The organism is Natrialba sp. INN-245 (genome assembly GCF_009807105.1).
GTDB lineage: Archaea > Halobacteriota > Halobacteria > Halobacteriales > Natrialbaceae > Natrarchaeobius > Natrarchaeobius swarupiae.
This window is the reverse complement of the sequence record NZ_WUBV01000020.1, coordinates 1-55,326: the sequence shown is the minus strand read 5'-3', so window position 1 is coordinate 55,326 and position 55,326 is coordinate 1. Positions and strand designations below refer to the sequence as shown.

Sequence of the window (55,326 nt, the reverse complement as noted above, 5' to 3'; positions counted from 1 at the left end):
AGATCCTCGTCCTCGAGTCGGTCGGATCCGCGGTTCTCGACGCGGCGACCGCAGAGTACGTCTTGGATCGAGCGGACGAGGGGGAAATCGGAACGACGGTTTTATTATAAGTCGGTCGGTACGAGACCAGCAATCGGACGGTACCGATCGCGGCCGATTCCTCGGCCACGACACTGAAATACGGGCTTCGCAAAGTAGTTGCTGGCTGTCCGTCGATGTTCAACACGAAGGCCGCCTCTCCCGGAGGCGACGAGACGTCGAACGCGCCACTGGAGGTGAGCCAGCGACAGTGACGCCTCGATCCGTCCCGATCGTTGACCGGGTCACCGACGCGTTCTTCGCGCTCGATACGGACTTTCGATTCACGTACGTCAACGACCGCGCAGAGACGCTACTCAAACGTTCGCGCGACGACCTCATCGGCCGGGTCATGTGGGACGAGTTCCCCCAGACCGTCGAAACCCAGTTTCCGGACGGTTTTCACCGCGCGATGGACGAACAGGTACCGGTCTCCTTCGAGATCTACCACGCCCAACTCGAGACGTGGTTCGAAGCTCAGGCGTATCCCGGCGAAGACGGTCTCTCGGTGTACATGCGCGACGTCACCGAGCGAAAGCGCCAGGAGACGACGATCGCTCAACACGCGGCCGTCGTCGAGGCGGTCCACGACGGGATCGTCACGCTCGATCGGGATCGCCGGATCGTGACGGTCAACGCCGCCATAGAGGAGTTCCTCGGCGTGGATCGAGACGACCTGGTGGGCGAGCACGTCGAGATCGTTCCCGAACTCGCTTCGATCGCCGACGAGGACGCCATCGAGATCGGCCGTGCGATCACCGACGTCGATATCGGGACCGCAGGTCGCCGCCAGGTCGAGGTCCCGTTTACCGACGCCGACGGAACCGATCGGATGGGTGACTTCCGGTTCGTCCCGATCGAAGACGACACCGCAACCGTCGCGGTCGTCGTCCGAGACGTCACCGACCAGCACGAGTACGAACGCATCGCGGCGTCGCTCCACGAGATCACCCGCTGGCTGCTCGAGTCCGACGACCCCGACGAGATCTGTGCCATCGCCGTCCACGCCGGCAGCGACCTGCTCGATCTCCCGATCAGCGGTGTCTGGCTCCTCGAGCAGGAACACGGCTATCTCGAACCCGTCGCCGGAACCGCGGGCGCTCACGACGAGTTCGGTGGTCTCCCCCGATTTCATCCCAACGAGGGGCTCGTCTGGGAGGTGTTCGAATCCGGCTCAGTCGAGCGATTCGACGACCTCGGAGCCGTCGACGGTCTCTACAATCCGGAGACGCCGATTCGGTCGGAGATCATCGCGCCCATCGGTACACGGGGCGTGATCATGACCGGTTCGCTCAAGGCCGATCAGTTCGACGAAACCGACGTCGAACTGGTGTCGACGCTCGCCGAAAACACGCGTGCGGCGCTCGATCGGGCCGATCGCGAGCAGGTTCTCCGGGAACGGACCGACGAACTCGAGCGACAGACTGAACGTCTCGAGGGCGTCGCGAACGTCCTCTCGAACGACCTGAAGCGCCAGCTTCAGGCCGTCGCCGACGAACTGAAAACGGACTCGAGCAGTGTCGATCGCGGCTCGGAGTCGGACGACGGAGTCGAAGCGAGCAGCGTAGACAGCAACGCCACGGCGACAAACTCGGACGGTGACGGACCCGAGTCGACGGCCGGAGCCAGTGGCGACGTCGAAACGGTGGCCGAGACCACCGACGAATCCGGATCGGGTTCCGACGAGTGGGAGTTCCCGCTCGAGTCGGAGACGGAGGTGGATGAACACGAGGTGTCCGCGAGCGATGGCGACCTGGAGGCGGGGACGGTCTGGGGCTCGGATGAGGACGCGACCGGAGACGTTCCCGAAGCGGAGGCGACCGGCGGTGGAACCGGGACGGACCACGAGGAGTGGGAGTTCCCACTTTCGGACGACTCGGTCGAAGCGACGCTCGACCGTGCAGAGCGGCTCATCGACGACGTCCGGGAGTTCGCTCGCAACGCTTCGTCCGTCCGAACCCGCAGCCGAATCCGACTCGACCGCGTAATCGAGGAGGCCGCGAGTGCATCACGTCTCGAAGCGAGCACAGTGTTCGTCGAGCGAGCGGCGACGCTGAGGGCGGATCCCGACCGTCTCATCTATCTCCTCGAGACGGCGTTCGACGACATCGCTGCCCGGACGGCCGACGATGATCTAACGGTTCGCGTCGGGCTTACCGGAATCGACGACCCCGACGCCCCCCGCGGGTTCTACATCGAAGACGACGCTGCCGATGCGCCGCCGACGGCGACCGATCGACTGCTCGATCCGACGACCGAGTACCAGACGGCGATCGACGGGCTCGGACTGACCCTCGTTCGAGCGATCGCCGAAGCTCACGACTGGCAACTCTCGATCGAGACGGCGGAACGAAACGGAACGCGAATCGTCGTCGACGGCGTGATGACCCTCGAGGCGCGCGCGTAGTCGAGTGCCGTCGCTCGACCACGTCACTCGTCGGCGATCGATTCCCGCGTCAGGTCCCGACACAGCTGTTTGCTGTCGTCGGTTTCGAGGAGGTCCGCGACCGTCTCGTCGAGGTGTACCCGCAACACCGCCAGTCGATCCTCGAGTCGGGCGTACTCCTCGCTGCTCTTTCGTTCCGCCTCCGTCTTCTGTCTATCCAGCAAGACTTTCTTCGACGCGAGCGCGAAAAACTCCTGGAGCTGTTCGTCGTACGTCGATCGAAGCAACAGTTGATCGATTACCTCGATCAGCTCCGGCTTCGAGACCGGCTTGACGAGGTAGTCGTCGAACCCCATCTCGACGATGTCGAAGCCGGGTTCGATCGCCGTCACCATCGCGACCCGACAGTCGAGGTTCCGCTCTCGGATCGTCTCGAGGACTAGATCGCCCGAGAGGCCGGGCATCCGCCGATCGAGGAGCACGACGTCGATCTCCCCGTCGATGGCCTCGAGCGCTTCGGTTCCGTCGTAGGCCGTCCTGACGTCGTATCGCTCCTCGAGCCGAGAAGTGTAGAGATTCGCGAGATCCGGCTCGTCTTCGGCGATCAGTACGGACGGTCGGTCGGTTGCCATCGAACGATCCCCCTCCACCCTTTCGGTTCCGCTTGCGTACCGTACACACATCAAGATACCGGACCGTCGTCAGTTGGTTCCAACCGAACGAAAGGATAACTCCGTCGAAACCGACGGCGGGAGGAGCTCATACGGGAAAGCGAACGCGTCGTCGACGATCGGCGGGACGGTTCGAGGTTACTCGAGTTCGGCCTCGAGCGTGTCCCGAAGCGAGCGAATCGCGCCGGCCGATCGTTCGAGCGTTCGATCGCCGACAGATAGCTCGAGCGTTCCGCGGTCGGTCGCCTCGCCGAGGGCGACGACCGGTGCGACGCCGTCGAACGCCTCACGGACGGCTGCTGGGGAGTCGGTCTGGACCAGCGCGCGACCCGGCTGTTCGTGGAAGAGGGCGGCCGCGGGCTCGCTATCGGCTGGGATCGACACCTCGAGCCCGGCGTCCTCGCTTACCATCTCGGCCAGCGAGACGGCGAGCCCGCCGTGGCTGACGTCGTGGACCGCGAGCGTCGCCTCGTCGTTTGCGACCGCCGCGAGCGTCTCGACGACCGCCGAGGGGTTCTCGGGGAGCGCCGGGAACCCGTCGCTCCCGCCGAACTGCGCGAGGTACTCCGAGCCGCCGAGTCTCGTCCCGTCGGCCTCGAGGCCGCGGTCGCCGACCAGCAACAGTTCGCCGTCTGATTCGACAGAGAGCGGCGGCGCGTCGTAGCCGTCTTTCGTTCCCACGAGCGCGAGCGTTGGCGTCGGCGGGATCGGACCCGTCGCGGAGTCGTTGTACAGCGAGACGTTCCCGCCGACGACCGGTGTCGACAGCGTCTCGCACATGTCAGCAAGCCCATCGACGATCCCCCGGAACCCGCCGTAGACGTCGGGATTTTCGGGATTACCGCCGTTGAGACAGTCGACCGCGGCGAGCGGGGTCGCACCCTTGGCCGCCACGTTCGTCGCGTTCTCGAGGGCGATCGCTCGCGCGCCCTCGTACGGCGCCGCGTCGGTCCAGTTCGGTGCAGCGCCCGCCGAGAACGCCAGGCCGGTTTCGGCTTCCCGGATCGCGACGATGGCCGCGTCGTCGCCGGGACCGACGCTCGTCCGAACGCCGACCTCGTGATCGTACTGGCGGTAGACCCAGCGCTTCGAGGCCGTGTTCGGACTCGAGACGACGGCGTCGAACGCCGCCTCGAGATCGACCTCGGGGAGATCGGTTTCGGGCTCCGACGGCTCCTCGTGTGCCAAGTCGTTCATCGGTGCGCCCTCGCCGAGGAAGTGCGCGTCGACGTCGACGACGGTCTCGCGCTCGCCGTCCGAGTCATCTGAGGCGCTTTGGGCTTCGCTCCCGTCGAAGGTGCAGACGTAGTTGCCGTCCGTGACCTCGCCGATCACCGAACATCCCAGATCGAAACGCTCTGCGATCTCCTCGACGCGGTCGACGTGTTCGGGTTCGACCTCGTAGCACATCCGCTCCTGGGACTCCGCGAGCAGGATCTCGAGTGCCGACATGTTGGGTTCGCGCTGGTGGACCCGCTCGAGTTCGACGTGTGCGCCGAGGCCGCCTTTCGCGACCAGTTCGCTCGAGGCCCCGCCGAGGCCGGCCGCGCCGAGGTCACGTGCGGACTCGATCAGCCCCTCCTCGATCAACACCTCGTTGGCCTCGATCAACAGCTTCTCCGCGTAGGGATCTCCGACCTGGACCGCGGGTCGGTCCTCCGTTTCGGCGTCTTCCGCTAAGTCCTCGCTGGCGAAGCTCGCACCGCCCAGCCCGTCGCGGCCGGTGGCGTTCCCGACGAGGACGAGTTTGTTGCCGGGCTCCTGGGCTTCGGCCGTGACGAGGCGTTCCTCGTCGGTGAGTCCGATGCAGGCGACGTTCACCAGCGGATTGCCCTCGTAGTCGGGGTGGAAGTCGACGCTCCCCGCAACCGTCGGCACGCCGATACAGTTGCCGTAGTGGCTGATCCCCTCGACGACGCCATCGAGGAGGTACTGCGAGTGCTCACGATCGAACGCGCCGAAGTAAAGCGAGTCGGCGAGCGCGATCGGGTACGCGCCCATCGAGAGCGTGTCGCGGACGATCCCCCCGACACCCGTCGCCGCTCCGTCGAACGGATCGACGTACGAGGGGTGGTTGTGGCTCTCGATCCCCATCGTGATGTAGGTCTCTCCGTCGTCGTCTCCCGGCAGCGCGACGACCGCCGCGTCGTCGCCCGGCCCGACGACGACCTGCTCGCCCTCACTCTCGAACGCCGACAGCAACGGTCTCGAGGAGCGGTACGCGCAGTGTTCGCTCCAGAGGTTCTCGAACAGCGCCGCCTCGGCCGGGGTGGGCTCGCGCCCGAGTTCCTCGACGACGAGTTCGCGGTCCGAATCGGCTAAACTCATTCACGTCAATGGTGGTCCGTGGCCGGTAAAGGGGTTTCTATGTGCACGTTCGTGTATCTTCTCGCGCGACCTCTGCACCCGAACGTCGACGCTCACGAGATGACACCGGACTCGAGAATTGTCGGCACTCGAGTGCACTCTCTCCCCGTTTCGAAGACTGCAAACACGGGTCGTCAGGAACGCAAAGCGTGTCGAGTGTTTCGAGTCGTTTTTGATCAAGCCACACGAAGGTAAGCGCGTGCTGTCGATCGAACTCCACGTCCACTCGGAACTCTCCTACGACGGTCGTGATCCGGTCGATCTCATCTTAGAGCAGGCAAAGGGAGTCGGGCTCGACGCGATCGCGATTACCGACCACGACGAGATCGAAGCCAGCCTCGAGGCCGCCGAGCGCGCCCCGGAGTACGGGCTCGTCGGTATTCCGGGGATGGAGATCTCGAGCAAAGCTGGCCACGTGCTGGGTCTCGGTCTCGAGGAGGAGGTGCCGCCGGGGCTGTCCTTCGAGTCGACGCTTGCGGCGATTCACGCCCAGGACGGGCTGGCGGTGATTCCCCACCCGTTCCAGGAGTCACGCCACGGCGTGATCGCCCGAATTTCCCGTGACGAACTCGCGGAGGGTGACGCCATCGAGGTGTACAACTCCCGGCTTCTGACAGGGCGGGCGAACCGTCAGGCCGAGCGCTTCGCTCGCTCGCGCGGTCTACCGATGACCGCCGGAAGCGACGCTCACATCAGCGAGATGGTCGGCCAGGCAGTGACCAGAGTCGACGCGGACGAGCGATCGGTCGACGCGATCCTCGCGGCGGTCCGTGACGGGCGAACCTCCGTCGAGGGTAAGCGGACGCCGTGGCACATCAGCGTCCGCCAGGCCGCAGGCGGTGCGAAACGCCGGTTCAGAAACGGCATCGTGGGGTTGTTCCGATGAGACTGTGCGGCGCGGATCCGGAAACGGTCCGACGGGCGTTGGAGACGGGCGATCCGTTCCCAGGAACCCGTGGATTCGCGGGCGAGATCGACGGAACGTTCGTCAGGGACGTACTCGGCCGAGTTCCGCTGTTCGTCGACGCCGCCGGGGTCGAGGGCGGATCGTCGTGCGACTCGATAGCTGCCTGGGCGTTCGAACCGATGCGACTCGAGGTACCTGTCCCAGTGCCAGCGGGGACGGTCGTCGACGCGGACGAACTCGACCGACTCGTCGCGGGCGGAACCGATCTCGAGACCGACGACTTCCCCAAGCCGCGGTGGACGGTGCCGGATCCGAAGCCGGAGTCGGATCGGGACGTCGCTCTCGAGGAACTCGAAACTGCGATTCGTTCGGCTACGGACGACGTTCGATCGGCCGACCTCGACGTCGCGGTCGCGTTCTCCGGCGGCGTCGACTCGGCGCTGGTCGCCGAGTTGCTCGACGCGCCGCTGTACGTCGTCGGCTTTCCGGACAGCCACGACGTTGAGGCGGCACGGACGGCCGCCGACGCCATGGGTCGGGAACTGACCGTCGTCGAACTCGAGCCGGCCGACCTTGAGCGTGCGGTTCCCGAAATCGTCCGCGCGACGGGGCGGACGAACGCGATGGACGTCCAGATCGCGCTCCCGCTCTATTTCGTCGGCGAGTGTGTCGCCGCCGACGGGTTCGACGCGCTTGCGGTCGGCCAGGGCGCGGACGAACTGTTCGGCGGCTACGAGAAGGTGGTTCGCCTCGACCACCGCGTCGACGCGGAGACGACACGCGGCGCGGTTCGCGAGCAGATTCGCAGCCTCCCCGATCAGCTTCCGCGGGACGTGCTCACGATCGAGGCGACCGGCCTCGAGCCGGTCGCACCACTCCTTCACGACGACGTAGTCGAGGCCGCGCTTCGGTTACCCGACACCCTGCTGGCCGACGAGAAGACGCGAAAACGGGGCTTCCGTCGGGTCGCGTCGCAGTACCTGCCCGAGGAAGTCGCGACCCGGGACAAGAAGGCCGTCCAGTACGGCAGCCTCGTCGCTCGCGAACTCGACCGCCTCGCCAGACAGGCGGGCTACAAGCGGCGTATGGACGACCATGTCTCGAAGTACATTGCGTCGCTGCTCGAGGATCGAGACGAACGAGACGAATAATCTCAGTTGCCTACCGGATACGGTCTCGTCCGTACTTCTTCGTACCCGACTGTCTCTTCCCGTTTCCTCTCGAGCTTCACGGACGGCAGCGTCCGCGTAGGACTCGCTGAACTCGATCGACCCGCCCGGATCGGTCCACCCGTCGCGCCCGCGTCGCCCACGAGAAGTACGCGACCTGCGTCGTCGGTCACTCAGACGCCTGCGCCGCCGAGGACCGTGTCTTCGTATCGCGCGACGAACTTCTGACAGGTCGTCGATGAGTGGGTCCACGTTTTCTCGACGACTTCGAACTCGCCGTACTCGGCGTCGAAATCGCTGATCAGGGAGTCGACGACGCGGTTGCTTCGTTCACAACGTGACGACATCGGATTCGTAATCCTCGAGTTACGTACTGCTGTCGTACGCCTCACGGAAGTCCCATTCGCGGCGAAGAAGTTCCTCGACACCGTGTTCGAGGATGGCCTCACCGAGAACCGTCGCGCTGTAGTACGCGTAGAGACCATCGCTGTCGCGTTCCGTTTGAACGCGTTTCTCGACGAGGCCGACATCTCGGAGTTTGTTGAGGTGGTAATGGAGCGTGCTGTCGTCGATCTCTATTACCTCGTTTAACTCGGTGGGTGTCATATCGCCGGCGTGTGCGAGTCGATAGACGATTTCGAATCGGGTTCGATCACCGACTGCAGCCTGCATCTCGAGATAGTCGTCCAGAGAGAGGACACTCTCCTCGGGGAGGAGATCGTCCGGGTCGTCCGGATCGTCGGTGATTCCCGTGTGTTTCGTCCCCATCGTATCCGATACTACTCGGTTCCTCTTTTTAGTCTTTCTCAAGCCAAGATTTCTCGAAAACACCGTTTTTTATATACCACTGGTATCTCGTTGTGGTCATGACGCAGGAAATTACGCGCGACCATATCGCCGGCCGACTCGGCGACGTGGCGTACGATCGGTTTCTGCTCTATTTGATGGGACCGTACAAATCGTTCAACCTGAATTACGTGCTCAACGACGACGAACTGAACGACGTAGAAATCGACGCGCTCCCGGGTCCGTTCAGGAAATTGTTCCAGAACAAGGACGAAATCGACGAAGCGAAAGCCCTGCTTCGGCGAGTACAGGGTCACCTTCGAACAGATCCGGGAGTTAACGCGTTTCTTGCAGTCGACGTGGATATCGACACAGACGAGGTAGATGCAGTAACGCAGAGTATCGAATACAGTCGCTGTGCAAATGCGACCGTATTCATCGTTCCGTTTTTGGGCCACAACTTTGGCGTCGGCGAAGAAGCGGGAAGCGTCCTCGAGAACGTCGCGGAGACCCACGGCGACAGGATCGTATTCGTCCACGAATCGGAGGTGACTAGTGAAATGATCCGGTCAGCACGAACGCGGTGGGACCTTCGTATCGAAATGTACGGAACGGAAGCCGAACTGGTCGAGACGGTGAAACGGTTCGTCGTGACGACGATGAACCGCGAACGGTTCGGTGATCTCGAATACTTTGGCTAACCCCTCTTCGATATGCCGATGATCTCGGGGGAAGGAGTATTCCTTCTGCCGATCGATCAGGATGGCAACGGACAGAGACTCGCCGTGAAGACTACCGTCTCGTCGGTGTCGTTTCTCGCGCCGTGCTCGAGGCCGCGCTCGTGGAGCACGACGCCGGGCGCCTCGATGGCCTCGTTCTCCCCGTCCTGGAGCACCGTCACCGTCCCCTCGAGAACGTGGAAGACGTTCGTGCTGTCACCGTGCTCGTGGGGCTCGAGTTGCGCGTCCGGCCCGAGGGCGAACGCCTTCACGAGGACGTCCTCTTCGACGACCAGTTCGGTGGTTTCGATCTCGCCGTCTGCCGGTTCGAGTTCGTCGATCGCGTCGGTGTATCTGTCGAGGCTCATGCACGAGATGTTCGACGACGGACCGTATAAAATACACCGCAGGCGGACGGTTTCGGGACTCCGTTCGGTTCGAGCGTCGGCTGATGGGGGTGAAACCCGTCGGCTGCTGCCAGCACCCGAAAAACGAGAGGGAACGAATACACCGGGGAGAGACGACGAAACGAACTCCTGGCGAACGGAAACGAAAGCCCGTCATACGGTTTACTGTAAGTCATTTCCGGTGCAACCGCCGCACGGGTCGCGGTTGCACCGGTACATCGTTACAGCAATCCGTATCAGTCCTCGAGTTCGGTCGGGAGCGCGTCGTCGGGCGTATCGGAGGTGTTCTCGTCGACGGTTCGGCGGTTGATCTCGCCGATGCGGTTGGAGATTTCGGCGACGAGGTCTTCGACGGGCTCCTGAGCCGCGCTCTCGTCGTTCTTGACGATCGCGCCCTCGCTACCATCGGCGCCGAAGTCCGGGTGGATCGGAATCTGGCCGAGAAGCGGCACGTCGTACTTGTCGACGATCTGCTGGGCGCCGTCGGTGCCGAACAGGCTGTACTCCTTGCCGGTGTCCGGCGCGATGAACGTGCTCATGTTCTCGACGATTCCCAGCACCGGCGTGTTGTGTTTGTTGAACATCTGGATGCCCTTGCGGGTGTCGTCGAGGGCCATCTCCTGTGGCGTCGTAACGACGACCGATCCGGTGACGGGCATCGACTGCAGGAGGTTCAACGTCGCGTCGCCGGTCCCTGGCGGGAGGTCGACGATGAGGTAGTCGAGCCGACCCCACTCGACGCCCTCCAAGAACTTCATCATGAACTTGTTGACCATCGGCCCACGGAGGATCGCGGGATCGTCTTCCTCTTCCATCATGATCCCCATGCTGATGACGCGGACGCCGTCGGATCGCGGCGGAACGATGTCTTCGTTAGGGGTGACGCCGGGATCGCTCTCGACCGGCAGGATTCGGGGAATGTTCGGCCCGTGAATGTCGGCATCGAGGATACCGACCATCGCGCCGCGTTTCTCGAGTCCCGCGGCGAGATTAGCTGCGACCGTCGTCTTGCCGACGCCCCCCTTCCCGGAGGCGACCGCGATCACGTTGCGTACCCGCGGGAGCACCTCGTCGTCGAACCCGTGTTCGGCCCCGACGTGTGCTCGTAGGTCCGCCTCGAGGCCGGCGTCGTCGACGACCTCCCGGATCCGGTTGCCGATCTCCATCTCGGAGGGCGCGTACGGAGCGTTGAACGCGAGCGAGATCCGTGCGGTCTCGTCGTCGATGGTGACGTCGTTGACGAGTCCGAGCGAGACGATATCCTCGCCGATGTCCGGATCTTCGATCCCCTCGAGTTCGATCTTGAGTTCGTGTTCTGTAATACTCATAGTGCGTCGGTAATCCTATCGGAACGAACGGTGTCGAGCGGGATACGTGTGATGGTTCAGGCCCCTAGCCCGTTCCGTCTGGCGGTTTCGTCGCGTTCGAGAGCGGACGATCTGGATGACTCGAGGACGAACTGCGTTCGCTCGCGGCTACAGTCCGGGCGAACCGATGGGTTCGGGCAGTCGGCCGAAGAATACCAAGCCGATAACGAGGGTCATGACCAGCATGGAAACCCACATCGTCGTCGTCAGTCCGACGAGATACGTGACCCCGAGGAGCCCGGTTTTCGTATCGCGAGGCGTTCCGACGAACCACGCGATGACCATGACGTAGATGGGGACGAGAACGACCCCGAAGATGAGCCAGGAGCCGGTGTTGGGGAAGCCGGTGACCCCTTCGGTGGCCTCGTAGCCGTGATACAGGACGGTCGCGAGCGCGGACGACGAAGACATGCGTCTACGGCTAGTGCCACCACCGAACACGGTCGTGGTACTGCCTGCACTCGCATGGTCGAGTTGGGATGCCAGGGGACCACCGCATCAGCGTCGATGTCGACCGATCGGTGTGCCTCGAGAGACGGCAGCGTGACTGGAGACGAGGACGAGACGAGCCTCGTGACTCGAGACGGATCGGGACGAAAAAACGAGAACGCGGTCGGTCGGGTTACGGTCCGGTGGAACCGATCGGTTCGGGAAGTCCGCCGTAGAAGACGACGGCGATGATCATCGTCAGGATGAACATCCCGATCCACATCTGGGCCGTAATTCCGACCAGGTAGCCGACGCCCATCAGGCCAGTCTTGGAGTTACGCGGCTCGCCGACGAACCACGCGATGATCATGACGTAGACCGGAACCAGGATGACGCCGAAGATGAGGTAGGTTCCGATGTTCGGGAAGCCGGTGAGTCCTTCAGTTCCCCCTTCTCCGTGATAGAGGGCCCACGAGAGCGCGCTCATGAGCGTCGCCGGGGCGATCATGCTTCCACCTCCGGTTCACCCGCGTGCTCATCCGATGGCTCGTGCTCGCCGTGGCCGTGATCACCACGGAGATGTTCGACTGCGTGGAGTTCGACGACCGGAACCAGCTTCGAGATGACCAGGAAGAACAGCGTGACCATCCCGATCGTGCCGGCCAGCGAGAGGAGTTCGATCGCACTCGGGAAGTAGTCACCCGGCGTCGCCTCGTAGATGCTAAACGTCGGATACCAGAATCCGGAGAGGACGAAGTACGTCTTCTCGACGAGCGTCGCGATCAGCACGAGCACGCCCGCCACGATCGCTCGCCCTTTGCTAAACAGCGATGGGCGAAGGACCGTCGCGAAGATGAACGCGAGAACGCTGACGACCATCAGCATCGGGACGACGTACATCGGGTGCGAGAACTTCGAGCTAGTTGCGGTCGCGTGGTCGACCGTGGGCGCGAAGCTGCCTGCGGTGAGCTGCTGGAGCTGGAGCCAGAGGAACAGCAGACAGAAGAAGCCGAGCCACAGCAAGAGCCCACGGAAGATGTCGTCGGTGATGATGTGATCCCAGCCGTACGCGCGACGGAAGGCGTACGAGACCAGGATCACGCCGCTGATCGCCGACGTCAGCGCGATCGTCAGGAACTGTGGCCCCTGGATTGCCCCGAACCAGCCCGGGTAGTTCGGCAGGACGGCGAACAGCCACGGAATCACACCGCCGTGGAGCAACAGCGGCGCCATGATGATGATCGCCAGCGCGACCCACCAGACCATCCGCTCGATGACCTCGTCTTCTTTCTCGGTGTAACCGAGGGTCAACATATCGTAGACTTTCCCGTAAAGGTCGGGAAACTGGACGCCACCGACCTGTGGCGCAAACGACGGGAGCTGACCACGAAGTCGAGAGATATCGTATCGGAGCGTCAGCCCGAGGTAGGTCGCCGTCAGCACGAAGTAGGCCGTAATGACCGTCACGTCCCACACCAGCGGCGAGTTGTTCACCGTGATGTGGTAGTGACCGAGGACGCTCGTGACCATCCGGTCGGGTCGACCCATGTGGACGAGAATGTAGAAGCCGGCCGCCGAGAGGCCAGCCAGCGTCAACATCTCCGCGAGACGAGCGACCGGCATGTACCGATCCATGCCGAGCAGTCGAACGGCCGCCGAGAGGATGATCCCGCCGTGGGCGATCCCGACCCACCAGATGAACGCGCCGATGTACAGCCCCCAGGTGACGCCGCCACCGCTGCCCCAGTCGGAGAGGCCGGTGACGACCATCCCGTCTCTGAGCTGAATCATCCATCCGACCAGGAACGCTCCGAGAGCGAGCGCACAGACGCCAAAGAGGACGAAGTACTTCTTGCTGAATCCCTCGGTCGGTCGGAGGATGTCTTCTTCGGTGGGTGTCTTCGTGCTCATAGCGACACCCCGGCGTCACCGACGGTCCCCTCGTCGAGGACTTCTTTGCGGTCGTCGGTCTGACCGATGTCGTCGTAGGCGACCGGACCGTCGACCTGTTCGGCGTTCGGTCCGGGGTTCTGTCCGATATACGTGACGTTCGGATTCGTACCGATATCCTCGAGCAGCTTGAACGACGACCCGGCGACCCCAGCGTACTGACGGAGTCGAAGGTTGGCGTCGTCTTCGCTCCCGTCACCGAGTTGTAACTCGGCCAGTACGTCCTCGCTCTCGAGATCGACGTACTCTTCGAGCGCGTCGACGGATTCGAGGACCGTCTGTTCTTGCTCGAGGATGGTGTCGTTCGTCTCCTCGGGCGGCTCTTCTCTGTCGCTGACGATCTCGATCGCCTTCATGATGCTGACGAGTTCTCGATCGAGGTCGTCGTCTTCGTCATCCTCGAACGCCTCGATCGCCGACTCGAGATCGTCGTCTTCGCTGAGAATGCCGTCGATCGCCTCCGGCGACGGGACGTTGCGGACGATGTCGATAATTGCTCGGCTTTTGCTCGGATACTCGCCGTGCTGGTGCGCGTCGCTGCGTTCGTCGTTGACGTCGCCGAACTGGATCGCGTCCGGTGGACAGGCTTCCTCACAGGCCGTCGTTCCGATGCGGTCGTCGCCCATCATGCCGTCCTGTCGGGTCGGACACATCGTACACTTGCTCATGACGCCACGGGGTGCGCGACTGTCGACCCATCGACCGCGCTCGTCGGTCATGTGGTCGCCTTCCTCGCCGGGTTCGACGCCCATCTGGTCGGCGATTTCTTCTTCGGTGGCTTCCTGGGGTTCGTCCCACTGGAAGTAGTTGACGCCGTACGGACAGGCGACCTGGCAGTACCGACAGCCGATACAGACGTCGTAATCCGTCAGAACGAGACCGTCTTTGTCGCGGGTGTGACGGGCCGTCGTCGGGCAGACCTTCTCACACGGTGCGTCAGTACAGTGTTGACACGGTCGGACGAGCATATTGTAGTCGTCCACTCCGCCCCGAACGTCGGGTGACGGCGAGCCGCCAGCGGTGGTGTCATCCTCGAACGCGAGGACGTACATCCAGTTGACACCCTGGTCGGTCTGGTTTTCTTGCTGACAGGCAGCAACACAGGAGAGACAGCCGTCACACCGCTCGAGGTCGATCGTCATCCCCCACTGGGTGCCGTCTTGTTCTTCGACCTGCTGTTGGGTATCCGCGACTGCCGTCTCGGGTTCGCCGTCGTCGACGGTGCCCCACGCACCGAGTCCAACGGCCGCCGCGCCGGCCCCCATCTTCTTCATCGCGTCGCGGCGACTGTCTTCGCCGTCACCCTCGAACTTCGAGAGCATCCGGGAAACCGTCCCTTCCTCCGCAGCCTGCATTTCCTCGTAGGCTTCCTCCGTCGGGCGGTTGTCCTCGCCGAACTCCTCCATCACGTCGTCGTGATACATCTCGTGGAACTCGGCTTCGGACAGCTCGCCTTTGGTGACGCGCATCGCGTCTTTGGCCATCTCCATACCGAGGTCGCTGTCGTACTCGGTATCGTCGAGCATCGTCTCGAGCTCTCCCTCCCACTCCTCGCCGAGTGGGTGGAACGATTCGTCGTCCGCACTCATCTACGTAGCACACCTCCTGGCATCGGTCTCTCTCACGGAGTGGATACTCAGCGACAGATACTTGAATACGTTCATTTGGGATCCACTACCCCGAACTCACGACTAGATGTGGTTGAAGTATGGACTCGATTTCCACGCCGTGAGAACTAGACCGAACAAATTCGTGTATATAAATACCAACGCCCAGGGACGGCCTCAGTTCGTCGGCAACTGTTCGTCGAGCGGTTCGTCGTCCTCGAGGCCCGGAAGATCCTCGACGAACCGTTTGACGATCGACTCCTCCGCCCGGTGAAGCGTCTCGCTACAGGTCGATTTGGCGATCCCGAGATGCTCTGCGAGTTCGGTCAGCGAACACCGGCGTGGCGTATCGTAGTAGCCTTGTTCGACGGCCGCGACGACGACTTCGAGCTGGCGCTCAGAGAGGACCTGACTCTCGTGTAACCGGTCGCTGACGTTCTCGATTCGATACTGGAGACCGAACCGCTCGAGTTGCTCGGCGAGTTCCGCCAGGCGTTCTCGAGAGCCGGTGACGTCGATCGTCGCCTCGCCGTCCTGGATCTCGACGGGGAGTTCGATCGGCATTCCCGATTCTCGCGAGGAGAACAACAGAAGCGGTGCCGTCGTCTCGAAGTGGATCGTCGCCTCGTTGTCGCTCCACTCGACGAGCGTCAACTCCGTGATCTGGGGATGGTCGGTGATGTCGTCGACGATATCAGTGACGTTCCGTCCGGTAATCCGAACCAGTGCGAAGCCGGATTCGGAGCCGGGAACCGCGGCCAGCACGCGAAACGTGGCGTCCGGATACGCCACGGACACCTGCTGGATCCAGACCTGTTCGGGCATCGTCACCGTGAGTGTCGCCTGGGCCATTGGAGGTGAACACCTACTGTCTAAGGCTGAGAACCCACAGTTACGAATATATTCGCCGTCATTCCTACCGACTGGGAACCCGTCACGAACCGATTCGGCCGAAGATCCAACTGGCGACGGAACCGTTCGCTCGCTCATGACGTCTCCAGCCGCCGACCGAACGCTCGACGTCAGAGAGATCGATGGCCCACCGTTCGACGACATCGTCGCCGCGCTCGACGACCTTGCGGACGACGAACGGCTCGAGTTGATCGCCCGGTTCGAGCCGGCTCCGCTCTACGGCGACCTCGACGGCCGGAGATTCGACCACGACAGCGAGAAACGAGACGACGGGACGTGGCACGTCCTCCTCGAACACGCTTAGATCGCGCCGTCGTTGATACCGAATGCTGCGTCGTTGGTGCCGAACACTGTACTGGCGTCTCACGCCTGCACTGCTGGGCGAACGCATGCGGTGGACGTCGCTCGTCAGTCGACGACTGGGATGGCTGTGAACACGTTGTTGAGTCGATCAGTTCAGTCCGGAGGGATACTCACCGGTCTTCCGGTAGTGAGAGACAACCGTGGCGAACGCGGCGAGCTGGAGCGCGACGACGAGAACGATCGTGACCAGGTACAGCCAGTGCAGCGGGTCGTCGGACGGGAACCCGGGTCGGAGATAGGCCCTGTCGTAGATGTGGACGGTGACGAGCCAGAAGATCGTGTACGCTCCGACGGTCTGATGCCACTTCCACGCCTTTCCGCCCATGTAATCGTAGGCGCTGTTGTTCGAGGTAGCCGCGAGCCCAACCGCGATGATCACGGCCACGAGCGAACCGAACGCCCAGGGACTCATGTCGGCCAGGTAGCCGACGACGTCCCAGTCTCTCGCCTGGAACACGAAGAGCAGGTGAACGACACTCCAGATAGCGAACCAGATCCCTAACTCTGCCCGCCAGTTGACGGGGAAATTCCCCGAGAACCGGCGTCTGATAGCGGGCCAGAGCCGTACGGTTGGCCCGACGATCATCACCAAGCCGAGGAGAAACCACGGAACTGCACCCACGACCCGCTGCTCGTGATATCCAGCCACCCACAGTAACACGGCGAAGACGACACTTCCGGCACCCACAACCAGATGGTGGGTGAGTTCGTTGTTCGTATCTACCGACATATCTTTCTCAACGACGGTATTCGGTGCTCTCCATTAAAATTCTACTTGTGCCCCGACCAATAGAACGAGCGTTTCCGTACAGATACTGTCTGATGAGCTTGTGAATTTGGGGACATGTTTGTACTAGAAGTGTTGAGATATTCGATTCGGGCGCCATCGAATCGTTCTCGGACCGGGATGCCACTACCAGAGTCGTACCCGAATTCGGGTCCTGTCCCGACGGTGTATCGTTCCTTTCGAACGGGATCGGACGTCGTCGAGAAGTATCGTAACAACTGAATCGGTGTACACACCGATCACCGATCCGTCGGGCGATCGGGTATGCATTGACTTTCATACGGTCTGCCGTGCCGATGTACCAGTGCAACCGCACGCAGTCCTGCAGTTTCACCGTCGACGACTGATAACAGCCAGTATCTGTGGCTACTATCGCCTACCCCGCCAATTCTGACGAATCCGACGAGTAGAGGCACTCACTCGAGTGGAAGAACGGACGGGTTTGATAAGGTTTGGAAGATGTTGTTCGGTGTATGTACAACGAGATACTCGTCCCGACGGATGGGAGCGACGTAGCCGAGCGAGCCGGAACCGTCGCCGTTCAAATGGCCGAACTCTTCGGCGCGGATCTGACCGTCGTCTCCGTTCGAGAGCCGGGCACCGAAGAGCAAGCAGAACGCGCCGTGGGAGATATCGAGGAGGCCGCGATCGAAGCCGGACTCTCCCCTCAAACCGAGATTATCGACGACGAGAAATCGGCGATCCACCAGGCGATCATCGACTACGCCGAGGACCACGGCGTCGACGTCGTCGTGATGGGGACCCACGGCCGGACGGGCATCAGTCGATTCCTGCTCGGGAGCGTAGCCGAACAGTTCCTTCAGGAGTCGCCGGTTCCAGTCGTGACCATTCACGAGGATACCGTCATCGACTTCGAGATAGACAACGTCCTCGTTCCGACCGACGGGAGTGAGGGGAGCGAGGCCGCTACGGAGCACGCGATCGATCTCGTGACCGAAACCGGTGGGACGATCCACGCGCTCTACGTCACCTCCGGACCCGAAGCGGAATCGTCGCCGACCGACGACGTACGTGATCGGGGCGAAGCCGCCGGTGTGGAGGTCGTTTCGGCTACACGAAGCGGTCGACCACACGAGGCGATCGCCGGGTACACGGCAGAGGCTGAGATCGACGTGGTCGTGATGGGGACCCACGGCCGCACCGGTCTCAGACGATACCTGCTCGGGAGCGTCACAGAACGCACAGTTCGGTTCTCACCAGTCCCAGTCGTCTCCGTGAAACCGGAGTCGGCCGGCGCCACCGTCGAGTTCCTCGACTACGAAGTCATAGCGGACAACGACTGGTCGCTGGAGGACGACGACCTCTTCGAGAAGGCGGCCGAGGCCGACCTGACGGCGGAGACCCACGGGACGATGACTGTCGAAAAAGGGGAGTACATCCTCGAGGCGGCCGAGGCCGAAGGCTACGACTGGCCGTTCTTCTGTCGAGGTGGTGGCTGTATCAACTGTGCAGCGACACTGGTTGATGGTGAGGTCGAGATGGAGGTTAACCGTAGCCTCTCCGACGAGGAGGTAGACGAGATGAACCTGCGGTTGACCTGCGTCGCCACGCCGACGACTGACGAAGTAAAGCTGGTCTACAACGCCAAACAGCTCGACCAGCTCCGGGACCGAATTCTCTAGTACCGTTCCAAACGTCGACTGCCGGGTCGAACCGACCCGACGCCACCGAGTTCGACCCTGCAGTGCAGGCTTGCCAAAGCACTATAGTAACAACTGAAACGATTTACACACTGATCGCACAGCTGTCGTGCGATCAGGTGTGCATTGACGGTCAGTGGCTACTATAGGTAACCGACTCGGTGTACCGGCGAACCGACGGACGGATCGCACGGATTTCGCCGATCGTTCTCACCCGTCGATCCGTTCACGTATCAGCGCCGTCGTTCGGTCGGGTTCCTCGTGGGGAACCCAGTGGCTCGTGTCGGGCAGAAACTCGAGGCGGGCGTCCGTACAGCAGTCGTAGCTGTCGATCGCCAGTTCGGAGACCAGTGCGGCGTCGTCCCGTCCCCAGGCCACGAGGGTCGGCGTATCCACACCAGTCCGCGGAAGCATCGAGGGGTACCGAGCGCTCGCCCGGTACCACGCGAGCATTCCGGAGAGTGCACCCTCGCGTCGCCACGCCTGCCGGTACCGCTCGAGGTCGGCATCGGTGAACGTACCGGGAGCTGTGGGGCCTCGAAGCGCTCGCTCGAGCGGTCGAAAGTCGTCGTACCGGCAGACCCGTTCCGGAAGCCACGGGAGCTGAAAGACCATGGCGTACCAGCTTCGGCGGAGCTGCTCCGGGTTCGACGTCAGCTGTCGTCGAAACGCGACGGGGTGGGGCGCGTTGATCGCGGTGAACGTCTCGACCGCCCGAGGGTGGCGGATCGCGAGATCCCAGCCGACGATTCCGCCCCAGTCGTGACCGACGACGTGGGCGGCATCGCGTCCGTCCGCTCGGATCAGTTCGAGAACGTCTCGAGCGAGTGTTTCTCGCCGGTACTCTCGGATCGACTCCGGCTTCTCACTCCGGTTATAACCGCGTCCGTCGGGAACGAGGACGCGATAGCCGGCCTCGACCAACGGCTCGATCTGTCGGTGCCAGGCGTACCAGAACTCCGGAAAGCCGTGGAGCAACACGACGAGCGGATCGGTATCTTTCCCGGCGGTGACGGCGTGGAGCCGAACCCCGTTCACCCGGTGGTGCGTCGACTCGAGGTCGGCGGGCTGGCTCGCCGCGATAGCGGTGTCGTCCTCTGCCGGAATCGACGTCATTCGTTCGTCGGCGATTCGTCCTGATACCCCATCAAAACTGGGTACCCTCGACGGACGACGTTGCCGATACGGTTCGACGTGGAACCGAGCCGGGTGTGACGTCTCCCGAGCCCGCTCACGTCCAGACGCGAAGACAATCGTTCGAACAGAAGTGGAGGTCGATCGGTTCGTCGGGATTTCCGTCGACGTACGTCCGAAGCGTGTACGCGATCTCCGCGTCGGACTCGCAGTTGTCACACGTCCTGTCGACGCTCGGTTCGTCGCGGTCCGTCGCCACGGTCGTATCGGCGTGCATATCGATCGAAGGCACCGACTACCCCCTTGAGTATGCCCCGCTTAGACCGGTTTCTCCTCGAGAAAGCCCGTACTAACTAGCGTCAACATCGCATTGCGTGGATGATCCGATTCCGGCTGTATTCGAGACGGAGTGAGGGTGTCCTCGTTCGGTCACGCCGGTACGCCGCCTTCGGCCTCGAGCAGTTCGTGATACCGGTTGCGGATCGTCACCTCGGAGATGCTGGCGACCTCGCTGACCTCGTTCTGGGTGACCTTCTCGTTGGTGAGCAACGCGGCGGCGTAGACGGCGGCGGCCGCGAGGCCAACCGGCGACTTGCCGCTGTGAATCCCCGACTCTTTGGCCGTTTTGAGCAACTGACGGGCGCGACGTTCGGTTTCGTCCGAGAGCTCGAGATCGCTCGCAAAGCGCGGGACGTAACTCTCGGGGTCGGCGGGCTGGACCTCTAGCCCGAGTTCCCGGACCACGTACCGGTACGTTCTGGCGATCTCGTCTTTCTCGACGCGGGAAACGGCCGAGATCTCATCGAGGCTGCGTGGGGTGCCCGCCTGGCGGGCAGCGGCGTACAGCGCCGAGGTCGCGACGCCCTCGATCGACCGTCCCGGAAGGAGGTCCTCCTCGAGTGCGCGCCGATAGATGACGCTTGCAGTTTCGCGGACGTTCTCGGGGAGGCCGAGTGCGCTGGCCATGCGATCGATCTCGCCCAGCGCCTGTTTTAAGTTGCGCTCCTTGCTGTCTCGCGTTCGGAAGCGCTCGTTCCAGGTGCGAAGCCGTTGCATCTTCTGTCGCTGGCGACTCGAGAGCGCCTTGCCGTAGGCGTCTTTGTCCTGCCAGCCGATGTTCGTGCTGAGCCCCTGGTCGTGCATCATGTTGGTCGTCGGCGCGCCGACGCGGCTCTTTTCGTCTTTCTCGGCGGCGTCGAACGCACGCCACTCGGGCCCGCGGTCGATTTCGTCTTCCTCGACGACGAGTCCACAGTCCTCACAGACGGTCTCGGCGTGTTCGGCGTCGCTGACCAATCGACCGTCGCACTCCGGACAGGCCTCGAGTTCGTCAGTTCGCTCGGATGATTCTTGTTCTGCTGTGGTTTGGCCCCGCTCGTCACTACGAGTTCGAATGCTGGAGTCGGTCATTGTATTGGAACCGTGAAATATCGATGAAAACGGGTTGCCGTGATAATTTATAACGTTTCTCGAGCACTTAAAACTGTGGCCATACTGAGGAAGATGGCGGTGTATCGCACATTCAGACGGTTTACTGTCGGTTGGTAACCCGTCGCGACAGGAATCCGTATCACACGAGCGTGGCACGCACCGGTATCGAAACTCTTACTCTGCGAAGGCGACTGCTCTCGGGCATGAGTGAGAGCCCGGAGACCGTCGACCCCGAGGAGGTTCGCCACGTGGCGCAACTGGCTCGCGTCGGCCTCGCGGACGACGAGGTCGACCAGTTTACGCGCCAATTCGCGGACATTCTCGAGTATTTCGAGACGCTCGACGAGGTGCCCGAAGTCGACCGTGAAGCCGACCTCGCGAACGTGATGCGGCCCGACGTGGAACGCGACTCCCTCGAGAGCGAGGAGGCGCTTCGGAACGCAGCCGACACCGAAGACGGCTACTTCAAAGGACCGAACGTCTCCTGATCATGACCGAGAACCTATTCATCACCGAGGAGACGATCGAAGGCGACGACGACGGCCCACTCGCCGGCCAAACCGTCGCCGTCAAGGACAACATCTCCACCGAGGGCGTCCGAACGACCTGTGGCTCCGAGATGCTCTCCGAGTACGTGCCGCCGTACGATGCGACGGTCGTCAGCCGGCTGAAGGAGGCCGGTGCGACCATCGTCGGTAAGGCCAACATGGACGAGTTCGGGATGGGAACGACGACGGAGACGTCCGCGTTCGGACCAACGGAGAACCCGGCCGCACCCGGATACGTCCCTGGAGGCTCGTCGGGCGGTTCCGCGGCGGCCGTCGCCGCTGGTGAGGCGGACCTCGCGCTCGGGTCGGACACCGGCGGCTCGATCCGCTGTCCGGCCGCGTTCTGTGGCGTCGTCGGCATCAAACCCACCTACGGGCTGGTCTCGCGATATGGACTCGTCGCCTACGGCAACAGCTTAGAGCAGATCGGCCCGTTCGCCGACAGCGTCGAGGACGCCGCCGCCCTCCTCGACGTCATCGCGGGCGAGGACGAACGGGACGCGACGACGCGAGAACCGCCACACGACTCGGGCGCTCGAGCGGGCGAGCACTCGAGTTACGCCGATGCGGCCACTGGCGACGTCGACGGTCTCTCGATCGGCGTACCGACGGAGCTCCTCGAGGGGGCCGACGAGGGCGTCGTTGAGACGTTCTGGGACACGATCGGCGACCTCGAAGACCGCGGCGCGACGTACCACGAAGTCTCGCTGCCGTCGGTCGAACACGCCGTGGAAGCCTACTACGTGATCGCGATGTCCGAAGCGTCGTCGAATCTCGCGCGATTCGACGGCGTCCGGTACGGCAACTCCGGTGGCTACGACGGTAACTGGAACGAGGCGTTCTCGAAGGCACGCGAGGAGGGGTTCGGCGACGAAGTCAAACGACGAATCCTGCTCGGCACCTATGCGCTCTCTGCCGGCTACCACGACAAGTACTACAAGAAAGCCCAGGACGCTCGCGCGTGGGTCAAACAGGACTTCGACGAGGCGCTCGAGGAGGCCGACGTGCTCGCGTCGCCGACGATGCCCGTTCCGCCGTTCGAACTGGGGGAGGGTCTCGAGGACCCGCTCCAGATGTATCTCGCGGACGCCAACACGGTGCCGGTCAACCTCGCCGATCTGCCCGCAATTTCGGTTCCGGCGGGCGAGACCGACGGCCTCCCCGTCGGTCTCCAACTCGTCGGCCCTGCATTCGGCGAAAAGCAACTGATCGAGGCGGCGAGCGCACTCGCCTAAGTCCGGTCTTCGCGTGAGATCCGAGCCGTCGACGTCGGCCAAAACCGGTCCGGGCGGAGATAGATTTTTGTATTGTTCGATTCATTACCGAAATACTGCGTTCATCCGTACCATGAAAATCGCACGAGACCAGGAAGTCGCGTTCGACGAGTTCTCGAGGGCGTGTGACCTCGCCGAGACGTATTTCGGCCGGACGATCGACGAGGTTGCACTTCACGCGCCAGTCTCGCGACGCCAACTCGTTGCTGTCCTGGCTCGTGCACAGCTCTCCGGACGACAGCTGGCAGTCGACGGTCTGACCGAGGAGGGAAACGTCGTCTACCGGTCCGGCCACGAGACGTTGCTGTGGCTCGATGGCGGATTCTGGACCGATATGCGCGGCCGCCACCACCTGAAACCGGACGAGGGACGAGCCGCTCGTGAGGTCCACAGACGAATTATCGAAGCGATCGACGGCGATGTCGCCTACTACAATCGCGAGCGGGACCCGTTCGTGTTGATCGAACGGTTCGGCCAGTACGAGTGATACGGTTTCCTGTCAGTCGGGACCGCTGAACCCGCAGACGGGTCGCGGGTTCAGCGGTAACACGGTCCAGCAATCCGTACGAGGTCGTCTCCGACCGCGCCGAGAAACCGAGATCTCGACTGGCCTACTCTTCGTAGGCGAGGTTCATGATCCACTGCGAGAACGCGTCGCTGTTCGGATCGACCTCCTCTTCGCCGATAAACGGCGAGAGCATATCGCCGGCCATCAACAGCGTAAACTCGAGGTCTCGAGCGGTCGGTGTAATGTAGTAGGTGTTGTGCCCGGCGTAGACTGTCTCCTCGCGGTCGACGAGTTCCTTCTCGACGAGCGACTCGACGATACGACTTCCCTTTCTCGAGGAGACGTCCAGTTCCTTCCAGAAGTCACTCTGGTGGATACCGCCGGTCTCGCGAACGAGTTCGAGACCGGCCCGCTCGTCTTCGGAGAGTTCGGCTTCGATCGCGGAAACGCTCACGGTGACCACCTCGTCGTGCTCGCCGCTGGCGGGAGTGCGTCCATGCGTCTAGGAGGAACAGGGAGCCGCTTAAATGTGCCCTTCGATATCCGCCATCGGACTCGAGATTTCCTCGTAGGCCGCCCGGCAGGGTGGACCCGGCGCGAACCGGTAGCTCGCTCCCTTGCCGAGTGCGATCAGCGACGACGACCGTGTCCCGAATCCGTCTCCGTGGATGCAGACGCCGTACTCGTGGTCCGAGAGCACGGCGGCCGCGCGCTCGAGCCACTCCGCCGGGGTTTCGGCGGCGGTCGAGTCGGCGTCGACCCGCGACGAGAGCGCCCGTCGGACTCCCTGTGCGTTCTCGGCCTGTGTTCTGGCCGCGTCGGACCGAGTGTCGGGAATCTCGACGTCGTCGTCGACCGCGACGTTGACGACGACGTGGACGCCCGGATCGAACCGCGTCACTGCGAGGCCGCCGTCCCAGCGATAGCACGCCGCGTCGTCAGCGTCGGCGATCACGAGATAGAAGCCGTCGTACTCGTCGGTCGTCGTTGCCACCTCGAGAATCGTTTCCGCCTCTGTCGCCGACTCGGCCTCGAGGACGTCTGCGACGAGCAGACCGCGCGAGCGGTCCCCTGCGAGGGCGACGTCGGTCCACGCGTTCGTGACGCCGGCGAAGACGCCGCACTCGTTGTAGCCGATCCAGGTGCCGCCGGCCTCTCGGTCACGCGGTGCGATCGTCAGCGGCTCCTCGCGGTAGACGCCCGGGGGATCCGAGTCGCGCTCGAGCGATTCGTCCCGGTTCGCGGCGACGACGACCGGCGCGTCCTCGAACACCCGCCAGGCGAGCGTGAGCGTACACACGCCGATACAGAGGGGGGCGATCCCCTTAACTTCGTCCCGCGTCGATCGTTGGCCGAATCGACGGCAGCGGCGCGTATTCGCGGACACAGAAAAGATTAGGCGACGGTGATCGTTACGGTCGCCGCCGCACCGTCCGCGAGCGCTTCGACGAGGCGACGGTCGACCCCCTCGGCGGCGAATTCGGCGTCGGTGAGGATCGTCCGGTCGTCGACGTACTCGCTCGTGCGGCCGACGGCGCTGCGATCGTTCGTGAGTTCGAGGTCCGGGTCGCCACGACCCTCGATCGACTCCCGGTGGCCACCCGCCTCGACCGTGACGGTGATCGTCGCGTCGGCGTCGCGGCAGGCGTCGACGAACGCCGGATCGAAATCCGCGGGTGCGCGATCGGCCTCGATCGCGAGGATGCAATCTCCCGCAGGAGTGAGAAAGTCGTCCGTCGTCACCTCGAACGTGCTCGCGTGCTCGGCGCTGACGTTCTCGTGGCCTCGAGCATGAATGACTTCTTCCATACACGGGGGTATGCTCTCACGCGGATAACGGATACGAATTTGTGGGACGGAAGCGAGTACGAACTCGTGGGCAGGAAAGGGGTTCACTATCGGCGACTCGAGCGCTCCGCAGTCCGTCGTTTCGGCGGGTCCGCAATCGAGCCAGTGATCCCACCGGAACGGATAACAGTCCGTATCAGACAAGACTCGCGCCGTCGAACGCTCCCCGTCGGTACTCGATGTCCATCAAGTCGAGGATCGTTGGCGTGATGTCGAAGAGGTCGGCGTCGTCGATGGTCGCGCCGGGGTGGTCGATGTACAGTGCAGTGTCGTCGAAGCTGTGCATCCCGTTTCGCGGTCCGGTATCGAAGACGTCGGAGTCGGCCTTGAAACCGGATTTGAGGTCGAAGCCGTGGTTGGGAATCGCCACCAGATCCGGCGCGATGTCGTCGTGGTCGCCGCGGAACGCGGCCTCCTTTTCGACGACGCGGTCGACGACCTTCCGGCCGTTCGGCCCCTCGAGGGACTCGAGATCGGATTTGAGTTCGTCGCGGACGGCGTCGTACTCCTCCTGGGGAACGGATCCGCGAGGATCTCGACCCTCGAGGTTGATATAAAAGCGGCCGGGAATAAACGAGTATACCCTCGTCTCGTCGGTGATATCGTCCAGTTCTTCGGGATCGTCGGTTCGAAAGGAGAGCCACCCCTCCTCGCGGAGCCACTCGTTGCAGTGCACTTCGTAGTCGAGGCTGGTAAAGCCGTGATCCGAGGCGACGACAAGCGTGGTGTTTTCCGGCAACGTCTCGCGCAGTCGGCCGACGTAATCGTCGACCGTCCGGTAGAACTCGAGGAACTCCTCGCGGTACTCGCCGTCGCGTTCGTAGTCTTCGAACAGGAAGTGATTGACCCGGTCCGTGGTCATGAAGACGCCGAAAAAGAGGTCCCAGTCGTCCTCCTCGACGTAGTGTTCGAACGCCTCGAAGCGCGCGTCGAGCGTTTCCTGGGCGTCCTCGATGAACTCCGTCTTGTCAGCCTCGTGGCCGAGTTTTGGGTTGACGTCGATTCGGTAGTCGATCGACTCGAGGTAGTCGTGGACATCGTCGGGGTAGGCTGCCTTCTCGAGACCCGAAGAGAGAAAGCCCGAAACCATTCGCTGGACGCTGCGCTGGGGTGGGAAGGTGACAGGAACGTTCATTACGGTCGCCTGTCGGCCGTCCTCTTGGACGTGATCCCAGACACGATCCGCCTGGACGTCGCCGCCCATCGGAACGTAGGTGTCGTAGGTACCGACCTCCCGGTCTTGGAAGCCGTAGACGCCGGTTTCACCCGGGTTCTTTCCGGTCGTCAACGATGGCCAGCAGGCGCTCGATTCCGGCGGAACGATACTCGAGATCTCGCCCGCCGTTCCCTCGTCGGCGATCGCGGCGAAGTTCGGGAACAGTTCCTCGTTCTCCGAGAGCAAACTGTACGGCACACCATCGACTCCGATAAACGCGACCCGCGGGGATTCGTCGCCCCGCAATCGATCGAACAGGCCCATGGCCGGTCGTAGTCCGACCGTATACAAGAAGGTTCGTTTCGAGACACTGTTCTGAGAAGGCGTCGAGATCCGTGGACGAACCGCCAGTAGGGAGGTCTCGTCTGTGGCAGGTGTGGCGGGCGAAGCCGAAACTAACCGGCGTCGAGAATGGTCACTCCGCTCGTCCACCGGGGGCGTCCGGATCGAAGTTCGTCGGGACGACCGTCGGGTGGGCCAGACCGGGACTCGAGTCCGTTCGCTCGCCGATTTCGGCGTCGTTGACGGACGGATCGGTTACTGCCATAACGGACGAACGTACGCCGACCAGCCGGATAAAATTACCCATGCTCATAACGCATGAGTTCTCGACCGTGGATAACTCGAGTGAATCGGTCGAAGTCGATGGGCCGAGTGAGAGTCAGCCGAAGACGAATCGACCGGAGACGTCTCGGCCGGGAGAGAGTCGGTCAGGAGCGGTTGTCCGGCTTCCGACGGCGTTACCCGAACTGTTCCTCGTAGAGGTCCTGGGCGTGTTCGATGGCGTCGTAGGCGGCCTGTTTGTCCTCCCAGCCCAGCGTCTCGACTTCCTTGCCCGCCTCGAGATTCTTGTAGGTCGCGAAGAACTCGTCGATCTCGTCACGCTGTTGCTGTGGAATGTCGTCGAGATCCTCGATGTGGTCGAATCGCGGATCCTCGCTGGGGACGGCGATGACCTTGTCGTCTTGCTCGCCGTCGTCGTCCATCTTCATCAGGGCGACGGGGCGGGCCTCGATGACACAGCCGGGGAACGTCTGGTCTTCGACGAGGACGAGCACGTCGAAGGGGTCCTCGTCGTCGTAGTATGACTGGGGGATAAAGCCGTAGTCGGAGGGGTAGTGGACGTTGCTGTGGAGGACGCGGTCGAGGACGACGCCGGGGACGTCCTTGTCGTACTCGTACTTGTTTCGCTCGCCTTTGAGACACTCGACGACGGCGTAGATCTCTTCTGGCGGGTTCGGTCCAGTCTCGAGGTCTTCCCAGAGATTGACCATGTACGCTGAGAGTCGGCGGTGGATCAAAAAGTACTTTCGTAATCACGTTTGAAGCACAAGTGACGGCTACCAGACAGCCGACAGACGCGACCGGTCGGGAACCGTTCGACCGCTATCTGCGGAAAGACGGCGTCTGGCCGTCCGTAAGACCAAATAGTTGGCAAGTCTTAAATAGTCTGGTGACATTTACAGAAGTATGTCAGAGGCACAATCAATCACCGGCGAACAGAGCATTGCACGGGAACTCACCGCGTTCCAGACCAACATCCTCACCATCCTCGCGAAGGAACCGATGTACGGGCTGGCGATCAAGCGCGAACTCGAAGAGTACTACGGAACCGAAGTGAACCACGGTCGACTCTACCCGAACCTCGACGAACTCGTCGAACTCGGGCTGGTCGAAAAGAGCGAACTCGACAAGCGAACGAACCAGTACTCGCTGACCGATGACGGCTACGACGCCGTCTTGGACGGCGTCCGCTGGACGCTCTCGAAGGTCGTCACGGGCGACGACCGTGCCGACGAGATCCACGAGATCGTCGACGAGAGCTACTGAGCTCCGAACGAGTGGCCTATCGAACCCGGAACTCGGGCACCGGTTCGTCGGCCGTCTCGTACACCAACTCGATCGATTCTTCGACGACCCCACGCTGGGCTGGCGACGGCCACGCGTTACGAACGAAATACTCCGTCCGAAACTCCGAGAGCTCCGGGCCAGTCAGCGACTCGATCCGTTTCGCGTAGTGGTTCCCGACGAAGTCCGCGAGCGCGCTCGCGTTCGCCCCGTGGACATCGCCGTGGCGCTTGGCGACCTGCGCGACGAGTTCGCGGTTGTGTTCGTCGACGGCACTCCAGTCGTCCGGATCGCCCGCCCCCTCGAGTGACACCTCGATCGCTCGTGAGACGTCTTCGATCCGGTCGGTTCTCACGACCTCGCCATCGCGCCACTCCTCGGGATAGAGCACGAGCACCGCATCGCCGTCGTCCTCGCGGACTCTGGCGGTGAATCCGTACGGCTCGAGGAGGGCGTCGCGGCGACGCTCGCGTGCTCGCGTCTCGTTTTCGTCGGGCGTCGAGCGCGCGATGCGGGTGAGCCGTTCGACCTCGTCGACGACGTCCGCGGGGACCTCCTCGTCACCGTCGGCTCCGTCCGTGTCCGTGTCGCCAGCCTCGTGATCGGTCCCACCCTCACGATCGGTGTCGGGCCCGTCTGACCCATCGAAATCGCTCATGGGCGACGGTTCGTCCTCGAGGGCCTTTCCGTGCTCGATTTCGTCGTCGGTCGCTGGCGACCGAATCGCGAGACGAAAGCCGGTGGCGGAGATGGACGTACCGATCGGGTCACTGCTGGTCCATCGCTTCGTTCGCCAGGGCGTCCGCGCGGTCGTTGACCTCGCGTGGGACGTGTTCGAGCGTCCACTCGTCGAACGCCGAGAGCAGTTCGTGGACGGTGACACGCCGCTCGCGAAGCTCCGGGTTGTTGGTGTCGTACTCGCCGTGGACCTGCTTGACGATCAGTTCGGAGTCCCCGCGGACGTGGATCTCGTCGTAGCCGTAGTCGCGGGCGGCCTCGAGGGCGGCGATCAACGCCTCGTACTCGGCCTGGTTGTTCGTCGCGCGTCCGATCGTCTCGCTTCCCTCAGCGACGATCCCCTCGCTCGTGACGATCACCCAGCCGATCCCCGCGGGGCCGGGATTGCCGCGCGCGCCGCCGTCGAAGTAGGCGTGTGCGCGGCCACCCCCCTTCCGGAGGATCGCTTCGAGATCCCGCGGAGCCCCACCCTGGACGACGACTTTGTCGTCGTAGGCGACCGCGGTCGCGTCCCCGCGGCTCGCCCGCCAGCGCTCGTGGTCGGTGTTTCCGGGCTCGACGGTCACACCCGCGTGCTCGAGGCGGTCGCGGGCGGCGTCGACGTCGCATTCGATAACCGGCATTCGTCCCGTCCATCACCGAGTTCCGGATAAAGTCTTTCCGGTTTCAAATCGCAAACTCGACCTGTGAGGCGCTCTATCGCCGATTATTGGCGGATACCCGTCGACAGGTGAAAACGGAGTCCAAGGGTTTATATATTGTGGTGATACTACTATAAAAGTGCGATGACACGGTCCACCCGCCAGCGGGAGCGAACGCGTGAGATGGACGAGACCGAGGATCAAGAAGGGGTACGTGCCTGCCCCGAGTGTGACTCGGAGAATCTCGTTAAGGACTCCGACCGGGGTGAGCTCATCTGTGAAGACTGTGGGCTCGTCGTGGAAGAGGAGAAGATCGACCCCGGCCCTGAGTGGCGGGCGTTCAACCACCAGGAACGACAGGAGAAGTCGCGTGTCGGTGCCCCGACGACACAGACGATGCACGACAAGGGGCTGACGACGACGATCGACTGGAAGGACAAAGACGCCTACGGTCGCTCTATTTCCTCGAAAAAGCGCAGTCAGATGCATCGACTGCGCAAGTGGCAAGAGCGCATTCGAACCAAAGACGCCGGCGAGCGAAACCTGCAGTTCGCGCTCTCCGAGATCGATCGGATGGCCTCGGCACTCGGGGTACCGCGTTCGGTCCGCGAGGTCGCGTCAGTGATCTACCGGCGCGCGCTCAAAGAGGATCTCATCCGCGGGCGCTCCATCGAGGGCGTCGCGACATCCGCTCTTTATGCGGCCTGTCGAAAGGAGGGCATTCCGCGAAGCCTCGAGGAAATCTCGGAAGTCTCACGCGTCGAACGAAAGGAGATCGGTCGAACGTATCGGTACATCTCGCAGGAACTCGGCCTCGAGATGCGACCCGTCGACCCGAAAAAGTACGTCCCGCGCTTCTGTTCTGAACTCGAACTGTCCGAGGAGGTCCAGACCAAGGCCAACGAGATCATCGAGAAGACGGCCGAGGAAGGCCTACTCTCGGGTAAGTCACCGACCGGGTACGCCGCCGCGGCGATCTACGCCGCGTCGCTTCTCTGTAACGAGAAGAAGACCCAGCGTGAGGTCGCTGACGTCGCACAGGTGACGGAAGTGACGATCCGGAACCGGTATCAAGAACAGATCGAAGCGATGGGCATCCACGGCTAGTCGCGTCTTCACACGTTTTTTGAGCGCTCGAGACGAAACTCGGGAGAGATCCGTCTCGCACTCGGTGCAAAAGACGAGTTGGCGGTGGATCGACGCGGCTCACGACGAACGGATCCCGGAAGCGATCTCGGCTTCACGGAGGCTTTCGATGAGCGATCCCGTGCTTGCTATGCCTTCGACCCTACTCTTCGCCCGCGTCGTCACCGTTCTCTTCGTCCATCGCGTCGTCACCGTTCTCTTCGTCTGCGGGATCGTCCTCCGGATCGTCTGCCGGGTCGTCGTTTTCCGGTGGCGTGTCGTCGGCTTCACCGGGACCTTCGTCACCACAGCCTGCAAGTGCGGTCACACCGGCTGCTGCAGTCAACGCGATCGCTCGACGGCGAGTCAGGCGGTCTGTGTACGTCATAGCCATCGAGTTCGACCCGGCGGGAGGACAAGAGAATGTGGGACATACAGCACTCGCTCGAGTTTCAAACGACTGTTACATGCGCACAATTCGCCGCGATAGGAAACGGTTCGTCGGGATCGAAATCGGTGTGTCGAGTGAGAAACACGCTTCGAGAAATCCGTCCGCCACCGACGCTCGTCGGTTCGTCAGCCAACGGTTGCTTACGAGCGCAACAGTGCCAACGCCCGTGGCTCGGACGGGCAACAGACCGTCTCACTCCTCTTTGCCGACGCTGATGACCTGGAGGAGCGAGTAGACGGGAACGCCGTCAACCGCTTCAATCCCCTGTTTGTCAGCTAGTACGACACACGCGAGCGGTTCGCCCCCTTCAGCGCGGATCGCCTCGATCGTCTCGCGCATGGTCGTCCCGCTCGTGATCGTGTCGTCGACGACGTAACACTCGCGGTCGCGAATCGTCGCGAAGTTTCGGGAGAACGTCCCGCCGAGGTCTTCGATGTCGCCTTCCTCCCACTGGTGTTTCGCGGGGGTGTACGTTCCCAGATCCGTCTCGAGTTCGCGTGCGACGAGCGTCGCGATCGGCCCGCCAGCTTTCTCGATACCGATCGTCAGATCCACGTTCTTGCCGTGTTTGGCCAGCAAGTCGGCCATCGCGGCCGCGACGTGGCCCATTCGTCCGCTGTCACGCCCGATCGCCGACCAGTCGACGTGGATGTCCTGTGGACCTCCCGCAGGTCGATCGGTCTGGGTCTGCGATGGCTGATCGGTCGGGGCGGCGTCGCTTCGCTCGACGAGCCAGCTCGCGGTCTCCCGTGACACGTTGAGTTCGTCCGCGATCTCGCCTTTCGATAGTCCTCGCGCTGCAAGCTCCGCTGCACTCTCGATCAGATCGTCGACGTTCTTCATAACGGGAGGGTTCGGACGCCGATTTTATAGGCGTGTCGTCGTTCGCCCCTTACCATCGGAGGGAGTTTCCGGATGCGAACCGACCCGAGACAGACCGAGAGCCAGGCGAAAACCTTCTATCGGTTACGTTCGACGTAGGAGTACGATGGAACGATACGATCTCGTCTACCGTCTCTACGACGAGTACGACACGGAAACGTTGCGGGAGTACCAGGAGTTCGTCGACATCTTTCCGGCTGTCGACTCGCGGGCGGCACTCGAGCACTGGCAGGACGCCACCGAGGAACTCGAGGTACGAAAGGACGAGATTCGATCCGCGTTCGCGACCGGCGAGACGTTCGCGGAGGTCGCCGCGCGGGCGAACCGCGATCAGGCGTTTACCGCACTCGACCTCCAGACGAAGTACGGGCGGGCCGTGAACGTGCTCGTCCTCGACGTCGACGAGACGCTTCGATCCGCCGGCGGGACGGACAACGAGATTCCCCGCGAAACGCTTCACGTCCTGACCGAGTTTCACGATGCCGGCGTTCCGATCGTCATCTGCACCGGCCAGACCTTAGAGAACGTCAAGGGGTTCGCCATCCAGGGGCTGGGAAGCGAGATCGTTCACTCGGGAACCCTCTCGATCGTCTACGAGGCGGGAACCGGGGTCTTTACCCCCGGACACGGTGCCGACACGAAGCAGTTGCTCTACGAGGACCTCGACGCGGAGATCAGGGACGTCTTCGACGACGTTCGGTCGCGTACCCTCCCCGAAGCCCCCGAACGGCTTCGCCGGGGCTGTCACCTCCAGGGCAACGAGTTCAACGTCACGATGAAGCCGAACTACGAGACCGGCTCCGCGAACGCGCGGGAGGTCATCGACGAGGCGCTGGTCTACCTGATCGACCTGCTCGCCGACGCCGTCGGTTCGGTCCGCGAGTCGAGCGCCGACGGAAACGGCGAGGGCGTCGTCGACGGTGAGACGATCGAGGACTGGACGCGAGCGTTCTACGCCGCACAGGACCCCGAGATCAGGGGCGTCCTCGAGGGGGAGAGTGCCTATCCGGATCTCGATCCCGACGCCGTTCCCGACGCACTCGCCGACGTCTTAGAGCGGATCGACGTCGCCTACTACGAAGCCGACGCGGCCGAGATCGGAAGCCTCGAGCTGAACAAGGTGGTCGGCGTCGAGCGCGCACTCGATGTGTTGGGCGTCGACGACCCGTTCGCGCTGGTGATGGGCGACTCGAAGAGCGACCTGCGGGTGATGCGGTGGATCGACGACCGCGACGCCGGCATCGCGGCCGCGCCGGAACACGCCTCCCAGGACACCCTGGAACACGTCCTCGAGACGGACGAACTGGTCTTTGACCAGGGAAAGAGCGTCGACGTCCTGCGGACGGTGTACGCGTTGAACCAACTGGCTCGACTCGAGTGAAGCCGATACTATATTTTCTCCGACCGCTAACGAGTACTTGTGACCGAGTACGACGCCGTCGTCTACGATCTGGACGGGACGATCGTCGACCTGAACGTCGACTGGAACGCCGTCGCGACCGACGTCCTCACGGTGTACGACGCCGCGGACGTCGAGCCGCGGGGGAACGACCTCTGGGAGTTGCTCCTCGGTGCCGACGAGGTCGGCCTCGCGGCGGCGGTCGAATCCGTCATCGCGAGTCACGAACGCGAGGGCGCGCCGACGTCGCCGCGACTCCGCCACGCCGACGAACTGCTCGAGCGGACGGTGCCGGTCGGCGTCTGTTCGTTGAACTGCGAGGAGGCCTGCCGAATCGCCCTCGAAGAACAGGATCTCCACGACGAAGTCGAGACGGTCGTCGGTCGCGACACCGTCGAAACGCAGAAGCCGGAACCCGAGCCACTGCTCGCAGCCGTCGACGACCTCGAGACCTCGCCCGAGCGGGCGCTGTTCGTCGGCGACTCCCCTCGAGACGAACTGACCGCCGAGCGAGCCGGGACGGCGTTCGAGTACGTGTAGTGTCAGCCCAGGTTCGATCCGACGAATCGGAGTCGCGGAGATATAGTAGCCACTGAAACGAATTACATACTGATCGCGGAGCCGCCTTACGATCAGGTGTGCATTGACGTTCAGTGTCTACTATCGTTCGAACCGCTAACCGGTGTCGACCGTACTGCTGTCCCGGTCACTCGCTCGTTCGCTTCGCGTAGGCGAAGACGACGATGGCGGTGAGAAACCAGATGGGCGCGCCGATACGGATGGCGAACTCCGCTCGAGCGCCCCACGTCGGGAGGTCGGCCGTCGTCGAGAGCACGGCGACGATGGGTGCCCCGACGACGATCGTCGCCACGAAGGTGACCTGCATCACCCAGCCGTAATCGACACCGTCGGGGGAGCTGCTTTCGACTGGTTCCGGCACGACTGTCTCTCCAGAGCCGTCCCTATTAAGCGTCGCGGGTCCGCGCTCGTTTCGGCTGCTCAAGCCGACGAGCGCGAGCGGAGAGCGACGACGTTTAACGCTCGCGGTCGAACGTGTGTCTATGACTACCGTTCGGGACGTCAGGAAAAACGATGGAGAGCAGCCGATCACCATGTTGACGGCCTACGACGCGCCGACGGCCGGGATCGTCGACGAGGCAGGCGTCGACGTCGTCCTCGTGGGAGATAGCGTCGGTAACGCGAGTCTCGGCTACGAGACGACACTCCCCGTGACCGTCGACGACCTCGCACGACACGTCGGAGCGGTCTCGCGTGTGACCGAGGAGGCGCTGGTCGTCGCCGACATGCCGTTTCTCTCCTACGGCGTCGACGAAGGAGAGAGCGTCGAGAACGCGGGCCGGATGCTCAAAGAGGAGGGTGCCGAGGCGGTCAAACTCGAGAGCGGACCCCACACCGTCTCGCTCACAGAGACGATGACCCAGCTCGGCATTCCGGTGATGGCCCACCTCGGGCTGACGCCCCAGCACGTCAACCAGTACGGCGGCTACCCGAGACAGGGGACCGACCCGGAGGCGGCCGAGCGTATCCGCGAACTCGCGCTGGCCCACGAGGAGGCCGGCGCGTTCTCGCTCGTCTTAGAACACGTCCCGTCGAACCTCGCGGCGGAGGTGACCGACACCCTCGAGATTCCGACGATCGGCATCGGTGCCGGCCCCGACTGTGACGGGCAGGTGCTCGTCGTCGACGACGCGATCGGATTGAGCGAGTGGTCTCCCTCGTTCGCGAAACGCTTTGGCGACGTCCGCGGGGAGATGGAATCGGCCGTCGAGGAGTACGTCGCAGCGGTCGAATCCGGTGAGTTCCCCGGAGCGGAACACAGCCACGAGGAGGGGGATCTCGAGGACATCTACTGATCGTCCGGCGACCGGACGGGGTACTAGGGGCATAATACAACTACAAGGAAGACCCCGTTGTATACCGAGAGAGTATATATACACCGTCCGCCAAATCCGTTCGTACGTATGTCACGCCCTACCACAGGGACGCTTCCAGTTCCCGTTTCGGTCTCCAACGAGACCGCAATGCTCCGTCACGTGATCGTCGACCGCGAGGGTGAAGATATCGTCGTCTGTACGATGTTTCCACAACGTCTGGAAGACGGGGACGTCGAAACGCAGTGGCTCGGTGCGGAGGGGGAGTCGTTCGTCTCGCTCGAGCGGATGCGCTGATTGATCCGCGGCCACGTCAGTCTTCGAGCGTCCGCAAAAACGTCGTGATGGCTTCGTTGAACGCGTCGGGTCGTTCGAGCATCGAGAGGTGGCCCGCGTCGGAGATCTCGACCGCCTGGGCGTCCGGAATCTCCGTGGCGAGAAACTCGTGGTACCACGGCGGGGTCAACGGGTCGTGTTCGCCGTACACCGCGAGGACGGGCACGTCGATCTCTCCCAGTCTGTCACGAACGTCGAACGCGTGGCAGGTCCGAAAGTCCCGGTAGGTGACCGCCTGCCCGCAGTCGTACATCGTCTCGATCGACCGCTCGCGCAGCGTCGGCTCGGGGTCAGCGAAGAGACGGCCCGGCTGGTGGAGAAACTCGACCGCTCGATCGAAGTCAGTCTCGAGCCACTGCAGCAGGTCGTCCAGGACGCCCATCCGTGCACCCGTCCCGGTCAGGACGACCCCGTCCGGTTCGAACTCTCGCTCGAGGAAGGCGTGAACGACGACGGCTCCACCGAGTGAACTCCCGAGGAGGATGCGGGCATCCGTACGCTCGACGACAGCGAGGAGGTCGTCGACGTAGGCTGAAAGCGTCGGGTATCCAGTCGTTGCGTCGATATCCGTCGAATCGCCGTGCCCGCTGAGATCGAGCGCCACGATCGGGTTCTCCGCACCGAGCTCTCGCTGAAACCGCCAGAGGTCCCGCGAAGAGCCGCTACCGTGGACACAGCAGATCCGTGGCCCGTCCCCGCCCCGGTCGGTACTTTCGTAAGCGGTCCGCCGACCGTGATGTGATACCGTCTCCATAGCGTAGTCGACGAGAGGCGGCCGGATAAATGCTGGTCGCCGAAGCCGGTCCGACTGGGCGACACTCGCGACGACGATTGGCCTGAACTGCTAACATCGATCTTCTTGTCCACACCACTGCTGTCCCCGTATTATTGGGGGGAAGATTTATATATAAGGGGCGCTTACCTGTGGTTAGTTAAATGATGAACCTCGATCGATTCACTCACGAAACGGAACGGCCGGCCCGCCGGTACGAGTACGACGACTCATCGGTCGTGGCGGTCGATTTCGGCCCTGGTACTGACGCGACCGTCGACCTCGTCGACGGAACGGTTATCGTCGTCCTCGAGGACGACCAGTTCGAACTCGAACTCCCCGAGGCGACAGCTGATGCGCACACGTTTATCAGAAACGGCGTGCTCACTGTCGAACTGGAGGCAGACCAATGAAACTCACCGTCAAACCCTTAAAGCAGAAGGACGCGGGTCGCGGACTCGCGGCGATCGATCGCGTCTCGATGCGAGAACTCGACCTCGAGAACGGGGACTACATCGTCATCACGGGCAACGGTGACGAGCAGGCCGTCGCACGTGTCTGGCCGGGCTACCCCGAGGACGAGGGACGAGGAATTGTCCGAATCGACGGACGCCTGCGCCAGGAAGCCGACGTCGGTATCGACGACCGCGTGACGATCGAACGCGCGGACGTCAAACCGGCGACGTCGGTGTCAGTCGCGCTCCCCCAGAACCTCCGTATTCGGGGGGACATCGGCCCGCTGGTGCGGGATAAACTCTCCGGGCAGGCCGTCACGGAGGGCCAGACGGTTCCGTTCTCGCTCTCGTTCGGTCCGATGGCGAGTTCGGGCCAGTCCGTCCCGCTGAAGATCGCGAGTACGTCCCCGAGCGGAACGGTCGTCATCACCGACTCGACGAGCATCGACATCTCGGAGACGCCCGCCGAACAGGTTAGTTCGGCCAGCGGCCCCTCCGCCGAAGGCGTCCCGAACGTCACCTACGAGGATATCGGCGGACTCGACAACGAACTCGATCAGGTTCGTGAGATGATCGAGTTGCCGATGCGCCACCCGGAGCTGTTCCAGCAACTCGGCATCGAGCCCCCGAAAGGCGTCTTACTCCATGGCCCACCGGGTACCGGGAAGACCCTGATGGCGAAGGCGGTCGCAAACGAAATCGACGCCTACTTCGAGACGATCTCCGGGCCGGAGATCATGTCGAAGTACTACGGCGAATCGGAAGAGCAACTCCGTGAGGTGTTCGAGGAGGCAGAAGAGAACGCCCCCGCGATCATCTTCATCGACGAACTCGACTCGATCGCCGCCAAACGCGAAGAGGCCGGCGGCGACGTCGAACGACGGGTCGTCGCCCAGCTGCTCTCGCTGATGGACGGGTTAGAGGAGCGCGGCCGCGTGACGGTCATCGCAGCGACCAACCGCGTCGACGACATCGATCCCGCACTCCGGCGTGGCGGCCGGTTCGACCGCGAGATCGAGATCGGCGTCCCCGACAAGGACGGCCGCAAGGAGATCCTACAGGTCCACACCCGCGGGATGCCACTCACGGAATCGATCGACCTCGATCGCTACGCCGAGAACACCCACGGCTTCGTCGGTGCGGACCTCGAGTCGCTGGCCCGCGAGAGCGCGATGAACGCCCTGCGTCGCATTCGCCCGGAACTCGACCTCGAGTCCGAGGAGATCGACGCCGACGTCCTCGAGTCGCTACAGGTCACCGAATCCGACTTCAAGGAGGCGCTCAAGGGCATCCAGCCCTCCGCGATGCGCGAGGTCTTCGTCGAGGTTCCCGACGTCACCTGGAACGACGTCGGCGGCCTAGGCGACACCAAAGAGCGCCTGCGCGAGACGATCCAGTGGCCACTCGACTACCCCGAGGTGTTCGAGGCGATGGATCTCGAGGCCGCGAAAGGCGTGATGATGTACGGCCCGCCGGGCACCGGGAAGACGCTGCTCGCGAAGGCGGTCGCCAACGAGGCCGAGTCGAACTTCATCTCGATCAAGGGCCCCGAACTGCTGAACAAGTACGTCGGCGAATCCGAGAAGGGCGTCCGCGAGATCTTCGAGAAGGCACGGTCGAACGCACCGACCGTGATCTTCTTCGACGAGATCGACTCCATCGCCGGCGAACGCGGCCAGCGCCAGGGTGACTCCGGCGTCGGCGAACGCGTCGTCTCCCAACTGCTGACCGAACTCGACGGCTTAGAGGAACTCGAGGACGTCGTCGTGATCGCGACGACTAACCGCCCGGACCTGATCGATTCGGCGCTGCTCCGTCCCGGGCGACTGGACCGTCACGTCCACGTGCCGGTGCCGGACGAGGAAGGGCGCAAGAAGATCTTCGAGGTCCACACCCGCGGGAAACCACTGGCCGACGCGGTCGACCTCGAGTGGCTCGCCGCGGAGACGGAGGGCTACGTCGGTGCCGACATCGAGGCGGTCTGTCGCGAGGCCTCGATGGAAGCCAGTCGGGAGTTCATCAACTCCGTCGATCCTGACGAGATGCCCGACACCATCGAGAACGTCCGGATCAGCCGGGAACACTTCGAACACGCACTCGAGGAGGTCAACCCGAGCGTGACCGCCGAGACGCGCGAACGCTACCAGGAGATCGAAGCGGAGTTCAACACGGCCGAACCCGGCGAAAAGGACCAGCTCGGACGAACGTTCCAGTAGCGTCTCCCACACGAGCCGTCGTCACCAGCGCTATCGCGCCCTGTGTTGATTCACTCAGGTGGTCGGCTCGGGCGGACTGGATCGGGTTTCGATATCCGATAGCACCTCCTCGACGTGTTCGTCGGGGTCTACCCCCTCGTAGATGGCTTCGATTTGGCCGTCGGGGCCGATGACGTAGGTGTTACGGAAGACACCGTCGAACGTGTTGCCGAACATCCGCTTTTCGCCGTAAGAGTCGTAGATCGTCGCGACCTCGCCGTCCTCATCAGAGAGGAGATCGAACTTGAGGTCGTACTTCTCGGCAAAAGACGAGAGATCCTCGACGGGGTCGTCGCTGATACCGACCACGGCGGTATCGCGCTGGTCGAAGCGATCCAACGCGTCGTCGAACGCGCGGGCTTCGGTCGTACAGCCGTCGGTGTCAGCACGCGGGTAGAAATAAACCACGAGCCGGTGGTCCGAAAAGTCGGACCGACGGACCAGATCGCCGTGCTGGTTGACCAGTTCAAACTCGGGAGCCGAATCGTCGACGTCGAGCATAGCCGTCCGTTTGCGTCGATAGTTGTATGCGTTGCGGTCTCACTCGAGCGGTTCGGCAGCCTCGCGATCGACCAGTGGCACTGCGTTTTGTTCCGGCAGGGTGACGACATCGTCGCTCGAGAGCGTGTACTCGCGGTCGTCGACACCGAGGATTGACCCGACGTCGCGGGTGATCTTAACGGTCATACGGTCGACGGTAGCGCCGTCGTTCGTCGGGGCACCGCCTCCGGCCTCCGAATCCGCGTAGTCGCCGCCGTTCGCGTCGGGTTTCGTCCGGTTCGATTCGGTTTCGGTCGGCTCCGATCCCGGTTCGATGCCACCTGTCGAATCGGTCGGGGACTCAGTGGGTTCGGTTTCAGCGGCACCACCGGCCCCGCCCATAACGTCCGCGGGGCTGATCGAACTCGAGTCGGTAGCGCCCTCGGAACCCGCGGTGACGGGTTCGGACTCCGTCTGTGAGGCCACCTCCGACTCGCGGTCCATCGGTGGCTCCTCCGGTGGCGGTGCGGGCACCTCGGGTGGGGTCGACGCGGTGTCCATCTCCGTCTCGCCGCCGCCGTCCTCGACACCCTCGAGGACGTCGAGAACGCGCGTCTTGTTCGATTCGATACGATCGACGAGGTCGTCGAAGAGGTCCGCTTCCTCGGCGGTGAGTCCCTCGTCATCCGCGGCCATACCGGCCGCGGCGAGGCTCGCTTGTTTGACGAGTTTCCCCATTCGTCGCTCGTAGATGGCCTCGACGACGTCTTTCGCCGTCTCGATCTCGTCGGTGAGTCGGCCGACTTCGGGCGAGGAGAAGGGATCATCGACCTGCTCGGCAACCCGGTCGCGCTCGTCCTCGAGGTCCGCGATGTACTCGCCGACCTCCTGGTAGAACGACGGACGCAGGTTCTGGAGGCTATCTTTCTGGCGCTCCTTGCTCTGGACCGAGCGTAACTCGTCTAAGTTCATTCTTTCTCCTTTTCAGCCCTGCCGCGTGCCATGAGGAATACGCCGACGTACTCCGGGAGTGACTGATCTCCCTCCGAGACCGTAAAGATATCGCCACCGAGTTCGACCTCGCCGCCGTCGGTGACGTCGACGGCGATCTCCTGTCCCCGGAACGTCTCCGGGACGGCGTCGGAAAGAGGCTCGAAGTCGTCGATCTCGTCTCGGTCGAGCCGGAGTGTCTCGAGACCGCTCCCACCGTGGAGGCTACCGGGCAGTCGGATGAGTCGGTTCGTGTCGGTCGTCACCGGTTCGTCGATCGGCGCGTTGTCCCGTTCGACGGCTCGCGAGGCGAACCGCTCGGCGAGCTGTGCGACCGCCGTGTGGACGGTTACGTTGCCCGCCTCGAGTTCCTCGCGGTTGTTCCGGGCCGCGTTCAGCGTCGCCTCGGCTTTCCCCTCGCCGATGCCGTCGAACGCCTGGAGACGCTCGAGGGCGGCCTCGTCCTCGAGGTCGAGTAACTCGTCGACGAACGCCATGAACTGCTCGTGGATGCGTCTGCCCCAGCCGCCGTCGATCCGAAGGTGTCGCCGCTCGGTCGGCGTCCGACGGCCGAGGCCGGCGACGGTTTCGGTTTCGATCAGCTCGTCGAAGTCGAGGCCGATCCCGCGAACGTAGTCGACGATCTCTCGGCGGTGTTCGCGCTCTAAGTGACGAACGTTCTCGTCGCGGATATGGACGTGATAGCCACGCCCACCCGAGAAGACGACTTCGACGTCCTCGAAGGAGAAATCGTTCTCGAGAAAGTCGAGCAATCGGAAAAGCGCGTCCTTACACGTCGCGAGCATCTCGGCGTAGGTATCCTCGCCGAGTGTTACGCCGGGGAGATGGTCGGCATCTAAGTCGAAGACGAGGTCGGCGGACTGCCAGTCTTTCTCCCCCATCGAACTCGCGCCGGGGTCGCGAAAGCGTCCCGCCGAGAAGTAGACGTGGCGGGGCCGTTTTCGAACCAGAAACTCAGAGAGGTCGCCGAGCTCGAGTAGCGAACGGTGGCGGACCATCGTCGTTCCGGGGCTGTCAGTCCAGGGGATAAAGCCCCACTCCCGTTCGTTGGCCGCAGGCGGCGGCGTGATCTCCGTTCGCCGGTAGTGGTCGCGAAATCGCCCCCGAAGATAGGCCCTCGTTCGCTCCTCCATACGCCTCGGGTAGTCGTGAGTGGGGGAGTATAATCCTGCCGAATGCTCGAGCAGTCGAACCCGGAGTGTCTACTAAATGGCATTTACACGTTCCGTGAGGGCGTTTAGCGGATGCGAAATCGTCTGCCGTGACCTCGTAATGGTGGCCGCCTACTGGGGAGAAGTTGGAAAGAGCGTGGTCGAAGAGGAGGGACATACCTGTTATCGTTGTCGAGCGACTGGATATTCTTATAACTCTTCCTAGGTGTGTCGTTCTGACCCACGATCTAGTATCCCACATCTGACCGAGCGCACATCCTGCAGCCGTCTTTACGTCCGTACTCGTCCTCATCTCGTCGGTCCTCGAGTGGTTCAACAGCTGTCTTCGCACCCACGTCGGTTTGGTACGTCCAAACGGCGATCCGTGAGCGATGGTGAAAACGGCGAAATAAAGCCGCTCTGGCGATCGGACGAAGCAATCGAGTGAAAACATACCACATACGTTTCACATGCGAAGGGTTTTGTACACAGTCACGTAGACCTACATAGCCGTTCGTCACGCTCTCCACGCGGGAGCCCAGCTGGCCGATTATTCCTGAGACATTCCGGCAAATCGGTCCGAATCTGGAGGAACGCCGATCGCCGTGATCGAGCTTGCGGACAGCGATAGCATCTATGAGCGAGGATACGACCAACTCCGAGTTACTCGACCGCGTTCGAACCGAAGTACCGCCCCACCTCGACGTCAGCGAGGTGCAGTACGAGGGACCCGACCTCGTGATCTACACCGAGACGCCCGAACAGTTCGCCGAGAACGGCCAGCTTCTGGGCGACCTGGCACGAGCGCTCCGTAAACGCGTCACGATCCGCCCCGTTGCGGGACAGCAAGCGAGTCCAGCCGAAGCAGAAGGAACGATCCGTACGATCGTCCCCGACGAGGCGAACATCCAGAACCTCGAGTTTCACGCGACAGTCGGCGAGGTCCTCATCGAGGCCGAAAAGCCCGGGCTGGTCATCGGTCAACACGGCAAGACGCTCCGGAAGATTACCCAGGAGGTCGGATGGAATCCGGAGGTCGTCCGCACGCCACCTATGGAGTCCTCGACGGTCGACAACGTCCGGAACTTCCTGACTCAGGAGCGTGGCGAACGCCGGGAGTTCCTCCGTGACGTCGGGGAGAAGATCCACCGGGAGCCCCAGACCGACGTCGACTACGTTCGCGTCACCACACTGGGCTGTTGTCGGGAGGTCGGCCGGGCGAGTTTCGTCCTGCACACGCCGAACACGCGCATCCTCATCGATTGCGGCGACAAACCCGGTGCCGAGGGAGAGGTCCCGTATCTCCACGAGCCGGAAGCCATGCCGCTGACCGACCTCGACGCGGTCGTCCTCACCCACGCCCACCTCGATCACAGCGCGTTGCTCCCGCTGCTGTTCAAATACGGTTACGACGGCCCGATCTACACGACGGAGCCGACGCGTGACCTGATGGGACTGTTGCAACTCGACTACCTGAGCGTCGCCTCGAAAGAAGGGCGGACGCCACCGTACTCGAGCGAGCAGGTCCGCGAAGCGATCAAGCACACGATCCCCGTCTCCTACGGCGATGTCACCGACATCGCGCCGGATATCAAGCTCACGATGCACAACGCGGGCCACATCCTGGGAAGCGCATCGGCACACTTCCACGTCGGCAACGGGTTCTACAACGTCGTCTTCTCCGGCGACGTCCACTACGAACCCACCCGGCTATTCAACGGCGCGGTCAACGACTTCCCGCGAGTCGAGGCGATGGTAATGGAATCGACCTACGGTCGGCGCAACGACTACCAGACGGACACCGAAAAAAGTGAAGCGCGCGTCCGAGAGATCATCAACGAGACGTACGAGCAGGACGGAATCGTCGTCATTCCCGCGTTCGCGGTCGGTCGCTCCCAGGAACTCATGCTCGTCCTGGAGGAGGCGATGCGGGAAGACAAGATTCCGACGATGCCGATCTACCTCGACGGAATGATCCGGGAAGCGACGGCGATCCACACGGCCTACCCGGAGTACCTCCGCGACGGCCTGCGTCGGCGGATCCTCCACGACGACGACAACCCGTTCGTCGCCGAACAGTTCCGGCAGGTCGACGGCGGCCAGGAGATGCGTGAAGATATCGCCAGCGACGACCCCTGTATCATCCTCTCGACCTCGGGGATGGTCACCGGTGGCCCGATCATGTCCTGGCTCGAGTTGCTCGGCCCGAATCCGGAGAACACGCTGTTGTTCGTCGGCTATCAGGCCGAAGGTACGCTCGGTCGGCGGATCCAGAGTGGTCGAACGGAGATCGCACTCGAGGGGCGTGGCAACCGACTCACGCTTGCCTGTCGGATCGAGTCCGTAAGCGGCTTCTCCGGCCACGCCGATCGGGGCGGTCTCGAGCAGTACGTCGAGGAGATGAACCCGAGACCCGAGCAGATTCTGTGCGTCCACGGTGACGAGGACGCGACGGATCAACTCTCGTCAGCGCTCTACCAGCAGTACAACGTTCGGACGTATCAGCCGAAGAATCTCGAGACGTTCCGGTTTCCGTGACATCTCTCCCAGATCTGCGGTCAGTCACTCGGCCTATTTTGCGCTCGGTACTTCGACAAGCGTCGACTGCAGGGCCGACTCGAACCACACCATCGAATTTGACGCTGCAGTGCAGGCGTGCCAAAGCACTCAGTTCTGCAAGTCGGACCGAGATGTGCCGATCCGGGTTCGGCTATTCCGGCCGTAAGGAATAGGTTGCAGGCAGTCCCCACGAAGAGACACGTTCCGTCTGTAGGCGAAGCACCGACGATTGCTATCCTCGAGGTCAGAGTATCGATGAGCGATACCACCGCTCGGAAACTACGCGTCATACGGTTTGCTGTAACGATTTACCGGTGCGACTGCAGGACGGGTCGCGGTCGCACCGGAAATGACGTACAGCAGACCGTATCAGACGGTCTGCTGTACGTCATGGCTGCCACACCCGGGACCCGTTCTCCGGGTGTGTCGGTATACCGTTACAGCAATCCGTGCTAGACGAGCTGGATGATGTTCCCGTTCGTGGTCGTATGCAGGTCACGACCGAGCGTATAGCCCTGGTTCGACGCGAGGTCGACGTAGCCCGAGAACCCCCCGAGATCCTGATGGGCGGGAATAACGTGCTGGGGCTGGAGTGCATCGAGCATTGTGTAGTGGCCTTCCTGGTTCAAGTGCCCGGAAACGTGGATGTCCGAATAGACGCGCGCGCCTTGCATCCCGAGCAGTTTCTCGGCCTGGTAGCGCTGGCCTTCGTTCGTCGGCTCGGGGATCACGCGAGCCGAGAAGACGACCTTATCACCGTCGTTGAGGTCGTACGGCGTCTCGCCACGGGCCATCCGCGTCAGTAACGCTCGCGGCTCACCCTGGTGGCCAGTCACGACGGGCAGAAAGTTCCCCTTCCCGTCGTTCATGATCCGCTCGAGCGTCTGATCGATCGATCGACGATAGCCGACCATCTGCACGTCGGACGGGAAGTCGACGCCCAGTCGTTTCGCAGTCCCCGAGTACGTCTCCATCGAGCGACCGAGGAGGATCGGCTGGCGACCGATCTCTCGAGCGAACTCGATGAGCGACTTCACCCGTGCGATATGGCTCGAGAACGTCGTCGCGACGATCCCGCCGTCGTAGTCCTCCATGCTATAAAGGGTATCCCGAAGGTGTTCACGGGCGACCGACTCGGAAGGGGTTCGCCCCTTCTTGTTCGCGTTCGTACAGTCTTCGATATAACAGAGGACGCCTTCCCGACCGATCTCCCGGAAGCGCTTCATATCGATTGGATCGCCGATAACCGGCGTGTGGTCCATCCGTTTGTCCAGCCCGTAGACGATCGCGCCCTCCGGCGTGTGGAGAACGGGGTTGATCGCCTGGATGATCGAGTGGGTGACGTTGACGAACTCGAGTTCGATCCCGTGATCGCCGATCGTCATCGTCTCGCCGGCGTCCATCTGGATCAGCTCGTTGTCGGAACCGAACTTGTTCTCGTCCTCGAGTTCGCCTTTGACGAGCTCCAGTGTGAACGGCGTCGCGACGATCGGCGCGTCATATCGGTGTGCGAGTTTCGAGATCGCGCCGATATGGTCGAGATGGCCGTGGGTCGGGACGATCGCCCGGACGTCGCCCTCGAGGTCGGACATAACCCGGTCGTCGGGGATCGCGCCCATATCGATCAGGTCCAGACTGTGCATTCCCTCCGTCTGGATATTGTCGTGGATGAGGACCTTCGAGAGGTTCAACCCCATGTCGAAAATCACGATGTCGTTTCCGGCACGAACGGCAGTCATCTGCCGTCCGACCTCTTCGTAGCCGCCGATGGTTGCAATTTCAATGTCCATTAGTGGTGCCGATCATAGCAGTCTGTCCACACAGTGTGACTCAACAGAAATTGGTGAGCCAACGATCGCAGTCGACCGACGATGACCGACTTTCGGCCACGTCATCGACGGCGATTTCCGACCGTGTGAAAGACGGCGCGTCTTTCGGTTAGCTGACTAGATGGCGCTCGAACGTATATACGCCCGGTTTCGTGTCGGGGCATAGTCGATCGGCGGAATGAACGACATTCCACCCCATCACATGTCGTAGGACTACTGTGTATATTCTCCTCGGAGCATTTCCCCGTAACACTGTCGTAAGCAGAGAAGGCAAGGGAACTCGAGTACGTCGGTCGCAGCAATCGAACGGGGAGATACGGTTTGCGATGACTGATTGCCGGCCGATCGCAGATCGGCGAGCGGTCGACTGGTACTGACGCAGCACAGCCCGTATCATACGGATTGCTGTAACTATTTACCGGGGCAACTGCGCCTCGCCTTGCGGTTGCCCCGGTACGGACTTACAGCAGTCAGTATCAGTCCCCCTCGAAGAGCGCTAGGATATCGCCGCGCTCGAACACGTCGTCCTCGTCGCAGACGATCTCGTGGACGGTTCCGGCTGCAGGTGCCGGAACGTCGACGCTAACCTTTTCGATCTGTATCTCACAGAGCGTCTCGCCGTCCTTGACCCGGCTCCCCTCGCGTGCGAACCAGTTCGTGACGATGCCTTCGTCCTCATCTATCTCCTCTGGCCAAACGTCGGCCGTATCGATCTCGAGGTGATCGCTCCCAGACATGGTCAAGAGTGGATTGATCGGATAGCATCTTTAACACCACCAACGTGACGGGTTAGTTCCGACCATCTGCGCCGACACTGGTGAAACATCTCTCGAGGTGCTACGCGAGACTGCTCGCGGCGACGGTCGAACCGTGACCACCGGGTTCCCGATCGATCCGGTGATCGCCGGCGATGCGAAGATTTCCAGGTTCGGTTTCGTCACCGCGCGAACGGCTGGGGCGAGTGTCGACCCAGGAGAGTCTCGAACCCACGAGAGGAGAGCCATCACCGAAGACGTACCGCCGTTCAGTAGGCCATCACTTCCGAGCCGCCGTCGGTGATCTGAAGGTCTCGAGGCGGACGTTGACCACGGCGTCGGCCCCCATCTCTTCGGCGTGGGCCTCCATACGCGAGATCGCCTCGTCGCGGGCTTTCGAGAGGAGGGCCGAGTACGCCTTGAGTTCGCCGCCGAAGATGTTTCGAATCCCCTGTGTGAAGTCCTGACCGGCGTTTTTCGCCTCGACCGTGTTTCCGCGCGCGATTCCGAGTACGTCGACGATTTCGCCGTCCGGAACCGTCTCCGTATTCGTGACATACATGTAACACACGCTACCTGTCCGTTCACTACATGCTTTCTGTGGCGAGACGGTGACTGGTGAATGCGAACTCGCGTTCACGCCGGAACCGATCCCGTCCGTATTTGGCCCGCCCCGGTCAACGTTCGGGCATGCACTTCGACCACGCGGGAATCGCGACGGACGACGCAGAGGCGCTCGCCGAACTGTACGCGGACCTGTTCGGCCTCGAGATCGCCCACGAGGAAGAGTTCGACGGGATGCGCGTCGTCTTCGTCGACTGCGGGAACGGCTACTTCGAACTCCTCGAGCCGAGAGAGGAGGGGACGATTTCGCGGTATCTCGAGGATCAGGGTCCCGGCATTCACCACCTGGCGCTTGCGACGGACGACCTCGGAGCGGCCCTCGAGCGCGCCCGTGAGCACGATGTCGCCCTCGTCGACGAGGAGCCACGAGCGGGTGCGTGGGGCCACACCGTCGCGTTCTTGCACCCTCGCGACACCGGCGGTATCTTGCTCGAGTTCGTCGAACACTGAGACGGATTGTTGTCGCGGTGTACCGGTGATCGCGTCCGATCGATCACTGGTTCCGAACGACGGCGGTCGGTGTGATACGGTCTGCGATGACTGATACTGACGGCTGTAAGTCCGTACCGGGGCAACCGCGCCTCGCCTTGCGGTTGCCCCGGTAAATAGTTACAGCAATCCGTATGATTGCCGGTCGATCGTTCGCCGTTTTTCGATCGGTTGCCAGCCGGGGACTCCGGTGAACGTTAGCGAATTGGAGGGTCAGCTTTGGACGACACTCATCCCGATTGGGTGGCGGGAAAGGCTACCGGAAACCCAATCCGTCTATATCCGTCCGTGGTGAATCCGGGTGATGACCACGGTCGTCGAACTCGAGGTTTCAGCCGATCGTCTCGCATTCGAGCGAACGTTCGAGCGCGTGTCGTCGTTCGAGTTTCGGATCGCCGGACTGATCGGTGGCTCCTCCCCGCTCGTCCGGGCGTCGGGTGCGGGTCGACGAACGTTGAGACGGGCACTCGAGGACGATCCGTCCGTCGACGTGATCGCGAGTTTGACCGTCGAGTCTGACAGAAACTCGATCTCAGTCGCCGACGACCGGGAAGGGAGTCTGTTCCGCCTGGAGTTTCGAGACCGCGTCAAACTGTTTCAGGAGATCGTCACCGACAACGACGGTGCGATCCTGACTGCACGCGGCGGAGACGGTGTCTGGTCGGTGCAACTGCTGTTCCACGATCGGGAAGCGGTGTCTACCACCCACGAACTGTTCGGGCAGTACGAGTTCGACGTGACCGTAACACGCGTCAGCGGCATCGACGACCTCACCCGCGCCCGGACGCCGTTGACGGAAACCCAGTACGAGACGATTCGCGCCGCACACAATTTGGGGTACTTCGCTGTCCCTCGCGAGGTAACTCTCGAGGAACTCGCCGCCGAACTGGACATCTCACATCAGGCGTTGTCCGAACGGCTTCGGCGAAGCCACGAGGCGCTCATCAGCGCAGAGCTTGCAGACGGCATCGCGCGGACGAAAATCGATCCGTGACTGCGATCATCGGACGGAGTGTCGTCGTTCGGTACCGGCGATCGCTGACCCCGCTCGAGCGATCGCCGGAACCACGTGATACCGATTCGTATGCAACAAATTGGGTTCGGCGTCTACAGAGGGACAACGAGAGTGGTTCAGGACTTGTCCCGAGATACGTTACTGTTCACGGCTGAGCGAATTGCAAGGGTGTTCGATTGCCACACATGAAAATCGAGGCTCTTCCCCCAGCAGTATTTCGAACACATTCGTATATGGGCGCTATTTTGGATGATTGCCCACCATATCTCACGGACAGATGGGAATTACCCTAACAAGTAGATTTATTATTAGACAGTACGACAATACGGTCGTCGGTGTTGTAACCGACCTCGTGACGAACTGCCAGACAACTACCCCTGTAAGCGCCGGTGGATCACTCGTGCTCGTACCGACGCTTGCGGCCACTCGTGGCTGTGTGGCCGCTCCTGTGATCCTTTTGTGCCATCTTCAGATCGAGACCCATCGCCGACCTCCCTTCGAGTCGGAGGCGACCCCATCGAGAGAAGTGAGGAACGTGGTGACCGTCAATCGGCGCGGGAACGCGTCGGGAGCGTACCGGTCCCGTCTATCCCCTCATACGGACTGCAATGTATCGGTCCCGGTCGATCGCTCGCCGATCTGTGCTCGGCCGACAATCATACGGTCTGCTGTAAATCGTTACCGGCGAAACCACGAGCCATCTGTGGTTTCACCGGTAAACCGTTACAGCAATCCGTATCAGTCATCGCAAACCGTATCAAGCAGTCGGTGCGCGTAGAAGGCGACGGAGAAATCCTGTGGACTCGGAATCGAACAGCCGAGGATCCCGATCACCATCGCCGTCGCAACCGGCGACTCGAGGGTGACGAGATCGAATCCCACCAGTCCGAAGACGAGAGCCGCAAGCGCAAGCGGTGCAAGCGCCGCGGCGCGAAGGACCCACGGCGACTCCGTACCGGTCGGATACGGTTGGACGAACGCCCAGGGGCAACTCGCCATCATTCCGACGACGCCACCGGCCCGATCAGGTCCGTAGACGACGGTGTACTCGACGCGTGCCAGTCGAAGTACCAGCGCGTGTAATCCCTCGTGTACCACCAGTCCGACGACCACCGCGAGAACGAGACTGGCTCCAGCAACCACCACGTTCGCCTCGAGTATTTCCCACATCCGAATACACACCCGCTCTGTCAGTACACACCTGTTTTGTCGTCGTTCTCGGCTCGTGCGGCCCGTTCGTGCTCAACGTCGGGACGACCGCAACCCATCTACGGTGTCCCGAAGCGACCGGTGGCAGACCGTATCGCTCGACGCAGGTGATCGAACGAACGCGGGACGGAAGTCCTCGCGGCTTCACGCATCGAGACATTAAGTACCTATTACCGAACGACAGCCACGGCAGTTTCCGTCGGTTGCTCCGATCCGCGATAGAAACCTGCTGGGAAAGGTTAAGTTTCGTGCGACGCCAGTACACGCCATGGAATGCAACGAAACGCTCGAGTTCGGTCACGCGGATCGAAAGCGGATCTACGAGTTCGTCGAGCACCGGGGTTCGATCGATCCGGAGAGGGCAAGGGACCGTCTCGAGATCGAACCGAGTGCGTTTCGACACCACGTCGCGGTTCTCAGGCGAGACGGCCGTCTCAGTGAGGATCACGGCACGCTTCGAGTGACGGTCGACGCCGGTGTCGAAGAGGAGTTCATCTCCGAGAATTTCGAATTTTACATTCGTCCGGCAAGACAGGAGGACCTGACGGGAATCGTTGGCGCGATTCGTCAGGTCGTCCAGGAGCGAACCTATATCGAGGCCGAAAGCGTCGCCGACGAAGTCGACCACGACGAAGCCCTCCTTCGGCACAACGAACTCGAGTCGCGGATGTTCTTCGTCGCGACCGTCGACAACGAGGTCGTCGGCTGGGTCCACCTCCACGCGCCCGAAGTCGAGAAATTAAGCCACACCGCCGAACTCACCGTCGGCGTCTTAGAGGAGTATCGCGGTCACGAAATCGGTTCGCAGTTGCTCGCTCGCGGTCTCCAGTGGGCCGGCGCGAACGGTTACGAAAAGGTCTACCAGAGCGTTCCCTCGGTCAACGAGGAGGCGATCGCCTTCCTCGAGGAACACGACTGGACGATCGAGGCGGTCCGCGAGGACCACTACAAGCTCGACGGGCGATACGTCGACGAACTGATGATGGCAGTCGAACTGGACCGATGAGCACGACGACACTGTGGCGTTGACCGGTATTCGACGTCGAGAGCAGGCGGGGACGCTCTCCGCAACGGCGTCGGCGAGTGTCGGCCGCGGGGGTCCGAATCGAAAGACAGTTTGAGCGAAAGGCGTTACGGAACGTCATGCTCTCGATCGCGCTTGCCGGAAAACCGAACGCCGGCAAGTCCACGTTCTACACGGCGGCGACGATGGCCGAGGTGGACGTCGCCAACTACCCCTTTACGACCATCGACGCCAACCGGGGCGTGAGCTACGTCCGAACCGACTGTCCCTGCCTCGAGCGCGACCAGCGGTGTAACGCCGACAACTGCGAGGACGGCAAGCGCTACGTCCCGATCGAACTGTTAGACGTCGCGGGGCTCGTCCCCGGCGCACACGAGGGGAAAGGACTCGGGAATCAGTTTCTCGACGAACTCACGAACGCCGACGTAATTATCAACGTGATCGACGCCTCCGGCGGCACGAACAAAAAGGGCGAACCCGTCGACATCGGCGCACACGACCCGCTTGAGGACATCGACTTCGTCGAGGAGGAGATGGACCTCTGGCTGGCCGGCATCGTCGAACGCAACTGGGAGTCCGTCGAACGCAAGTCCCGCTCGCCCGACTTCGACATCGACGACGCGCTGGCGGACATGCTTTCGGGTTTTGGCGCGTCGCCGAAACAGATCGCGACCGTCCTGCGCGAACTCGAGTACCCAGAGGATCCGATCCAGTGGGAAGACGACCACCGCGAGGAACTCGCACGACTGGTTCGCGAGCGTACGAAACCGATCGTCGTGGCGGCAAACAAGATGGACGTCGCTCCGGAGGAGAACGTCGAGAAGCTCCTCGAACTCGACAAACCCGTGATCCCGACCACCGCGGAGGGCGAACTCGCGCTCCGCCGGGCCGCCGAGGGCGACCTCGTCGACTACGACCCTGGCGACGAGTCGGTCGCGATCGGCGACGGCGTCAACGACGCCCAGCGCGGGGCCCTCGAGGACCTCCAGGAGACGATGGCAGAGTGGGACGGCACGGGCGTCCAGTCGGCGCTCGATTACGCCGTCTACGAGTTACTCGAGCACGTGACGGCTTACCCGGTCGAGGACGCAGCGAAGTGGTCCGACGGCAGCGGGAACGTGTTGCCCGACGCACACCTCCTGCCCGAGGGCTCGACGCCGGTCGATCTCGCCTACGCCGTCCACTCCGACATCGGCGACGGCTACCTCCACGCCGTCGACGCGAAGTCGAATCGCGAGGTGAGCGAGGAGTACGAACTCGAGGAGGGTGACGTGATCAAGATCGTCAGCACTAATTGACGACCAAACGTCATTTTTTCATCGGCTCTTGGAGCGGTCTGAGGCGTACTTCGACTTACTCCAGTGACTGTACGTAGTCGACTTGTTTCGGTTGGAAGTCCGTATTGCGGTAGAAACGGCGTGCACCCTCGTTCTGGCACTCACAAGAGACTTTTTTGGAGGCTTCCACGAGTTCCATATAGGGCCACCCCAACGCTCGTTCTTTAGCGCTCTCCGGCATTCGTGGAGGCCTGTGTGAAATCGGTAGGGCCGAGAAACGATTCGTAGACGGAAATTACTGGCCGGTAGAGCGTTCTTTCTAAATTACTGTCATCTGCTTCAGAGTGACATGGAGCGACGTAAATTCCTCTCCCGCTCAGGAACCGCCATCGGCGGTGGGTTGCTCGGGACGTATGGGTTGACGAGCGAGGCCTCGGCACAAGAGCCGCCGACAGACGGACAGACACAGGCACCGGCACAGTTCCAGCAACTCGAGGGCGAATGGCCGAAGTATCGCTACGACTTACCCAATACGGGTCACGCACCGACCGAAACCGGGCCCGAGCCGCCAGTTTCGGTGCGGTGGATGTTCGAAACCGGTCGGGGTTCCTCGTCGCCGGCAGTGGTCGATGGAACCGTCTACATTGGATCCGTCGATGGAAACGTCTATGCCCTAGATGAGACGGATGGGAGCGAGCAGTGGCGGTTCGGGACTGACGGAAGTGTAAACTCGTCGCCAGCGGTGGCCAACGGGACCGTCTATGTCGGATCCGATGACGGAACCATCTACGCGTTGGACGCGACCAGCGGTTCCGAACAATGGCAGTTCGAGACGGACGGACCGGTACGACCGTCGCCAGCAGTGGCCAACGGGACTGTCTACGTCGGGAGTTACGATACCAACGTGTACGCCCTGGACGCCGGTAACGGCTCCGAACAGTGGATTTTCGAAACAGGGGGTTGGATTACATCTTCACCGGCAGTTGCCGATGGCATCGTCTACGTTGGGAGTCGGGATGACAACGTGTATGCGATAGATACGACCAGCGGAGACGAACAGTGGCGTTTTGAGACGCTGGGAGGGGTCGGCTTTTCGTCTCCTGCAGTGGTCGACGGAACCGTTTACATCGGCGGATGGGATTATATGTACGCGATCGACGCGACGACCGGAGCCGAACAGTGGAGATTCGGAGGAATCTTTTATCATTGGTATACACCGGCAGTGGCAGATGGGACCGTCTACGTCGAAATCCAGTACTTAGAGGCACCGTGGTCAGTGGCTGTCCTACAGGCACTGGACGCCAGCGACGGGACGCCACAGTGGTCCACCTACGTCGAGGACGACTGGATGGAGGCGTATCTATACCCGCCGGTAGTTGTCGACGAAAGCGTCTATGTCGGTGCCAGTGAGTGGAGCGGAGGTGGCCTGTACGCGCTAAACGCGGACGGCGGTGCGCTCCAGTGGAACTTCGACATGGGTTCCTACGTCGGACCACCGGTAGTCGTCGACGCCACCGTTTACGGGGGGAGTGGACGCGGCGCCTACGCGATCGAGTCTGAACCGGCGGAGCCAGCGGCCGCGATCACGTTCTCGGAACAGGAATCTGACGGGAGTGTCGTCGTGGTCGATGAGGTCGAACTCTCCCACGGCGGCTACGTCGAGATTACCGACGCGGACGGTACCGTCCGCGGCCAATCGGCGATCCTCGAGGCCGGAACCCACGAGAACGTCGAGGTCACGCTCTCACCAGTGCTCGAGGAATCCCAGAACCTCACTGCGACAGGTTATCTCCCCTCCGGTGAGCCGTATCTCGAGGACGACGAACCCGTCAGCGATACGGCGCTGATCACCGTCACCGAACCGGTCGAACCGACAGCCTCGATCACGTTCGACGACCAGAAGTCCGACGGCACCAGCGTCACCATCCGCCAGGTCGAGCTGTCAGAGGGTGGCTTCGTCGAGATTACCGACGAGGGTGGTGTCGCCCGTGGCCGAACCGCACCTCTCGACGCCGGGACACACGAGAACCTCGAAGTGATGCTTACTCCGCCGCTTACGGAGCGACGACACCTCACCGCCACCGTCTACCGTGATATCGACGCTCCGTACCTCGACGACGGCCAGCCCGTCAGCGCCACTGCCCTGGTTCTCGTCCACACGGACGAGGAGCCGCGGAAAACGAAGCGGTCGAAGAGAAAACGCACCCTCGAGCGAAAGAAACGCGAGTACGAGAAGGCCAGAAAGAAATACGAGAAGGGACGGCTACGCGAGAACGAACTGAAGAAGAAACGCGGTGCCTACGAGCGAGCCAAGCGCGAGTGTGAGGAGTACAAGAAGCGAGGCGAGTAATCGGCCCGGGGTGATTCGAGTGATCGCCGGGGATACCCGTCCGTCACGTTCACTACCTGGTGTCGGAACGAGCGCCGCGTTTCTTCGGTTTGTCTGGATTCGTTGTACTTCCTACGAGGCCCGCACGGATGTCGAAACGGTCTACAGAGAGACAGCGAGAGTGCCTCGGGGCTTGACCCCGAGGGTGAATCGCGTAAGCTTTACTACTCATCCAACCGTACTGAAGGATACAGT

General features: G+C 62.4%; 58 protein-coding genes and 2 pseudogenes (1 of these 60 only partly in view). 25 read left to right on the top strand and 35 right to left on the bottom strand.

What is annotated here, in order from left to right:
* Both GRS80_RS07860 and GRS80_RS20660 read left to right on the top strand, forming a co-directional pair.
* Nucleotides 1–110, top strand: the final stretch of a protein-coding gene (locus tag GRS80_RS07860) for an ornithine cyclodeaminase family protein (RefSeq protein ID WP_160047067.1). Its footprint begins 877 nt before the window's first position; the window shows 110 of its 987 coding nt (coding positions 878–987); the start codon falls outside the window, past its left edge; the stop codon is at nt 108–110.
* A 179-nt stretch (nt 111–289) separates the two neighbouring features.
* Entirely contained in the window at nt 290–2,485 is a 2,196-nt protein-coding gene (locus GRS80_RS20660) for a PAS domain-containing protein (RefSeq protein WP_343161494.1), read from the top strand.
* A 23-nt stretch (nt 2,486–2,508) separates the two neighbouring features.
* Here the strand turns inward: GRS80_RS20660 and GRS80_RS07850 are convergent, their stop codons facing one another.
* Both GRS80_RS07850 and purL read right to left on the bottom strand, forming a co-directional pair.
* Complete coding sequence (locus tag GRS80_RS07850) at nt 2,509–3,096, bottom strand: HalX domain-containing protein (protein WP_160047066.1); 588 nt, start codon at nt 3,094–3,096, stop codon at nt 2,509–2,511.
* 177 nt (nt 3,097–3,273) lie between these two features.
* Complete coding sequence (gene purL, locus GRS80_RS07845) at nt 3,274–5,463, bottom strand: phosphoribosylformylglycinamidine synthase subunit PurL (RefSeq protein WP_160047065.1); 2,190 nt, start codon at nt 5,461–5,463, stop codon at nt 3,274–3,276.
* A 238-nt stretch (nt 5,464–5,701) separates the two neighbouring features.
* On the opposite strand from purL, the gene GRS80_RS07840 reads away from it, so the two are divergent.
* Together GRS80_RS07840 and GRS80_RS07835 are read left to right on the top strand one after the other, a co-directional pair.
* Nucleotides 5,702–6,388 (top strand): PHP domain-containing protein, encoded by a 687-nt coding sequence (locus GRS80_RS07840; protein ID WP_343161493.1) that lies wholly within the window; start codon nt 5,702–5,704, stop codon nt 6,386–6,388.
* Entirely contained in the window at nt 6,385–7,560 is a 1,176-nt protein-coding gene (locus GRS80_RS07835; RefSeq protein WP_160047063.1) for an asparagine synthetase B, read from the top strand. Before GRS80_RS07840 ends, GRS80_RS07835 begins: the two co-directional genes overlap by 4 nt.
* Before the next feature lie 191 nt (nt 7,561–7,751).
* Here the strand turns inward: GRS80_RS07835 and GRS80_RS20360 are convergent, their stop codons facing one another.
* Both GRS80_RS20360 and GRS80_RS07825 read right to left on the bottom strand, forming a co-directional pair.
* Nucleotides 7,752–7,925: a hypothetical protein gene (locus GRS80_RS20360; protein ID WP_200840350.1), complete on the bottom strand. Its 174-nt coding sequence runs from the start codon at nt 7,923–7,925 to the stop codon at nt 7,752–7,754.
* 19 nt (nt 7,926–7,944) lie between these two features.
* A complete protein-coding gene (locus GRS80_RS07825; protein ID WP_160047062.1) occupies nt 7,945–8,346 on the bottom strand; it encodes a winged helix-turn-helix domain-containing protein in 402 nt (133 codons plus the stop codon).
* 98 nt (nt 8,347–8,444) lie between these two features.
* On the opposite strand from GRS80_RS07825, the gene GRS80_RS07820 reads away from it, so the two are divergent.
* Nucleotides 8,445–9,065, top strand: a complete 621-nt coding sequence (locus GRS80_RS07820) for a hypothetical protein (RefSeq protein ID WP_160047061.1) — start codon at nt 8,445–8,447, stop codon at nt 9,063–9,065.
* Nucleotides 9,066–9,121: 56 nt separating this feature from the next.
* Here the strand turns inward: GRS80_RS07820 and GRS80_RS07815 are convergent, their stop codons facing one another.
* The 7 genes from GRS80_RS07815 to GRS80_RS07785 form a co-directional block, all read right to left on the bottom strand.
* The gene (locus GRS80_RS07815) at nt 9,122–9,451 is read right to left on the bottom strand and encodes a cupin domain-containing protein (RefSeq protein ID WP_160047060.1); all 330 of its coding nucleotides are present in this window, start codon (nt 9,449–9,451) and stop codon (nt 9,122–9,124) included.
* A gap of 275 nt (nt 9,452–9,726) precedes the next feature.
* Nucleotides 9,727–10,818 (bottom strand): P-loop NTPase, encoded by a 1,092-nt coding sequence (locus GRS80_RS07810; RefSeq protein ID WP_160047059.1) that lies wholly within the window; start codon nt 10,816–10,818, stop codon nt 9,727–9,729.
* A gap of 147 nt (nt 10,819–10,965) precedes the next feature.
* Nucleotides 10,966–11,268 (bottom strand): hypothetical protein, encoded by a 303-nt coding sequence (locus tag GRS80_RS07805; RefSeq protein ID WP_160047058.1) that lies wholly within the window; start codon nt 11,266–11,268, stop codon nt 10,966–10,968.
* A gap of 211 nt (nt 11,269–11,479) precedes the next feature.
* The gene (locus tag GRS80_RS07800) at nt 11,480–11,794 is read right to left on the bottom strand and encodes a hypothetical protein (RefSeq protein WP_160047057.1); all 315 of its coding nucleotides are present in this window, start codon (nt 11,792–11,794) and stop codon (nt 11,480–11,482) included.
* Nucleotides 11,791–13,197 carry an NrfD/PsrC family molybdoenzyme membrane anchor subunit gene (nrfD, locus tag GRS80_RS07795; RefSeq protein WP_160047056.1) on the bottom strand — a complete coding sequence of 469 codons (1,407 nt, stop codon included), beginning with the start codon at nt 13,195–13,197 and terminating at the stop codon, nt 11,791–11,793. The genes GRS80_RS07800 and nrfD overlap by 4 nt, the downstream gene beginning before the upstream one ends.
* Complete coding sequence (locus GRS80_RS07790; RefSeq protein ID WP_160047055.1) at nt 13,194–14,825, bottom strand: 4Fe-4S ferredoxin N-terminal domain-containing protein; 1,632 nt, start codon at nt 14,823–14,825, stop codon at nt 13,194–13,196. Before GRS80_RS07790 ends, nrfD begins: the two co-directional genes overlap by 4 nt.
* A gap of 195 nt (nt 14,826–15,020) precedes the next feature.
* Entirely contained in the window at nt 15,021–15,695 is a 675-nt protein-coding gene (locus tag GRS80_RS07785; protein WP_160047054.1) for a helix-turn-helix domain-containing protein, read from the bottom strand.
* A gap of 136 nt (nt 15,696–15,831) precedes the next feature.
* Between GRS80_RS07785 and GRS80_RS07780 the strand changes: the two genes are divergently transcribed.
* Nucleotides 15,832–16,059 (top strand): DUF2249 domain-containing protein, encoded by a 228-nt coding sequence (locus GRS80_RS07780; protein WP_149081314.1) that lies wholly within the window; start codon nt 15,832–15,834, stop codon nt 16,057–16,059.
* Nucleotides 16,060–16,206: 147 nt separating this feature from the next.
* Here GRS80_RS07780 and GRS80_RS07775 read toward each other — a convergent pair whose 3' ends face one another.
* Entirely contained in the window at nt 16,207–16,848 is a 642-nt protein-coding gene (locus GRS80_RS07775; protein WP_149081315.1) for a hypothetical protein, read from the bottom strand.
* Nucleotides 16,849–17,378: 530 nt separating this feature from the next.
* On the opposite strand from GRS80_RS07775, the pseudogene GRS80_RS21095 reads away from it, so the two are divergent.
* Together GRS80_RS21095 and fer are read left to right on the top strand one after the other, a co-directional pair.
* Nucleotides 17,379–18,134, top strand: a pseudogene (locus tag GRS80_RS21095) (universal stress protein); the annotation flags it as partial.
* 6 nt (nt 18,135–18,140) lie between these two features.
* Entirely contained in the window at nt 18,141–18,548 is a 408-nt protein-coding gene (fer, locus tag GRS80_RS21090; protein WP_238386886.1) for a ferredoxin Fer, read from the top strand.
* A gap of 228 nt (nt 18,549–18,776) precedes the next feature.
* Here the strand turns inward: fer and GRS80_RS07765 are convergent, their stop codons facing one another.
* From GRS80_RS07765 to GRS80_RS07755, 3 genes are all read right to left on the bottom strand, one after another.
* On the bottom strand, nt 18,777–19,682 hold the full coding sequence (locus GRS80_RS07765; protein WP_149081317.1) for an alpha/beta hydrolase: 906 nt from the start codon (nt 19,680–19,682) through the stop codon (nt 18,777–18,779).
* A 115-nt stretch (nt 19,683–19,797) separates the two neighbouring features.
* On the bottom strand, nt 19,798–19,977 hold the full coding sequence (locus tag GRS80_RS07760; RefSeq protein ID WP_149081318.1) for a hypothetical protein: 180 nt from the start codon (nt 19,975–19,977) through the stop codon (nt 19,798–19,800).
* A gap of 152 nt (nt 19,978–20,129) precedes the next feature.
* Nucleotides 20,130–21,110: a transcription initiation factor IIB gene (locus tag GRS80_RS07755; RefSeq protein WP_149081319.1), complete on the bottom strand. Its 981-nt coding sequence runs from the start codon at nt 21,108–21,110 to the stop codon at nt 20,130–20,132.
* Between the two features lie 224 nt (nt 21,111–21,334).
* Here GRS80_RS07755 and gatC point away from each other — a divergent pair, with 224 nt between their 5' ends.
* The 3 genes from gatC to GRS80_RS07740 all read left to right on the top strand — a co-directional run bounded on the left by gatC (nt 21,335) and on the right by GRS80_RS07740 (nt 23,440).
* Complete coding sequence (gene gatC, locus GRS80_RS07750; RefSeq protein ID WP_160047053.1) at nt 21,335–21,619, top strand: Asp-tRNA(Asn)/Glu-tRNA(Gln) amidotransferase subunit GatC; 285 nt, start codon at nt 21,335–21,337, stop codon at nt 21,617–21,619.
* Between the two features lie 2 nt (nt 21,620–21,621).
* Nucleotides 21,622–22,914, top strand: a complete 1,293-nt coding sequence (gene gatA / locus GRS80_RS07745) for an Asp-tRNA(Asn)/Glu-tRNA(Gln) amidotransferase subunit GatA (RefSeq protein WP_160047052.1) — start codon at nt 21,622–21,624, stop codon at nt 22,912–22,914.
* A 112-nt stretch (nt 22,915–23,026) separates the two neighbouring features.
* The gene (locus GRS80_RS07740; RefSeq protein ID WP_149081322.1) at nt 23,027–23,440 is read left to right on the top strand and encodes a hypothetical protein; all 414 of its coding nucleotides are present in this window, start codon (nt 23,027–23,029) and stop codon (nt 23,438–23,440) included.
* Between the two features lie 124 nt (nt 23,441–23,564).
* On the opposite strand, the gene GRS80_RS07735 is transcribed toward GRS80_RS07740, so the two are convergent.
* The 6 genes from GRS80_RS07735 to GRS80_RS07715 form a co-directional block, all read right to left on the bottom strand.
* Nucleotides 23,565–23,915, bottom strand: coding sequence for a MarR family transcriptional regulator (locus tag GRS80_RS07735; RefSeq protein WP_149081323.1), 351 nt, complete (start codon nt 23,913–23,915; stop codon nt 23,565–23,567).
* A 69-nt stretch (nt 23,916–23,984) separates the two neighbouring features.
* Nucleotides 23,985–24,761 (bottom strand): NRDE family protein, encoded by a 777-nt coding sequence (locus GRS80_RS07730; protein WP_343161492.1) that lies wholly within the window; start codon nt 24,759–24,761, stop codon nt 23,985–23,987.
* 95 nt (nt 24,762–24,856) lie between these two features.
* Nucleotides 24,857–25,270 (bottom strand): DUF371 domain-containing protein, encoded by a 414-nt coding sequence (locus GRS80_RS07725; RefSeq protein WP_160047051.1) that lies wholly within the window; start codon nt 25,268–25,270, stop codon nt 24,857–24,859.
* A gap of 175 nt (nt 25,271–25,445) precedes the next feature.
* Nucleotides 25,446–26,789, bottom strand: coding sequence for an alkaline phosphatase family protein (locus tag GRS80_RS07720; protein ID WP_160047050.1), 1,344 nt, complete (start codon nt 26,787–26,789; stop codon nt 25,446–25,448).
* A 151-nt stretch (nt 26,790–26,940) separates the two neighbouring features.
* Entirely contained in the window at nt 26,941–27,072 is a 132-nt protein-coding gene (locus GRS80_RS20925; protein WP_255455253.1) for a hypothetical protein, read from the bottom strand.
* A 193-nt stretch (nt 27,073–27,265) separates the two neighbouring features.
* Complete coding sequence (locus tag GRS80_RS07715) at nt 27,266–27,799, bottom strand: inorganic diphosphatase (RefSeq protein WP_160047049.1); 534 nt, start codon at nt 27,797–27,799, stop codon at nt 27,266–27,268.
* Nucleotides 27,800–27,995: 196 nt separating this feature from the next.
* On the opposite strand from GRS80_RS07715, the gene GRS80_RS07710 reads away from it, so the two are divergent.
* Nucleotides 27,996–28,355 carry a PadR family transcriptional regulator gene (locus GRS80_RS07710; RefSeq protein WP_160047048.1) on the top strand — a complete coding sequence of 120 codons (360 nt, stop codon included), beginning with the start codon at nt 27,996–27,998 and terminating at the stop codon, nt 28,353–28,355.
* A 16-nt stretch (nt 28,356–28,371) separates the two neighbouring features.
* Here GRS80_RS07710 and GRS80_RS07705 read toward each other — a convergent pair whose 3' ends face one another.
* On the bottom strand, nt 28,372–29,031 hold the full coding sequence (locus tag GRS80_RS07705) for a rnhA operon protein (protein ID WP_235019679.1): 660 nt from the start codon (nt 29,029–29,031) through the stop codon (nt 28,372–28,374).
* A gap of 109 nt (nt 29,032–29,140) precedes the next feature.
* Nucleotides 29,141–29,734, bottom strand: a complete 594-nt coding sequence (gene rnhA / locus GRS80_RS07700) for a ribonuclease HI (RefSeq protein ID WP_160047047.1) — start codon at nt 29,732–29,734, stop codon at nt 29,141–29,143.
* Nucleotides 29,735–29,896: 162 nt separating this feature from the next.
* Here rnhA and GRS80_RS07695 point away from each other — a divergent pair, with 162 nt between their 5' ends.
* A complete protein-coding gene (locus GRS80_RS07695; RefSeq protein ID WP_149081329.1) occupies nt 29,897–30,859 on the top strand; it encodes a transcription initiation factor IIB in 963 nt (320 codons plus the stop codon).
* A gap of 181 nt (nt 30,860–31,040) precedes the next feature.
* Here GRS80_RS07695 and GRS80_RS07690 read toward each other — a convergent pair whose 3' ends face one another.
* The gene (locus GRS80_RS07690; protein ID WP_235019678.1) at nt 31,041–31,271 is read right to left on the bottom strand and encodes a hypothetical protein; all 231 of its coding nucleotides are present in this window, start codon (nt 31,269–31,271) and stop codon (nt 31,041–31,043) included.
* Between the two features lie 249 nt (nt 31,272–31,520).
* On the bottom strand, nt 31,521–32,171 hold the full coding sequence (gene gfcR, locus GRS80_RS07685; protein ID WP_149081330.1) for a transcriptional regulator GfcR: 651 nt from the start codon (nt 32,169–32,171) through the stop codon (nt 31,521–31,523).
* 145 nt (nt 32,172–32,316) lie between these two features.
* Between gfcR and GRS80_RS07680 the strand changes: the two genes are divergently transcribed.
* Both GRS80_RS07680 and GRS80_RS07675 read left to right on the top strand, forming a co-directional pair.
* Nucleotides 32,317–33,591, top strand: coding sequence for an HAD hydrolase family protein (locus tag GRS80_RS07680; RefSeq protein ID WP_160047046.1), 1,275 nt, complete (start codon nt 32,317–32,319; stop codon nt 33,589–33,591).
* Between the two features lie 39 nt (nt 33,592–33,630).
* A complete protein-coding gene (locus GRS80_RS07675) occupies nt 33,631–34,149 on the top strand; it encodes an HAD-IA family hydrolase (RefSeq protein ID WP_343161491.1) in 519 nt (172 codons plus the stop codon).
* Nucleotides 34,150–34,315: 166 nt separating this feature from the next.
* Here the strand turns inward: GRS80_RS07675 and GRS80_RS07670 are convergent, their stop codons facing one another.
* Complete coding sequence (locus GRS80_RS07670) at nt 34,316–34,549, bottom strand: DUF5822 domain-containing protein (protein WP_149081333.1); 234 nt, start codon at nt 34,547–34,549, stop codon at nt 34,316–34,318.
* A gap of 121 nt (nt 34,550–34,670) precedes the next feature.
* On the opposite strand from GRS80_RS07670, the gene panB reads away from it, so the two are divergent.
* A complete protein-coding gene (gene panB / locus GRS80_RS07665; RefSeq protein ID WP_160047045.1) occupies nt 34,671–35,483 on the top strand; it encodes a 3-methyl-2-oxobutanoate hydroxymethyltransferase in 813 nt (270 codons plus the stop codon).
* A gap of 108 nt (nt 35,484–35,591) precedes the next feature.
* Nucleotides 35,592–35,798 (top strand): hypothetical protein, encoded by a 207-nt coding sequence (locus GRS80_RS07660; RefSeq protein ID WP_160047044.1) that lies wholly within the window; start codon nt 35,592–35,594, stop codon nt 35,796–35,798.
* 16 nt (nt 35,799–35,814) lie between these two features.
* Here GRS80_RS07660 and GRS80_RS07655 read toward each other — a convergent pair whose 3' ends face one another.
* A complete protein-coding gene (locus GRS80_RS07655) occupies nt 35,815–36,591 on the bottom strand; it encodes an alpha/beta hydrolase (RefSeq protein WP_160047043.1) in 777 nt (258 codons plus the stop codon).
* 185 nt (nt 36,592–36,776) lie between these two features.
* Here GRS80_RS07655 and GRS80_RS07650 point away from each other — a divergent pair, with 185 nt between their 5' ends.
* Together GRS80_RS07650 and GRS80_RS07645 are read left to right on the top strand one after the other, a co-directional pair.
* Nucleotides 36,777–37,022 carry an Hsp20/alpha crystallin family protein gene (locus GRS80_RS07650; RefSeq protein WP_160047136.1) on the top strand — a complete coding sequence of 82 codons (246 nt, stop codon included), beginning with the start codon at nt 36,777–36,779 and terminating at the stop codon, nt 37,020–37,022.
* Entirely contained in the window at nt 37,019–39,280 is a 2,262-nt protein-coding gene (locus GRS80_RS07645) for a CDC48 family AAA ATPase (protein ID WP_160047042.1), read from the top strand. The genes GRS80_RS07650 and GRS80_RS07645 overlap by 4 nt, the downstream gene beginning before the upstream one ends.
* A 54-nt stretch (nt 39,281–39,334) precedes the next feature.
* Here GRS80_RS07645 and bcp read toward each other — a convergent pair whose 3' ends face one another.
* From bcp to priS, 3 genes are read right to left on the bottom strand one after another with little or no spacing between them, the layout of a single operon-like run.
* Nucleotides 39,335–39,820, bottom strand: coding sequence for a thioredoxin-dependent thiol peroxidase (bcp, locus tag GRS80_RS07640; protein ID WP_160047041.1), 486 nt, complete (start codon nt 39,818–39,820; stop codon nt 39,335–39,337).
* Nucleotides 39,821–39,859: 39 nt separating this feature from the next.
* On the bottom strand, nt 39,860–40,771 hold the full coding sequence (locus tag GRS80_RS07635) for a hypothetical protein (RefSeq protein ID WP_160047040.1): 912 nt from the start codon (nt 40,769–40,771) through the stop codon (nt 39,860–39,862).
* The gene (gene priS / locus GRS80_RS07630; protein ID WP_160047039.1) at nt 40,768–41,943 is read right to left on the bottom strand and encodes a DNA primase small subunit PriS; all 1,176 of its coding nucleotides are present in this window, start codon (nt 41,941–41,943) and stop codon (nt 40,768–40,770) included. The genes GRS80_RS07635 and priS overlap by 4 nt, the downstream gene beginning before the upstream one ends.
* 654 nt (nt 41,944–42,597) lie before the next feature.
* Here priS and GRS80_RS07625 point away from each other — a divergent pair.
* Nucleotides 42,598–44,499, top strand: a complete 1,902-nt coding sequence (locus GRS80_RS07625; protein ID WP_160047038.1) for a beta-CASP ribonuclease aCPSF1 — start codon at nt 42,598–42,600, stop codon at nt 44,497–44,499.
* A 473-nt stretch (nt 44,500–44,972) separates the two neighbouring features.
* Here the strand turns inward: GRS80_RS07625 and GRS80_RS07620 are convergent, their stop codons facing one another.
* From GRS80_RS07620 to GRS80_RS07610, 3 genes are all read right to left on the bottom strand, one after another.
* Complete coding sequence (locus tag GRS80_RS07620) at nt 44,973–46,310, bottom strand: RNase J family beta-CASP ribonuclease (protein WP_149081343.1); 1,338 nt, start codon at nt 46,308–46,310, stop codon at nt 44,973–44,975.
* Between the two features lie 515 nt (nt 46,311–46,825).
* A complete protein-coding gene (locus GRS80_RS07615) occupies nt 46,826–47,086 on the bottom strand; it encodes a lipoyl domain-containing protein (protein ID WP_160047037.1) in 261 nt (86 codons plus the stop codon).
* 298 nt (nt 47,087–47,384) lie between these two features.
* Nucleotides 47,385–47,666, bottom strand: coding sequence for a YbjQ family protein (locus GRS80_RS07610; RefSeq protein WP_235019677.1), 282 nt, complete (start codon nt 47,664–47,666; stop codon nt 47,385–47,387).
* A 128-nt stretch (nt 47,667–47,794) separates the two neighbouring features.
* Between GRS80_RS07610 and mce the strand changes: the two genes are divergently transcribed.
* Both mce and GRS80_RS07600 read left to right on the top strand, forming a co-directional pair.
* On the top strand, nt 47,795–48,178 hold the full coding sequence (gene mce, locus GRS80_RS07605) for a methylmalonyl-CoA epimerase (RefSeq protein WP_160047036.1): 384 nt from the start codon (nt 47,795–47,797) through the stop codon (nt 48,176–48,178).
* A 343-nt stretch (nt 48,179–48,521) separates the two neighbouring features.
* Nucleotides 48,522–49,211, top strand: a complete 690-nt coding sequence (locus GRS80_RS07600) for a helix-turn-helix domain-containing protein (RefSeq protein ID WP_160047035.1) — start codon at nt 48,522–48,524, stop codon at nt 49,209–49,211.
* Nucleotides 49,212–49,970: 759 nt separating this feature from the next.
* Here GRS80_RS07600 and GRS80_RS07595 read toward each other — a convergent pair.
* On the bottom strand, nt 49,971–50,393 hold the full coding sequence (locus tag GRS80_RS07595) for a hypothetical protein (protein ID WP_343161501.1): 423 nt from the start codon (nt 50,391–50,393) through the stop codon (nt 49,971–49,973).
* Nucleotides 50,394–50,709: 316 nt separating this feature from the next.
* Here GRS80_RS07595 and GRS80_RS07590 point away from each other — a divergent pair, with 316 nt between their 5' ends.
* Nucleotides 50,710–51,447, top strand: coding sequence for a GNAT family N-acetyltransferase (locus GRS80_RS07590; RefSeq protein WP_160047033.1), 738 nt, complete (start codon nt 50,710–50,712; stop codon nt 51,445–51,447).
* 137 nt (nt 51,448–51,584) lie between these two features.
* Nucleotides 51,585–52,763 (top strand): redox-regulated ATPase YchF, encoded by a 1,179-nt coding sequence (locus GRS80_RS07585; protein WP_160047032.1) that lies wholly within the window; start codon nt 51,585–51,587, stop codon nt 52,761–52,763.
* 55 nt (nt 52,764–52,818) lie between these two features.
* On the opposite strand, the pseudogene GRS80_RS20645 reads toward GRS80_RS07585, so the two are convergent.
* Nucleotides 52,819–52,917: pseudogene (locus GRS80_RS20645) on the bottom strand (GNAT family N-acetyltransferase); the annotation flags it as partial.
* Between the two features lie 174 nt (nt 52,918–53,091).
* Between GRS80_RS20645 and GRS80_RS07575 the strand changes: the two are divergent.
* The gene (locus GRS80_RS07575; protein WP_160047031.1) at nt 53,092–55,092 is read left to right on the top strand and encodes a PQQ-binding-like beta-propeller repeat protein; all 2,001 of its coding nucleotides are present in this window, start codon (nt 53,092–53,094) and stop codon (nt 55,090–55,092) included.
* The last annotated feature ends 234 nt before the right edge of the window (nt 55,093–55,326 follow it).

What these genes read in the sequence shown, in the direction of transcription:
- GRS80_RS07850 (WP_160047066.1), bottom strand. Translation starts at nt 3,096, where the DNA reads ATGGCAACCGACCGACCGTCCGTACTGATCGCCGAAGACGAGCCGGAT.
- purL (WP_160047065.1), bottom strand. Translation starts at nt 5,463, where the DNA reads ATGAGTTTAGCCGATTCGGACCGCGAACTCGTCGTCGAGGAACTCGGG.
- GRS80_RS07835 (WP_160047063.1), top strand. Translation starts at nt 6,385, where the DNA reads ATGAGACTGTGCGGCGCGGATCCGGAAACGGTCCGACGGGCGTTGGAG.
- GRS80_RS20360 (WP_200840350.1), bottom strand. Translation starts at nt 7,925, where the DNA reads ATGTCGTCACGTTGTGAACGAAGCAACCGCGTCGTCGACTCCCTGATC.
- GRS80_RS07825 (WP_160047062.1), bottom strand. Translation starts at nt 8,346, where the DNA reads ATGGGGACGAAACACACGGGAATCACCGACGATCCGGACGACCCGGAC.
- GRS80_RS07820 (WP_160047061.1), top strand. Translation starts at nt 8,445, where the DNA reads ATGACGCAGGAAATTACGCGCGACCATATCGCCGGCCGACTCGGCGAC.
- GRS80_RS07815 (WP_160047060.1), bottom strand. Translation starts at nt 9,451, where the DNA reads ATGAGCCTCGACAGATACACCGACGCGATCGACGAACTCGAACCGGCA.
- GRS80_RS07810 (WP_160047059.1), bottom strand. Translation starts at nt 10,818, where the DNA reads ATGAGTATTACAGAACACGAACTCAAGATCGAACTCGAGGGGATCGAA.
- GRS80_RS07805 (WP_160047058.1), bottom strand. Translation starts at nt 11,268, where the DNA reads ATGTCTTCGTCGTCCGCGCTCGCGACCGTCCTGTATCACGGCTACGAG.
- GRS80_RS07800 (WP_160047057.1), bottom strand. Translation starts at nt 11,794, where the DNA reads ATGATCGCCCCGGCGACGCTCATGAGCGCGCTCTCGTGGGCCCTCTAT.
- nrfD (WP_160047056.1), bottom strand. Translation starts at nt 13,197, where the DNA reads ATGAGCACGAAGACACCCACCGAAGAAGACATCCTCCGACCGACCGAG.
- GRS80_RS07790 (WP_160047055.1), bottom strand. Translation starts at nt 14,825, where the DNA reads ATGAGTGCGGACGACGAATCGTTCCACCCACTCGGCGAGGAGTGGGAG.
- GRS80_RS07785 (WP_160047054.1), bottom strand. Translation starts at nt 15,695, where the DNA reads ATGGCCCAGGCGACACTCACGGTGACGATGCCCGAACAGGTCTGGATC.
- GRS80_RS07780 (WP_149081314.1), top strand. Translation starts at nt 15,832, where the DNA reads ATGACGTCTCCAGCCGCCGACCGAACGCTCGACGTCAGAGAGATCGAT.
- GRS80_RS07775 (WP_149081315.1), bottom strand. Translation starts at nt 16,848, where the DNA reads ATGTCGGTAGATACGAACAACGAACTCACCCACCATCTGGTTGTGGGT.
- GRS80_RS07765 (WP_149081317.1), bottom strand. Translation starts at nt 19,682, where the DNA reads ATGACGTCGATTCCGGCAGAGGACGACACCGCTATCGCGGCGAGCCAG.
- GRS80_RS07760 (WP_149081318.1), bottom strand. Translation starts at nt 19,977, where the DNA reads ATGCACGCCGATACGACCGTGGCGACGGACCGCGACGAACCGAGCGTC.
- GRS80_RS07755 (WP_149081319.1), bottom strand. Translation starts at nt 21,110, where the DNA reads ATGACCGACTCCAGCATTCGAACTCGTAGTGACGAGCGGGGCCAAACC.
- gatC (WP_160047053.1), top strand. Translation starts at nt 21,335, where the DNA reads ATGAGTGAGAGCCCGGAGACCGTCGACCCCGAGGAGGTTCGCCACGTG.
- gatA (WP_160047052.1), top strand. Translation starts at nt 21,622, where the DNA reads ATGACCGAGAACCTATTCATCACCGAGGAGACGATCGAAGGCGACGAC.
- GRS80_RS07740 (WP_149081322.1), top strand. Translation starts at nt 23,027, where the DNA reads ATGAAAATCGCACGAGACCAGGAAGTCGCGTTCGACGAGTTCTCGAGG.
- GRS80_RS07725 (WP_160047051.1), bottom strand. Translation starts at nt 25,270, where the DNA reads ATGGAAGAAGTCATTCATGCTCGAGGCCACGAGAACGTCAGCGCCGAG.
- GRS80_RS07720 (WP_160047050.1), bottom strand. Translation starts at nt 26,789, where the DNA reads ATGGGCCTGTTCGATCGATTGCGGGGCGACGAATCCCCGCGGGTCGCG.
- GRS80_RS20925 (WP_255455253.1), bottom strand. Translation starts at nt 27,072, where the DNA reads ATGGCAGTAACCGATCCGTCCGTCAACGACGCCGAAATCGGCGAGCGA.
- GRS80_RS07715 (WP_160047049.1), bottom strand. Translation starts at nt 27,799, where the DNA reads ATGGTCAATCTCTGGGAAGACCTCGAGACTGGACCGAACCCGCCAGAA.
- GRS80_RS07710 (WP_160047048.1), top strand. Translation starts at nt 27,996, where the DNA reads ATGTCAGAGGCACAATCAATCACCGGCGAACAGAGCATTGCACGGGAA.
- GRS80_RS07705 (WP_235019679.1), bottom strand. Translation starts at nt 29,031, where the DNA reads ATGAGCGATTTCGATGGGTCAGACGGGCCCGACACCGATCGTGAGGGT.
- rnhA (WP_160047047.1), bottom strand. Translation starts at nt 29,734, where the DNA reads ATGCCGGTTATCGAATGCGACGTCGACGCCGCCCGCGACCGCCTCGAG.
- GRS80_RS07695 (WP_149081329.1), top strand. Translation starts at nt 29,897, where the DNA reads ATGACACGGTCCACCCGCCAGCGGGAGCGAACGCGTGAGATGGACGAG.
- GRS80_RS07690 (WP_235019678.1), bottom strand. Translation starts at nt 31,271, where the DNA reads ATGGCTATGACGTACACAGACCGCCTGACTCGCCGTCGAGCGATCGCG.
- gfcR (WP_149081330.1), bottom strand. Translation starts at nt 32,171, where the DNA reads ATGAAGAACGTCGACGATCTGATCGAGAGTGCAGCGGAGCTTGCAGCG.
- GRS80_RS07680 (WP_160047046.1), top strand. Translation starts at nt 32,317, where the DNA reads ATGGAACGATACGATCTCGTCTACCGTCTCTACGACGAGTACGACACG.
- panB (WP_160047045.1), top strand. Translation starts at nt 34,671, where the DNA reads ATGACTACCGTTCGGGACGTCAGGAAAAACGATGGAGAGCAGCCGATC.
- GRS80_RS07660 (WP_160047044.1), top strand. Translation starts at nt 35,592, where the DNA reads ATGTCACGCCCTACCACAGGGACGCTTCCAGTTCCCGTTTCGGTCTCC.
- GRS80_RS07655 (WP_160047043.1), bottom strand. Translation starts at nt 36,591, where the DNA reads ATGGAGACGGTATCACATCACGGTCGGCGGACCGCTTACGAAAGTACC.
- GRS80_RS07650 (WP_160047136.1), top strand. Translation starts at nt 36,777, where the DNA reads ATGAACCTCGATCGATTCACTCACGAAACGGAACGGCCGGCCCGCCGG.
- GRS80_RS07645 (WP_160047042.1), top strand. Translation starts at nt 37,019, where the DNA reads ATGAAACTCACCGTCAAACCCTTAAAGCAGAAGGACGCGGGTCGCGGA.
- bcp (WP_160047041.1), bottom strand. Translation starts at nt 39,820, where the DNA reads ATGCTCGACGTCGACGATTCGGCTCCCGAGTTTGAACTGGTCAACCAG.
- GRS80_RS07635 (WP_160047040.1), bottom strand. Translation starts at nt 40,771, where the DNA reads ATGAACTTAGACGAGTTACGCTCGGTCCAGAGCAAGGAGCGCCAGAAA.
- priS (WP_160047039.1), bottom strand. Translation starts at nt 41,943, where the DNA reads ATGGAGGAGCGAACGAGGGCCTATCTTCGGGGGCGATTTCGCGACCAC.
- GRS80_RS07625 (WP_160047038.1), top strand. Translation starts at nt 42,598, where the DNA reads ATGAGCGAGGATACGACCAACTCCGAGTTACTCGACCGCGTTCGAACC.
- GRS80_RS07620 (WP_149081343.1), bottom strand. Translation starts at nt 46,310, where the DNA reads ATGGACATTGAAATTGCAACCATCGGCGGCTACGAAGAGGTCGGACGG.
- GRS80_RS07615 (WP_160047037.1), bottom strand. Translation starts at nt 47,086, where the DNA reads ATGTCTGGGAGCGATCACCTCGAGATCGATACGGCCGACGTTTGGCCA.
- GRS80_RS07610 (WP_235019677.1), bottom strand. Translation starts at nt 47,666, where the DNA reads ATGTATGTCACGAATACGGAGACGGTTCCGGACGGCGAAATCGTCGAC.
- mce (WP_160047036.1), top strand. Translation starts at nt 47,795, where the DNA reads ATGCACTTCGACCACGCGGGAATCGCGACGGACGACGCAGAGGCGCTC.
- GRS80_RS07600 (WP_160047035.1), top strand. Translation starts at nt 48,522, where the DNA reads ATGACCACGGTCGTCGAACTCGAGGTTTCAGCCGATCGTCTCGCATTC.
- GRS80_RS07590 (WP_160047033.1), top strand. Translation starts at nt 50,710, where the DNA reads ATGGAATGCAACGAAACGCTCGAGTTCGGTCACGCGGATCGAAAGCGG.
- GRS80_RS07585 (WP_160047032.1), top strand. Translation starts at nt 51,585, where the DNA reads ATGCTCTCGATCGCGCTTGCCGGAAAACCGAACGCCGGCAAGTCCACG.
- GRS80_RS07575 (WP_160047031.1), top strand. Translation starts at nt 53,092, where the DNA reads ATGGAGCGACGTAAATTCCTCTCCCGCTCAGGAACCGCCATCGGCGGT.